Raw genomic sequence first — 55449 nt, 5'->3', positions numbered from 1 at the left:
GGCCCAGATGATCTCGAACGCCCAGATCAAGTCCGACGCGTTCAGCGTGCTGAACCTGGACGTGGTCTGGACCGCCGAGTTCGCCGCCAACCGCTGGATCACGGAACTGCCGCAGGACCAGTTCCCGGATCTCGGCAAGCTGCTGCCGTCGACGCTCGACACGGCCAAGTACAAGGACAAGCTGTACGCCGTCCCGGTCACGTCCGACGGTGGTCTGCTGTACTACCGCAAGGACCTGCTGGACAAGGCAGGCGTGCAGCCGCCGAAGACCTGGACCGAGATGCAGGCCGCCTGCGACAAGGTCAAGGCGCTGCCCGAGGCCAAGTCGGCCAGCTGCTACGCGGGTCAGTTCGAGAAGTACGAAGGCCTGACGGTGAACTTCTCCGAGGCCGTCAACGGTGCGGGCGGCGTGGTCGTCGGTGACGACGGCAAGCCGAACGTGGACACCCCGGAGGCGCTGGCCGGGCTGACGTTCCTGGTGGACGGATTCAAGTCCGGGATGATCCCGAAGGCCGGCATCACCTACACCGAGGAGCCGGGCCGCCGGGCGTTCCAGGAAGGCAACCTGATCTTCCACCGGAACTGGCCGTACGTGTACGCGCTGGCGAACAAGACCGACGGCTCGTCGAAGATCGCCGGCAAGTTCGGGGTCGCGGCGCTGCCGGGCAAGGACGGCGCGGGTGTGTCCACGCTGGGTGGCCACAACTACGCGATCTCGGAGTTCACCAAGAACAAGGCGACCGCGGCGGACTTCATCAAGTTCATGTCCAGCGAGGAGCGGCAGAAGGCGAACATCGAGAAGACCTCGCAGGCGCCGACCTGGGCTTCGCTGTACGACGACGCCGCGCTGAACAAGCAGTTCCCGTACCTGGCCCCGCTGAAGGCCTCGATCGAGACCGCGAAGTCGCGGCCCAAGGTGGTCAAGTACGGCGATGTCACCACGGCCATCCAGGAAGCGGCGTACGGCGCTCTGACCGGCACGACGCCACCGAAGGACGCGTTGGCCGACCTGCAGACCAAGTTGAGCTCGCTCATCACTCAATGACCGAAGCGGCGGGGCCGGCGCGCAGCTTCACCGCTACGTGCCGGCCCCGGCCTGTCGCAGCCCGCTGGAGGCGGGCGGAGAGAAGGAGGCAGAGGTGAGTACATCCGCACCGGTCGCACAGCGGCCGACGCCGGAGTCCACCAAGAAGCCCAAGCGGCGGAGCTCGTTCAACGAGGGCACCGGCCGGCTGGCGGCGTTGCTGTTGTCGCCGACCATGATCGTGCTGATCCTGGTCGTCGGGTTGCCGATCCTCGCCGCGTTGCGCGAGTCGCTGTACCAGAGCGGTCAGCGGATCGACGAGTCAGGCTTCGTCGTCCAGGGCTCCGAATTCGTGGGTCTCGAGAACTACTCGGCGATCTTCTCCGGCGAGACCGGCGAACGATTCTGGAACGCTTTCTACAACACCACGTTCTTCACAGTCACCTGTGTGCTCCTGGAGACCACCTTGGGTGTCGCGATGGCCCTGGTGATGCACAAGGCGTTCAAGGGCCGTGGCATCGTACGGGCCAGCATCCTGGTCCCATGGGCGATCCCGACCGTCGTCTCGGCGCTGCTGTGGAAATGGATCTTCCAGGCCGACGGTATCGCCAACGAGATGCTCGGAACTCAGATCCTGTGGTCCACCGAGGGCTGGCAGTCGGTGCTGTCGGTCATCATCGCCGACACCTGGAAGACCGCGCCGTTCATCGGGCTGCTGGTGCTCGCGGGCCTGCAGACGATTTCGAACGACATCTACGAAGCCGCGAAGGTCGACGGGGCGAGCCCGTTCCAGCAGTTCATCCGGATCACGATGCCTTTGGTGAAGCCGGCGCTGCTGGTGGCAGTGCTGTTCCGCATCCTCGACACGCTGCGGATCTTCGACCTGCCGTTCGTGCTGGTCGGCCCGAACAAGGAGTCGGTCGAGACGCTGTCGATCCTGGCGTATCTCGAAGCCAACCAGACCCGGTACGGGCCTGCGGCGGCGTACGCGACCTTGCTGTTCGTCTACGTCGCTGTGGTCGCGTACGTGTTCGTCAAGCTGCTGGGCGCCGACGTGTTCGGTGACGCCATCCAGCGGAAGCCGAAGAAGAAGAGCGGGAACGGGCGAGGCCGGGGCAAGCAGCAGGAAGCCCCGGCCCAGGCGTTGGCCGGGCTGACCGCCAGTGGTGGCGGCGGCGGAGGAGGTGCGTGATGACTGTTGCCGAGAAGGCCCCGAGGGTGATCGACGTCAAGGCTGCCGAAGCGCCGTGGTACCGGCGTTGGCTGCCGCTGATCGGTGTCGCGCTGATCGTGCTCTACTGCCTGGTGCCGTTCTTCTGGATGGTGGTGTCGTCGCTGCGGCGGCCGACCGACCAGTTCGAGAACTCGATCATTCCGTCGCCCATTTCGCTGACCAACTTCCGAGACGTGTTCACGCCCGGCACCGGGTTCCAGCGTGCTCTGCTGAACAGCCTGATCGTGGCCGGCACGGTGACGATCCTGACGCTGATCATCGGGATGGTGGCCGCCTACACCCTGGCCCGGCTGGAGTTCCGGGGCAAGAACTTCGTGCTGGCGGTCATCATCGTCACCTCGATGTTCCCCGGGATCTCGCTGGTGATCCCGCTGAAGAAACTGTTCAGCGACATCGGGTGGATCAACACCTACCAGGCGATGATCGTGCCCAGCCTGTCGTTCGCGCTGCCACTGGCGGTGTGGCTCCTGACCGCGTTCTTCCGGCAGATGCCGCGAGAGCTCGAGCAGGCCGCGATGGTAGACGGCTGTACGCCGGCCCAGGCGTTCCGCAAGGTGATCCTCCCACTGGCCGCACCGGGTGTGTTCACCACCGCGATCATCACGTTCATCGCGGCCTGGAACGAGTTCCTGATCGCGCTGAGCATGGTGAATCGGAAAGAGATCCAGACCGCGAACGTGGTCATCTCGCAGTTCACCGGTACGTCGGGACGCGACCAACCGTTCGGCAGCCAGATGGCCGCCGGCGTGGTGGTCACGATCCCACTGGTGATCGCCGTGCTGCTGTTCCAGCGCCGTATCGTCGCCGGCCTGACGGCAGGTGGCGTGAAGTGAGCTGGTTCCGCAACCGGTCGGACGCCGACCGCCGCGACCGGGACGACCGGGCGCGGCGGGACCGCGAGGACCGGGAGCGGAGGGACCGCGAGGACCGGGAGCGGAGGGAGCGCGAGGACCGCGACCGGCGGGACCGCGAAGACCGGGACCGCCGGGAACGGGACGAACGCGATCGCGCCCGCTCCCGCTAGCCGTCCGAAAGGGCCGGAGTCGCTCAGGCGACTCCGGCCCTTTCTTTTGCTCGCCTTGTTCAGCTGGACAGCCAGGCCGTGGCGTCGGCCGGGAGCCGGCCGTCGACCAGCGGCTCGCTGGTGAGCAGGACCCGCTCGTGGGCAGGCAGTGGGACCGGGGACTCGCTCAGGTTGGTGACGCAGCGGAAGCCGGGCGAGCGGGTGAACGAGAGGACGCCGGCGGGCGCCTCCTCGTCCCAGCTGAGGCGGCCTTCGCCGAGCGCCTCGGTCTCGCGGCGGATCCGCAGGGCCGCCTTGTAGAGGTTGAGGTGGCTGTCGGGGTCGGCGGCCTGCGCCTCGGCGGTCAACGCGGCCCAGTCGGCCGGCTGCGGGAGCCAGGGCTGGCCGGCGCCGGTGCCGAAGCCGAAGGGCGGCTCGGTGCCGGACCACGGGATGGGCACCCGGCAGCCGTCGCGGCCGCGGACGGTGTGGCCCGAGCGCTCCCACACCGGGTCGTCCAGGACCTCCTCCGGGAGATCCTCGACCTCGGGCAGACCGAGCTCGTCGCCTTGGTAGATGTACGCGCCACCCGGCAGCGCCAGCTCGAGCAGGGCTGCGGCCCGCGCACGGCGTCGCCCCAGTTCCAGGTCGGTCGGCACCGAGCCGGCGGGCATCGAGGCGCGCTTCTGGTCGCGACCGTAGCGAGTGCGGTGCCGGATCGTGTCGTGGTTGCTCAGCACCCAGGTCGCCGGGGCGCCGACCGCCCAGAAGTTCTCGGTGGTGTGGTCGATCACCTCCCGCAACGCCTCAGCGTCCCATGGGCACTGGAGCGCGTCGAAGTTGAAGGCCGAGTGCAGCTCGTTCGGCCGGACGTACTGCGCGAGCCGGTCGGCGGGGGACAGCCAGGCCTCGGCGACGAACACCCGTGGGCCGAGCGGGCTGTCGGCGTACTCGTCGGCGATCCCGCGCCAGCGCTGGTGGATGTCGTGCACAGCGGGTTGGTCGTACGTCGGATGGCCGGCGTACTTGTCCCGGGTGACCTCACCGTTCGGCTGTGGAACCACGTCGGGCAGCGCCGGGTCCTTGGCCATCGAGTCGGCCACGTCGATCCGGAACCCGTCCACGCCGCGGTCGAACCAGAACCGCAGGATCGCGTCGAACTCCTCGACCACCTTCGGGTGGTCCCAGTTCCAGTCCGGCTGCGAGATGTCGAACAGGTGCAGGTACCACTGCCCGTCGTCGATCTGCTGCCAGGCGCCGCCGCCGAACGCGGCCGGCCAGTTGGTCGGCGGCAGACCGCCCGGCTTGCCGTCGCGGAACCAGAACAGGTCGCGCTCCGGAGAGCCCTTGCCGGCCGCCAGCGCGGCCTTGAACCACGGGTGCTCCCAGGAGCAGTGGTTCGGGACCAGGTCGATCAGGATCCGGATCCCGAGCGCGTGCGCCTCGGCGATCAGCGCGTCGGCGTCCGCCAGGGTGCCGAACTCGGGGTTGATGTCGCGGTAGTCGGACACGTCGTACCCGCCGTCGAGCAGCGGCGACGGGTACCAGGGGCTGATCCAGATCGCGTCGATGCCGAGGTCGGCGAGGTAGGGCAGCCGGGCCCGGATGCCGTTCAGGTCGCCGGTGCCGTCCCCGTCGGCGTCGGCGAAGGAGCGCGGGTACACCTGGTAGACGACGGCGCTGCGCCACCAGTCGTCAGCTGGTCTGGTTGCGGGATCAGTCATGCGACCTAGCCTGACATGAGCCGTCGGGGACCTGTGACGGTCGTCTCAGCGCGTACCCCGGGTGTTGCGGCGGCCACGGAGGTGACTAGTGTCAGGCGCGACGGAGCGCGCCGGCGACCGTGCCCTTTCTCGGGACCAGCCCGCCTGCCGCGGCCTACTCGAACAGGTGCGAGAGAGGGACCACAGTCGTGGACTTGATGGAATACCAGGCGAAGACGGTCTTCGCCAAGCACGGAGTGCGGACGACCGTAGGTGAGGTCGTCACCACTCCGGAGGAAGCCCGCGCGGCGGCCGAGAAGATCGGCGGCCGGGTGGTGGTGAAGGCCCAGGTGAAGACCGGCGGCCGCGGTAAGGCCGGTGGCGTGAAGCTGGCCTCCTCGCCCGACGAGGCGGAGGAGAAGGCTCGCGAGATCCTCGGTCTCGACATCAAGGGCCACATCGTCCGGACGCTGAACATCGTGCCGGCCGCCGCGATCGCGGAGGAGTACTACTTCTCCTTCCTGGTCGACCGGGCGAACCGGAACTACCTGTGCATCGCGTCCGCGGCCGGCGGCATGGAGATCGAGGAGGTCGCGCACACCAACCCCGAGGCGGTGGCGAAGGTCTCGATCGACCCGGCCACCGGGGTGGACGAGGCGAAGGCCCGCGAGATCGCCCAGGCCGCGAAGTACCCCGACGACATCCTGGACGCCGTCGTGCCGGAGATCGTCAAGCTGTACGGCGTCTTCGTCGGCGAGGACGCCTCGCTGGTCGAGGTGAACCCGCTGGTCAAGCTCGCCGACGGCAACGTCGAGGCGCTGGACGGCAAGGTCACGCTGGACGAGAACGCGGACTTCCGGCACCCGGAGCACGCCGAGTTCGAGGACGTCGCGGCGGCCGACCCGCTGGAGGCGGCGGCGAAGGCCAAGGGCCTGAACTACGTGAAGCTGGACGGCTCGGTCGGCATCATCGGCAACGGCGCCGGCCTGGTCATGTCCACCCTGGACGTGGTCGCGTACGCCGGTGAGCCGTACGGCGTGAAACCCGCCAACTTCCTCGACATCGGCGGTGGCGCGTCGGCGGAGGTGATGGCGAACGGGCTGGAGATCATCATCTCCGACGCGCAGGTGGAGAGCGTCTTCGTGAACGTCTTCGGCGGCATCACCGCCTGTGACGCGGTCGCGAACGGCATCGTGCAGGCGTTCGAGCTGTTGGCGAGCCGCGACGAGCACGTCACCAAGCCGCTGGTCGTCCGGCTGGACGGGAACAACGCCGAGGAGGGCCGCCGGATCCTCGACGAGGCCGGGCTGGCCGGTCTGGAGCGGGTCGACACGATGGACGGCGCCGCCAAGCGGGCCGCCGAGCTGGCTGCGAAGTAAGGGATCGCTGAACATGTCTATCTTCCTGACCAAGGACAGCAAGGTCATCGTCCAGGGCATGACCGGCTCGGAAGGCACCAAGCACACCACCCGGATGCTTGCCTCCGGCACCAACATCGTCGGCGGCGTGAACCCGCGCAAGGCCGGCCAGAGCCAGGACTTCGACGGCAAGGCGGTCCCGGTCTTCGGCACCGTCGCGGACGCCGTCAAGGAGACCGGCGCGAACGTGTCGGTCATCTTCGTGCCGCCGAAGTTCACCAAGGACGCGGTGCTCGAGGCGATCGAGGCCGCGGTGCCGCTGGTCGTGGTGATCACCGAGGGCGTGCCGGTGCACGACACCGCCGCGTTCTTCGCCGCCGCGCAGGCGTCCGGTACCACGCGGATCATCGGCCCGAACTGCCCCGGCATCATCACCCCGGGGGAGTCGAACGCGGGCATCATCCCGGCCGACATCGCCGGCCAGGGCCGGATCGGGCTGGTGTCGAAGTCGGGCACGCTGACCTACCAGATGATGTACGAACTACGCGACTTCGGGTTCTCGACCGCGATCGGGATCGGCGGTGACCCGATCATCGGGACCACCCACATCGACGCGCTGCAGGCGTTCCAGGACGACCCGGACACCGACGCGATCGTGATGATCGGCGAGATCGGCGGCGACGCCGAGGAGCGGGCGGCCGCGTTCATCAAGGAGAACGTGACCAAGCCGGTCGTCGGCTACGTGGCCGGCTTCACCGCCCCCGAGGGCAAGACCATGGGCCACGCCGGCGCCATCGTCTCCGGCTCCTCCGGCACGGCGGCCGCCAAGCAGGAGGCCCTCGAGGCCGTCGGCGTCAAGGTAGGCAAAACCCCCACCGAAACCGCCAACCTCATGCGCGAAATCATGGAAAACCTCACCAAGTAAGCACGAAACAACCCCGCCCCTCGCTTCGCTCGGGGCGGGGTTGGAACAGCCCAAGCAGCTCGCCTGCCGGACGAGCCCCCCGACAGGCGAGACCTGGTCGGGGTAACCCCGGCAGGCGGGGCTTGAACTCCAGCCCGTCCCCGAGCGAAGCGAGGGGACGGGTGGTTTTATTTGTAGGTCGCGGCGCGTTCGGCTGCGCGGGTCAGGGTGTCGTTGAAGGCGGCGTCGGAGATGTCGAGGCCTTTCAGGACCGGGAAGAGGACGTAGACGGCCTGGGTTCCGTACTGGGCGATGCCGATGCGGTAGGTGAAGGTCTTCCCGCCGCCGGTGTCGTACGACGCCCGCCAGCTCTCGCCCTTGACCACGCTGGTCGAGACCGTCCCGGTCGACTTCACCTTCGCGTTCGAGACGTTCTTCTCGCAACTGTCGACGTTCTTGCGGACCTGGTCGACGAAGCTCTTCGCGGCGGCCGCGGTGGCGAACTTCGCGACCGTGTCGTCCATCCCGAACTCGGTCGGCACCTTGGCCTCCGGCGTGACGTAGGTCAGCGTGCCGGACTTGGTCGCCTTCGCCTTCTTGAAGTCGAGCTTCTCGCAGCCGGTGCCGGCGCCGGTCTTCGCGCTCGCGCTCACCCACGGCTTGTCGATGACGCTCAGCACCGGCAGGTCGACCGGCGCCATGAACCCCGGCGCCTCGGTGGTCGGCAGCAGGCTCGGCCTGGCCACCGGCGCGCCCGCGCCGCAGCCACCGCTCTCCGAGCAGATCCGCTTCAGCCCGGCCGTCGCCGCGGTCAACACCGGCCCCGGCTTGGGCGGCGTACCCGACAGGGTGTCGTGCTCGAGCACCATGGTGGCCTGGCCGGCGACCGTGACGGAGATGGTCTTGTACTTCGTCTTGCCGCCGGACGGCTGGCCGAAGACGGCGATCACGCCACGCTCGCCGACGCCGGTGGTGATGTAGCTCGCGGACAGCCGGAGCTGCGGTGTGGTGCAGGCGCTCAGCCAGCCGACGATCGTGCTGTAGGCCTTGGCGGCGGCGGCCTTGTCACTCGACACCTCGACGTACTGCACCGCGGTGTCCTTGGTGGCCGAGTTCTGGAAGGTGCGGACCCAGGTGCGCAGCCCGGCGGGGTCGGCGAACCGCTGGGACTGGCAGACGAATGCCCGCTCCGGCGCGCTGCTGCCGTCCGCGGTCTTGGTGATCGCCCAGGCGCCGGTCGCGCCGAGCGGCTTGGCCGTGGTCGCGTCGAGCAGGGCCTTGTCGTCGACGAGCATGCTCGTGTTGGCCGACTTGTCGTCGGAGGCGCCGGTGTTCGGGCCCGAGGCGTCGTCGCCGCCGAAGGCGTTCAGGGCGGCGACCCCGCCGCCACCGACCAGCAGAACGACCGCGACACCGGCGGCGATCGTCTGGTTCCGCTTGCGCGCCTTCTGCCGGCGCGCCTCCCGGGCAGCGGCTCGACTGCCGCCGCGGGCTGCACGGTGGGAACCGGCCAAAGCTCGACCTCCTGACTGATTCCACCCGACAGTACCCGGTGGTGCCCGCCTGTCCCCAGTCAGCCGGATCGCGGACACCAGTAGGTGCCCGTCCGCCGACTGAGCGTGAACAAGCGGGGGGAAGTCTTCCATATCCGGCGTGTCAGAACGAGTGGTCCCCCGCTGCGGGGGACCATGAGAGTCGGATGAGCGAGCGCAGCGAGCGAACAATGGGCAGAGCACCGTTGTCGGTCGCGCCGGAACCGAGCGACGCGAGGTGAAGGTGTGACCGACATGTTGAGCCGTCCGGGCGCCCGTGACGGCGGACCACACCAGGCGCCCGGGCCCGACGTCACAGCGCCGACCAAGCCGGTGGTTCTGTCGGCTGTGATCGCCGCGGGCGCGTGCCTGCTCACCGGGCTGCTGACATGTGCCGCCGTGGCCGTGATCGGCTGGCTGGCCGCGACCTTCGGTGGTGCGTCCGGAGCGATCCGTGCGGGTGCGTCGGCCTGGCTGGTCGCTCACAAGGCCGGTGTGACGCTCGGCAGTGGTTCGATCACGATCGCGCCGCTCGGGCTGACCCTGTTCCTCGGCTGGTGCCTGTACCGCGGTGGCAAGTCCGCAGCCCGGAACAGTGGCGCGGACCGGACCAAGGACCTGATTGTGCTGTCCGGCACATTCGCCCTCGTCTACGGCCTGGCCGCACTGGTCATCGCCCTGCTCACGGCTGACGGCTCCCTGCGGGTCTCTCCGCTGTCCGCGTTCCTCGGAGCGGCATCGCTGGCTTTCGTTGCCGGGGCCGTCGGCGTACTGGTCGAGTCCGGTGTGGCTGAGGACCTCGCCGACGCGACTCCGAACGGGCTGCGGGACGCCGTGCCGGCTGCGCTCTCCGCCGTACTGACTGTGATCGCGATCGCTTCACTGCTGTACGGCGTACTGCTGGCGATCCACTTCTCCCGGGTCACCGGGATGCTGGAGCTGCTGGACGCCGGGGTGGTCGGGTCGGTGGTGCTGTTCGCGATCTGCCTGATGCTGGTCCCGAACATGATCTTGTACGTCGTTTCGTTCCTGGCCGGGCCCGGATTCCAGCTGGGAGTGGGTACGACGATCGCCCCGACCGGGGTCGACGTGGGGAATCTGCCTGCGCTCCCGCTGCTGGCCGCCGTACCTGCGGATGGCGCTACGCCGACGTACCTGCTCGCGCTGACCGCTCTGGTGCCGCTGGTGGCTGGTGTGGTCGCTGGGCTCGTTGTGGCTCGGCGCGGGCTGGCGGACGAGGATTCCGACGCGCTCGGGTGGGACGCGTTCGCGCTGCGGGGCGGTATGGCGGCTCTGCTCGCCGGTGTCATGCTCTACGTGCTCATGGCGCTGTCGGGCGGCTCGGCTGGGCCAGGGCGGATGTCGGCCGTGGGGATCCCGGCCGCGCTGCCGGCGGCCGGCGTACTGGCTGCCGGGATGGCGATCGGGGCCTCGATCACGGCCGCGCTGGTCGCCTCCCGCCGACCGGCTGACGGCGAGGCCGACGCCGGGCGATAAGCTTCGGGCCGTGACAGACCCGGTTGCGCCCACTCCCGAACCTGCGCGGCTCGTCGTGCTGATCTCGGGCTCGGGGTCGAACCTGCAGGCCCTCCTGGACGCTGCCGCCGATCCGGCGTACGGCGCCCGGGTCGTCGCCGTCGGCGCCGACCGCGAGGGGATCGCCGGGCTGGACCGGGCCGCCGCGGCCGGGGTGCCGACCTTCGTGCACAAGGTCAAGGACTACCCCGAGCGCGCCGACTGGGACCGGGCGCTGACCAAGTCGGTGGCGGAGTACAAGCCGGACCTGGTCGTCTCGGCCGGGTTCCTGAAGCTGGTCGGCGACGACTTCCTGGCCGCCTTCGGCGACCGGTACATCAACACCCACAACGCGCTGCTGCCCGCCTTCCCCGGCATCCACGGCCCGCGGGACGCGCTCGAGTACGGCGTCAAGGTGGCCGGCGCGACCCTGTTCTTCGTCGACGGCGGGGTCGACACCGGGCCGATCATCGCGCAGGTCGCCGTACCCGTCGAGGACGACGACACCGAAGAAACCCTGACCGAGCGGATCAAGGAGGTCGAACGCCGCCAGCTGGTGGACTGGGTCGGCCGGCTGGTCCGCGACGGCTGGACCATCACCGGACGAAAGGTTCGACTGAAGTGAGCACCGACCGCAGGCCGATCCGCCGGGCGCTGATCAGCGTCTACGACAAGACCGGTCTGGAGGAGCTCGCGTCCGCGCTGCACACTGCCGGTGTGCAGCTGGTGTCGACCGGTTCGACCGCGGCCCGGATCGCGGCAGCCGGTGTGCCGGTGACCAAGGTCGAGGAGCTGACCGGGTTCCCCGAGTGCCTGGACGGCCGGGTCAAGACGCTGCACCCGATGGTGCACGCGGGCCTGCTGGCCGATGTACGTCGTGATGAGCACGTCGAGCAGTTGCGCGAGATGAGGGTCGAGCCGTTCGACCTGCTGGTCAGCAACCTCTACCCGTTCACCGAGACCGTAGCCTCCGGCGCGTCGGTGGACGAGTGCATCGAGCAGATCGACATCGGTGGGCCGTCGATGGTCCGCGGCGCCGCCAAGAACCACGCCAACGTCGCCGTCGTGGTGTCGCCGTTGCGCTACCCGGAGATCGTGGCCGCGCTTGGCGAAGGTGGTTTCTCCTCGGAGCAGCGGCAGCGGTTGGCTGTGGATGCGTTTGTGCACACGGCGTCGTACGACGTGGCCGTCGCGTCCTGGATGGGCAGCGTTGTGAGCGACACGTCCGAGGGATCGGGCTTCCCGGCCTGGGTCGGCGCGACCTGGGAGAAGTCTTCGGTGCTGCGGTACGGCGAGAACCCGCATCAGCCGGCCGCGTTGTACGTGAACGGTCGGGGTGGGCTGGCGGCTGCGGAGCAGCTGCACGGCAAGGAGATGTCGTACAACAACTACGTCGACGCCGACGCTGCTCGTCGTACGGCGTACGACTTCAGTGAACCCGCGGTCGCGATCATCAAGCACGCGAACCCTTGTGGGATCGCGGTCGGGAAGGACATCGCGGAGGCGCATCGGCGCGCCCACGAGTGCGACCCGGTGTCGGCGTACGGCGGAGTGATCGCGACCAACGCGCCCGTGTCCGTGGACATGGCCAAGCAGGTCGCGGAGATCTTCACCGAGGTGCTGGTCGCGCCCGCCTTCGACGACGGCGCGGTCGAGATCCTGCAGGGCAAGAAGAACATCCGGCTGCTGGTCGCGCCCGCGGTGTCGACCGCGGAGAAGGTCGAGATGCGGGCGGTCAGTGGTGGATTGCTGCTGCAGCACACCGACCGCTTCCAGGCGCCTGGGGACGACCCGTCGTCCTGGCAGCTAGCCGCTGGTGAGGCCGCCTCGCCGGAGGTGCTCGCCGACCTCGCGTTTGCGTGGAAGGCGTGCCGGGCGGTGAAGTCGAACGCGATCCTCCTCGCCTCCGGTGGTGCCTCGGTCGGCGTCGGCATGGGTCAGGTCAACCGCGTCGACTCCTGCCGCCTCGCCGTCTCGCGCGCCGGCGAGCGGGCCGCCGGCTCGGTCGCTGCGTCCGATGCGTTCTTCCCGTTCCCTGACGGTCTCGAAGTCCTCATCGAAGGCGGCGTCAAGGCAGTCGTCCAGCCCGGCGGCTCCATCCGCGACGAGGCCGCGATCGAGGTCGCTACCAAGGCCGGCATCACCATGTACTTCACGGGGACTCGGCACTTCTTCCACTGACCGTGGTCTGACCCACGCGTGCTACGCCGGGGCTCCTATGTCGCCCCGGCTACGCGCCCTCCCGCCCGCCGTACCCAGCGGACCACCGCCCGTCCGCGGTCTCGGCGCGCGTCCTCGAAATACGTCCGTCGATTGCTGTCGGATCGGACCTCAGGCAGTCGTAGCAGGGGTGAGAGGCTGCCCACGAGGGGCACCCGTCGTACCCGAGGAGGCCATCATGACTGCTACCTATACCTTCGACGTCTTTTCAACGCTCGACGGCTTCGGGGCTCATACCGGTGACTGGGGTGGTTACTGGGGCAAGCAAGGACCTGAGTTTCTCGAGCAGCGGTTTGCCTTGTACGGCGAGGCGCATCGCATGGTGTTCGGGGCCAACACATACCGGGCGCACGCGGAGATGCTTGCCGCGAGCACCGAAGATTCCGAGGTGCACGACCCGTGGGTCACCCGGATGTACAACCTGCCGGCGACGGTGGTGTCGAGCACGCTGCAGGCGCCGCTCGACTGGCCGGATGCGACCGTCGTGAGTGGCGATCCGGTCGAGATCGTTGCCCGGCTCAAGGAAGAGTCCGACGTGCCGTTGCGGTCGCACGGCAGTCTGTCGCTGAACCGGGCGTTGATGGCTGCCGGGCTGGTCGATCGCGTCCACGTGACGCTGTTCCCGGTGATCGCCGGACAGACCGGGGCGGACCCGATCTTCCAGGGTGCCGCCGACTTCGACCTCGAGCTGATCGAGAGCCGGACCCTCGACGGCAACACCCAAGAGCTCATCTACCGCCCAACCCTGCACTAGCCCAACGGGAGACGGTACGTGCGCTCCTCGCCGTACGAGACGAACCCGAGCCGCTGCAGGATCGGCGAGCTGGTGGTGGTGCGGCCCTGGGTGAGGGTCATCGTGGCGCCGTGCTCGGCGGCGTACCTCAGGCGAGCGGCAACCAGCGCGCGGTAGACGCCGCGGCCGCGGTACTCCTCGAGTACGGCGCCGCCCCAAAGCCGGGCCACGCCGTCGACGATGTCGACGGCTGCGACTGCGGCAGGCGTGCCGTCGAGGTAGGCGACGACGGCCCCTCCGGTCCCCGCCGCGTGCGAGTCGCGGTAGGCGGCCGCCCGCCGGGCGAGTTCGTCGTCGGAGGCCAGGCTGCCGCCGAAGACCGCGACCCCGACACGGTTGAGGTCACGGGCGACCTCCGGTGTAGTCGGCCACCGCACTTCGAGCCCAGGTACGTCGGGCGCCTTCACGTCGGCTGGCAACGGCATCGCGAGGACGTCTCCGGTGTCGACCAGTTCAGCGCCGTACCCGAGCAGCGCGTCCTCCAAGCCGTCGGGCGCGCTGAGCCGCACATAGACACCAGCTGCCGGCAGCCCGAACTCAGCGGCCCGCGCCACCACATCCTTCAGTACGGCGTCGGCCGGCCGCGCAGACCGTACCCACTGCACCTGCAGCGGGTCGGGGAACCGGTCCGGGAACCGCACCAGCCGGTACTCCGCGGTCTCCACCACCTCGGACCCCTCAGGCTCGAGCACCCACGCGTCACTAGCCGCCGCCACTGTCCCCAAATCAAGCATGCCCGGACGCTACCCGCCCATCGGCGCGGCGGTGTGAACCCCGCGCCTGCTCAGCGCGACGGTGAGAAGGTTTGGCGGTAGGAGAGTTGGTGGCCGTTGTCGCGGGTTTGGCCGTCGGGGTGCCAGCCGGTGGATTCGTAGAAGCGTTGGCCCTGGGGGTAGTTGGCGAGGGTCCACAGGATTGCTTCGGGGTAGGCGGCGGCCAGCGCCTCGAGGGCGGTGTGCATGAGGGCGGTGCCGACGCCGGTGCGCCAGTACGGCGGATCGACGGCGATCGTGTCGAGTTCGCCGAGCTGAGGATCGACGGGGTCGCGGCTCGGGCCGATCCCGGTGAACCCGGCGATGACGCCGTCCCGCTCGGCAACCCACCAGCTGCCGGCAGTCAGATCGCCGGCCCAGCGGGCGATCCGGGCGTCGTCGAGGACAGCCGGGGGCATCAGCTCACCGAACCCCGCGTTCCACGAGTCGACGTAGACCTGCGTGATCCGCGGGGCGTCTTCGACCAGGGCCGGGCGGATCGCGAGGCTCATGGGGTCAGTTCGGGACGATGAGGCCGAGGGTGGCGATCGCGGCGCCTACGGCGACCAGGAGAGCGGTGTCGAACATGCGGCCGCGGACGTGCAGCAGGCCGGCAGCGGTGTCGGAGAGGGTGGCGCGGAGCAGGCCGGCCAGGAAGACGCCGCCGGCGAAGATCAGCACGCCGTTGCGCCAGTTGTAGAAGGTGAGTACGACGAGACCGGTGGCGCCCACCAGCAGGGACAGAACCAGAGGCCACTCACTCCGCCGCTGAGCCTCCCCCGCCATCAGCACGCCACACCCACGTCAGCCACCATGCCGTGCGTCTGGGCGGTCACTGGGTGAGGCTCGATTCGGCGGCTTCTACTACGTTGGTGAGGAGCATGGCGCGGGTCATCGGGCCGATGCCGCCGGGCATCGGGGCGATCCAGGCGGCCTGCTCGCGGGCGGCCGGGTCGATGTCACCGACGATCTTGCCCTCGGGGCTGCGGCTGGTGCCGACGTCCAGCAGGACGGCGCCAGGCTTGACCATGTCAGCCGTGATCAGGCCGGCCGACCCGGCCGCGGCGATCACGATGTCGCCGGTGCGGACGACGCCGGCGAGGTCGGTGGTGCCGGTGTGGCACTGGGTCACGGTCGCGTTCTCGGACTTGCGGGTGAACAGCAGGCCCATCGGCCGCCCCGCGGTGACGCCGCGGCCGACGACGACCACGTGGGCTCCGGCGATCGGAACGTCGTACCGGCGGAGGATCTCCACGCAGCCCTTCGGGGTGCACGGGAGCGGGCCGTCCTGGCCGAGGACGAGCTTGCCGAGGCTGACCGGGTGCAGGCCGTCGGCGTCCTTGGCCGGGTCGATCAGGCCGAGGATCGCGTTCGTGTCGACGTGCTTGGGCAGCGGGAGCTGGACGATGAAGCCGGTGCAGTCCGGGTTCTCGTTGAGCTCGGTGACCTTTGCGGCGATCTCGTCCTGGGTCGCCTCGGCGGGCAGTTCGACCTGGATGGACGCGATGCCGACCGCCGCGCAGTCGCGGTGCTTGCCGGCCACGTACGCCCGGCTGCCCGGGTCGTCCCCGACCAGGATCGTGCCGAGCCCGGGCACCACACCCTGCTCGGCCAGCTTCGCGACCCGGACCTTCAACTCGTCCTTGATCGCCGCCGCCGTCGCCTTGCCGTCCAAAATCTGCGCCGTCACGACGACGAGTCTGCCACGTGCGCCGGGCAGGTCCGGCGGGCACCCGCCGGACCTTCGCCGTCGCCTCAGGTGGTGAGGTCGTAGACGGTGGTGTTGCCCACGTCGCGGCGGTGTAGGTGGATTCGACCCAGGACTGGATCTCGGATGTTGCGGAGGAGGAACCGCCGCCTTGGCCGCCGGAGAGGTAGTAGGTGAGCTTGCCTTCGGCCACCCACTGTTTGAACTGGGCGAGGGTCGGCGCGTCGTCGGTGCGGCTGAAGCCGCCGATGCCGATGACGGAGCTGCCGGTGGAGAGCTCAAGGCTGGCCGCGGTCTGGGAAGCCACTGACAGCCGCTGCCCACGTGGTCGTGGTCTTGGACAGTAGCTCAGCGCTGCTGCTTGGGCCGGACGTCGGGATGGATCCGCTGTGAGTCTGCGCGCCGTCGCAGCTGCGTACGCCGGACTGCCCAATCCGAGCGACACCACCAGAGCGAGCACCAGCGCCGGAGCCATCCGTCCCGCCCGCCGCCCGAACAGCGCCAGCGCCGCACCAACCACACCAGCACCCAGTACGGCGTACTTCAGCCACGGCACGAAGTCCGGCGTACGCGTCAGCAACTCGTAGTCCCACGCACCAGTTGCCGGCGCCATCACAGCGCCGCAATCAGGTACACCAGCGCAAACGCCGGCAGCACCAGGAACGCCAGCATCATCTTCGTCAGGAACGCGAACCCGATCGCCGCCCCGGCCAGCGCCAGCCACCGGGCCGACGCCTTCTCCAATGACCGGACGACGAAGTACGCCGCCCCACGGCCGCGATCTCCATGAACGCCTGCGGAGCCAGCACGGTGAAGCTGTTGAACCCGAACAGCCGGGCGAACGCGGTCGCGACCCAGAGCGCAGCCGGCGGCTTGTCGACCGTGATCGCGTTCCCCGCCTGTGCGGACTTACTGGAGACGATGGCAGTCGGGACGGCGACGGCCCTGGGCGGCTCCTGGGAGGTCCCTGTGAGCCGGGAATGCCGCCGCTCTTGCCGTGGTTGGGCGAGGTAGTTTAGTCTTTAACTACCCGAGCAAGGAGAACGCCATGCCCGCCGTGACCGTCAGCGACATCACCGTGCTGCCCCGCATCCACCAGCCGGACCCGGCCGTCGCGACCGAGCGCGCGGTTCGCTCGGTGACCTCGGCCCCCAGCGGCTACGAGGGTGAGGGCTTCCCGGTCCGGCGCGCGTTCGCCGGTGTCGACCTGCGCGACCTCGACCCGTTCATCCACATGGACCAGATGGGTGAGGTGGAGTACGCGCCGGGCGAGCCGAAGGGCACCCCGTGGCACCCGCACCGTGGGTTCGAGACCGTCACGTACATGCTCGACGGGATCATGGAGCACCAGGACTCCAACGGCGGTGGCGGTGTGATCTCGAACGGCGACACCCAGTGGATGACGGCCGGTTCGGGCCTGCTGCACATCGAGACCCCGCCGGAGCACCTGGTGCTGAGCGGCGGCCTGTTCCACGGCATCCAGCTCTGGGTGAACCTGCCGAAGGCGCAGAAGTGGGCCCCGCCGCGCTACCAGGACATCCGCGGCGGCGACTCGGCGCTGCTGTCCACGCCGGACGGCGGCGCGCTGATCCGGGTGATCGCGGGCTCGGTCGACGGCCATGACGGTCCCGGCTCGACCCACACGCCGATCACGCTGGTGCACGCGACGGTCAGCCCGGGCGCCGAGATGGTCCTGCCGTGGCAGCCCGACTACAACGCGCTCGTCTACGTCCTCGCCGGCCAGGGCACCGTCGGCGCCGAGCACCGCCCGATCCGCAAGGGCCAGCTCGCCGTCTTCGGCCCGGGCGACACGATCCGTACGGCGGCCGGCACGTCGCAGCCGCAGGCCGAGCCGAACCTCGAGGTCCTCGTCCTCGGCGGCCGCCCGATCCGGGAGCCGGTCGCGATGGCCGGGCCGTTCGTCATGAACACCCGCGCCGAGGTGATCCAGGCCTTCGAGGACTTCCAGGCCGGCAAGCTCGGCAGCATCCCCGCGGTGCACGGCGCGCCGACGGAACTGCGCAGTACCGAATAGCCCCGACCTGGACATCCGGTAACCCCGGATCTACCTTGCGAGCAAGGGGAAACGGGGTTACAGGGGGTTCATCATGGCGCGTTTCCGCAAGCTCGCGCTCATCGTGTCCGCGGTGGCACTGACCGTCGCCGCGGCCGCACCGTTCCCGGCGTCCATCCCGCTGCCGAACGACTTCCAGCCCGAGGGGATCGCCACCGGGCCGAGGGCAACGTTCTACGCCGGGTCGCTCACCACCGGTGACATCTACAGGGGCAGTCTGCGCACCGGAAAGGGCTCGATCTTCGTCGACGCGCCGCCGGGGCGGTCGGCCGTCGGCATGAAGGTCGAGGGGAAACGACTCTGGGTGGCCGGTGGACCGACCGGTCATGCCTACGTCTACAGCACCCGCACCGGCAGGACGATCAAGGATCTGGTGCTGAACAGCACGTCGGAGGCCTTGATCAACGACGTGGCGGTGACCAAGCACGCGGCGTACTTCACCGACACCTTCCACCCGGTGGTCTACAAGGTCCCGATCGGGAAGCACGGCCGGATCGGTGCGCCGCAGACGATTCCGCTCAGCGGCCCGGCGGCCGTGATCGGGGAGTTCCCGAACCTGAATGGGATCGACGCGACCCGGGACGGCAAGTACCTGATCCTGGGGCACTCCTCGCGCGGCGCGCTGTACCTGGTGAACCCGCGGACCGGCTCGAGCCGGCTGATCGAGATCACCGGCGGGACGATCACCCCGGGGACGCCGGACGGCATCCTGCTGGACGGCAGAACGCTCTGGGTGGTCGAGAACTTCTCCGAGCGGCTGGTCAAGATCAGGCTCAGCCACGACCTGAAGAGCGGCCGGATCACCGAGATCTTCACGTCCGACCTGTTCCGGATCCCGACCACGGTCGCCGAGTCCGGCAATCGCCTGGCGATCGTGAACGGGCGGTTCGACCTTGGCTTCCCGCCGCCGTTCGGGCCGGGCGCGCCGCCCGGCACCGAGTTCGACGTGGTGCAGATCAAGAAGCCCTGAGGTCAGCCCTCGGGGTAGAAGACGAACAGCGTGCACCCCGCAACCGTCTGCGGGACGTGCGACGACCCGGCCGGGCAGTGGATGAACGACCCGGCCGGGTAGTCGCGGATGCCGTCGTTGAAGACGCCGTCGACGACGTACACCTCCTCGGGCCCGGGCTCGTGCACGTCGATGCCTTCCCAGCGCGAGCCGGGGTCCATCTCGAGCACGTGCGCTGACGCACCCTGAGGCCCGGTCCACAACGAGCGCAGCCGGATGCCGGGGAAGAGCTCGCGGACCGGAGTGTCCGCCACAGCAGTGAATTCGAAGTTGTCCACAGCCCGATCATCGGCTGTCCACAGGCTTTCCCACAGCGTCTGGATAGTCGTGGTCAGGTACTTTTAAGCCATGCATCGCGTCGTCGCGCTGGTGAACGGGCCGCAGGCAAGCTTCGAGCTCGGGTGCGCGGCGTCGGTGTTCCGCGGAGATCGGTACCGGTTCAGCGTGTGCACCGAGCGGCCCGGCCCGATCCGGACCACCGAGGGCTTCGACATGCTGGTCCGCTCAGGGCTTCGCGCACTCGATCGGGCCGACACGGTCGTCGTGCCCGGTTGGCTGCCGGTCGAGCGGCAGCCGTCGGAGGCCGTCGTGCGGGCGCTCCAGAAGGCGCATCGGCGTGGCACGCGACTCGTGAGCATCTGCTCGGGAGCGAGAGTGCTCGCGGCGACCGGGCTGCTGGACGGACGCCGGGCCACGACGCACTGGCGGTACGCCGATGAGCTCCAGCGCAGGTTTCCCGCCGTACTCGTGGATCCGGACGTGCTCTACATCGACCACGGTGACGTCGCCACCAGCGCCGGCTCGGGCACCGGGATCGACCTGTGCCTGCAGCTGGTCCGCAACGACTACGGCGCCGCGTACGCCGCGCAGATCGCCCGGCGGATGGTGATGCCGCCGCATCGAGAGGGCGGCCAGGTTCAGTACCGGGTCGAGGAGGCCCAGCAGACCGAGTCGCTGGGCGCGCTGCTCGACTGGGCGACCCAGCATCTCGCCGACCCGCTCACCCTCGACGACCTTGCCGCCCGGATCAGCGTCTCACCGCGGACGCTGGCCCGCCGCTTCGCGGACCAGCTCGGTATCGCGCCCGGCCAGTGGCTGCTCGCCCAGCGCATCGCCCGCACCCGAGCCCTCCTGGAAGACACCGACCTCCCGGTCGAGACAATCGCCACCCGCGTCGGCCTCTCCTCCGCCACCAACCTCCGCCGCCGCTTCCACACCGCTCTCCGAACGACGCCGAGCGCCTACCGCCGCGCGTTCAGAGCTCAGAAGTCGCCGGAGTTGTCGAGGTCGATGTAGTTCGCGATGCGCGGGTCGTCTGGGTCGGCGCCGTACGCCTCGACGAAGTGGCGGGCGGCGGGGAGGCGGCCGTACTGGGGGTTGAGGGTGCCGGAGAGGCTCTTGAACATCAGCGCGAGGTCGAGGTAGCGGTCGCCCGTGCCGAGCCGGCTGAGGTCGAGGACGCCGGCGAAGCGCAGGGTCGCCGGGTCGATGAAGACGTTGGGCGCGCAGTAGTCGCCATGGGTCACGGCCTCGGTCTTGCCCGGGAACGGCGAGTCGAAGGGGCAGTCGATCAGCTCGTCGAGCGCACGCAGGCCATCGGCCAGAGCAGAGAGCACGGCCGGACGGTCGGCGGCTGGCCAGTCCTGGGAGGCGTCGCGGCCGGACAGTTCCGTGGTCAGCAGCCAGTTGTTGCCTCGGTCAACGATCTGTGGGCACGGGAACCCGGTCGAGCCCAGCCAGGCGAGCCGGTCGGCCTCGTCGTCGACGCCCGGGCCGGCCTTGTAGAACAGCTGTTCCGAGTGGCGGTCCAGCCGGACCACGGTCGCCCCGGACATGCCGAGGTGGATCGGCTCGGCGCTGTGTGCGCCGAACCGATCCACGAGTGCGTTCAGGTCCACTCAGCGAAGGTTACGGTGCAACGCCTTGATCAGCTCGCCATTTTCGGTGTCACCGTCGAGCGACCAGATCATCGCGCCGCCCAGCTTGCGCTCCGAGACGTACTGCGCCTTGCGCTTCATCTCGACCGGGTCGTCCCAGGTCCAGAACGTCGTACCGTCGAACAGCCAGGCGAATCCGGCCTTCTCGTCGCGGTGGACGGTGAAGCCGGCCAGCTTCGCCTTGAGCAGCCGGTAGTCCTCGTAGCCGGCCTCGTAGGTCGCCGGCGCCGGGCCGGTGGCCGGCTGGAACAGGCCGTTGTTCTGGTTCGTCACGCCGGTCCAGCCGCGGGAGTAGAACGGCACGCCCATCACGAGCTTGCCGCGCGGCGCACCGCGGGACAGGTAGGCGTCGATCGTCACCTGCGAGCTGAACTCGGCGGCCGACGGGTCGCCGGCCGGGCCGTCGATCGCGGACTGCTGGTTGGTGATCGGGTCCCACGAGCCGTGGTAGTCGTAGCCCTGCGTGGTGCCGAAGGTCAGGTCCTTGAACAGCTTCCCGACCTCGAACCCGCGGTCCACCTGCACCGGGTCGGCCGGCAGGAACGCCGTCAGGTTGTAGCGGTTGGGCCACGACAGCCGGTCGAGCTGCCTGCGGTACTCGCGGACCAGCGCGGTGAAGTTCTGCTTGTCCTCGGGACGCACCACGTTGCCCGGGTTGCCCTCGCTGGCCGGCCACTCCCAGTCCAGGTCGATCCCGTCGAAGACACCCTTCGCGGCGCCGGCGGGCAGGCCGGGGATGTTGCCCTTCAGCCACAGGTCCAGGCAGGACTTCACGTGCGCGGCCCGCGACTCCGGCGTCAGGGCCGCATCGGAGAAGTACTTCGAGCCGGTCCAGCCGCCCAGCGAGATGCTGATCCGCAGCTTCGGGAACCTCTGCTTCAGCTGCTTGAGCTGGTTGAGGTTGCCGTTCAGTGCCTGTCCCGGCTCGTCTGCCTTGCCGCTGACGCTCTGCTCGGCGGTGAACGGCCGCTGGTAGTCGGCCCACGGATCGCTGCTGATGCAGGTCCCGTGCTCGTCGACGAATCCGAACGCGTAGTTGATGTGGGTCAGCCGCTCGGCTGTCCCGTTCTTCACCAGATCGCTGACCAGGAAGTTCCGGTCGTACCCACTCCAGTTGGTGTAGTACCCCACTACTCGCTTGCTGCTGTGTGCTTCGGCCGGTACGGCGGTCAACCCCGCGAGCACCGTGGCAGCCGCCACCAGCAACCCCACACTCCGACGCTTCATCTGACTCCCCATCGGGCGGTCCAGGTAACCAAGTGGCGCCGACTCTAGGTCTCCTCCGACGATTTACGCAATGACTCTGCTGAAAGATTGTCAGGAAAGTTTCCTACCTGTTCCGGAAGTAGTGCTCCTTCTCGAGGTCGGCGATCAGCCCCGGGTGGGTCGGATGCCAGTCGAGCAGCTTCTCGGTCCGGGCGTCCCGCTGGAGGGTGTCGAGCCGAGTCACGTCGTTCTCGCGACCCGGGCGGGCGACCGCAGCCGCCTGGTCGCGGACTTCCGCAAGTACGCCGAAGCTCTGCTGCGACCTGACGAGTAGGGTCGCGGGCATGACGAGTGTGCGTGCGGACCTGGCGCCGTCGGGCGTCCTGCGGGCGTCCATCAACCTGGGCAACCCGGTGCTGGCCCAAGGCGCCCCGGCGGAGCCGGCCGGGGTGACCGTCGACATCGCGCGCGAGATCGCTCGCCGGCTCGAGGTGCCGCTGGAACTGGTCTGTTTCGACGCGGCCCGCAAGTCCTTCGAGGCGCTCACCACCGGCCAGGCCGACATCTGCTTCCTCGCGATCGAGCCCGCCCGGGCCGACCAGGTCGCCTTCACCGCGCCGTACGTGATCATCGAAGGCGTCTTCGCCGTACGGCGGGACTCCGGCCTGGAGACCCTGGCCGACGTCGATCGGGACGGTGTCCGGATCGGGGTGAAGCGTGGTTCGGCGTACGACCTGTACCTGACCCGCACGGTGCAGCACGCGACCGTCGTCCGCGGCGACGAGGGCACCGACATCTTCCTGGCCGAGGACCTGGAGGCGGCCGCCGGCATCCGCCAGCCCGTCAGCCAGTTCGTCGCCGAGCACCCCGAGGTGCGGCTGATCGACGAGCGGTTCATGGAGATCCGGCAGGCTGTCGGCACCACCAAGGACCGGCACCCCGACACCGTGGCCTACCTGCGCGCCGTGGTCGAGGACCTCAAGTCGAACGGCTTCGTCGCCGACTCCCTGATCCGCTCCCACCAGCCCGACGCCGCGGTCGCCCCGTCCGCCTAGCGCCGACTGCCTGATCGGGCAGCGATCTTTGCAGCTTCATGCCAAGGCAGGGGCTTCGCGCAACCATTTGGTCTGGTCCGGACATCTAACGGTGAGTGGCAGATCGGCTCCGCTGTGTGAGGCGGCCGATCCGCCAACGTGAGGACAACCGAAACGGGAGGGACTCATCGTGCGATCCACCAACCGATCGCGGCGCTTCGGCCTGGCCGTCGCCGCGATCGCAGCCGTGAGCGTCGGGCTATCCGGCCTGGCTCAGGCATCACCACCGCCGGACCAGCTCAAAACCCACGCCGCCAAGGCGAAGGCCGCCGACCAGCACGTCACGCTGGTCACCGGCGACCGGGTGACCCTGTACGGCGGCGACCCGTCCCAGGCCGCCGTCGAGCCGGGCCCCGGACGCGACAACATCACCTTCAGCACCCACCGCACCAAGGAGCACCTGTACGTCGTCCCATCCGACGTCCAGGACCAGGTCGTCAGCGGCCGTCTCGACCGCCGGCTGTTCGACGTGACCGGCCTGATCAAGGACGGGTACGACGACAAGTCGTCCAAGGCGATCCCGGTCGTCGTGACCTATGCGGGCAAGGCCCAAGCGCGCTCGGCCGCGCCGGGAGCGACGGTGACCCGCCAGCTGCCGGTCGTGAACGGTGCCGCGATGAAGGTGGACAAGGCCAAGGCCGGGTCCTTCCTGACCGGGGTCACCTCGGCGCGGTCGGCCGCGGGAGTGCAGAAGGTCTGGCTGGACGGCAAGCGCGAGATCAGCCTCGACCAGTCGGTGCCGCAGATCGGCGCGCCCGCCGCCTGGCAGGCCGGGTACACCGGCAAGGGCGTCTCGGTCGCCGTACTCGACACGGGCATCGACAAGTCGCACCCCGACCTGGCCAGCCAGGTCGCCGGCGCGAAGAACTTCACCGAGGAGTCCGACGAGGACCTGGTCGGCCACGGCACCCACGTCGCCTCGACGATCGCCGGCACAGCGGCCGCCTCCAACGGCAAGTACAAGGGCGTCGCGCCGGACGCCAAGCTGTACGACGGCAAGGTCTGCGAGCTGGGCGGTTGCCCCGAGTCCGCGATCCTCGGCGGCATGGAGTGGGCCGCGAACGAGGTGAAGGCGAAGGTCGTCAACCTCAGCCTCGGCGGCACCGACACCCCGGAGGTGGACCCGCTCGAGGAGGCCGTCAACCGGCTGACCGCGCAGACCGGCACGCTGTTCGTGATCGCGGCCGGCAACGACGGCCCGGGTGAGAGCACGGTCGGTTCGCCCGGCAGCGCCGACGCCGCGCTGACCGTCGGCGCAGTCGACAAGCAGGACAAGCTGGCCGAGTTCTCCAGCCGCGGCCCGCGGGTCGGCGACGGCGCGGTCAAGCCGGACGTCACTGCGCCGGGTGTCGCGATCGTCGCGGCCAAGGCGAAGAAGTCGGTCATCGGCACCCCGGTCGGCGACCAGTACCTGATGCTCGACGGCACATCGATGGCCACCCCGCACACCGCGGGAGCGGCGGCCCTGCTGGCCCAGGAGCACCCGAACTGGAATGCCGGTGAGCTCAAGGGCGCGCTGATGGCGTCGGCGAAGCCGGCCGCCGACCAGAGCGCCTTCGAGCAGGGCGCCGGCCGGATCGACGTGGCCAAGGGCATCAAGCAGTCCGTGATCGCCGAACCGGGCAGCGTATCGTTCGGTACGGCGCTCTGGCCGCACGACGACGACACCCCGGTCACCAAGACGCTGACCTACCGCAACCTCGGTGACCAGCCGGTGACGCTCGACCTGACCGCGACCCTGAACGGTCCGGACGGCGCGCCCGCTCCGGCCGATGCGCTGAAGCTCAGCGCGACCACCGTCACCGTCCCGGCCGGTGGGACCGCGTCGGTGCAGGCGACGTCGAACACGAAGCACAGCGGTCCGGACGGCGGCTACTCCGGCCGGATCACCGCGACCCGCGGCGACACCACGGTCCAGTCGGCGATCGGGGTGAACAAGGAGAAGGAGAGCTACGAGCTCACCATCAACAGCGTCGGCGTGGACGGCAAGCCGGCCGCACCGTCCGGGCTGGTGTTCGGTATCGACTCCAACCTGTTCACCTTCTTCGGCACCGCGACGGCCAAGTACCGGTTGCCGAAGGGTGAGTACCTCGTGCAGGGCGACCAGTTCGTCGAGCGGCCCGGCGGCGAGGAGGTCGACATCTACTCGCTCGTCCAGCCGAGCATCAAGCTGACCGAGAACACCGCGGTCACCCTGGATGCGCGGACCGCGAAGCCGGTCAAGGTCACAGTGCCGCAGGCCGACGCCGCGGTCGCGGTCGCCGATGTCGGCTACGACCGGACCTCGCCGGACGGGATGCGTGGGCTGAGCTCGTCGGCCTTGCTGTTCGACTTCACCGGTGTGCACACCGCGCAGGTCGGCGCGGCGCTGCCGCCGGAGCAGATGACCGGCCACGTCGCCTCGCAGTGGGCGAAGCCGGGCGAGAACGGGTCGTTCGCGAACTCGCCGTACCTGTACGGGCAGGTCGACTCGACGCCAGGTCGCCTCCCGACCGGTTTCGTTCGCGACATCAAGGCGAAGGAACTCGCCGTGGTCGAGCAGCGCATCAACGCGACCTCGGACCGGCAGGTCGAGCGGACCGTGCACGGCCGGGCGCCGTACATGGGTGGATCCTGGGCGATCATCCTGCCGTACGACGTCCCGGTGAGCACGAAGCTGTTCGCCGACGACAAGCCGGCCACCTGGCAGACGGTTGCCGAGGAGGTCGAGCCGAGCCCGGACCCGGAGGACCCGTTCCCGATCACGATCAGCCGGCTGAGCTCGCCGGACCGTGAGTACAAGGCGGGCAAAACGTACCGGGAGCGGTACAACGCGGTCGCGTTCACGTCGACGCCGGAGGTTGCGGTCCGGGTGGGCGACGGGCTGCTGCTGTCGGCCTTCTCGCTGTCGGATGCCGATGGCAACAAGGGCTTCGGGGTGATGGACACCCAGTCCAGCAAGCTGCTCCGGGACGGGCAGGTCGTCGCCGAGTCGCCGTACTTCGGCTACGTCGAGACGACCGGCCTGCCGGCGGAGAAGGCGACGTACACGCTGGAGTCCTCGCAGACGCGGCCGTCGTACTCGACGTTCAGCACCAGGACCGACCTGAAGTGGACGTTCACCTCGGGCGAGACGGCCGAGGAGACGCTGCTGCCGATGCTCGGGGTGCGGTTCCAGCCGAAGGTGAACAGCCACAACGTCGCCGAGCGCAAGCCGGTGACCGTGCTGCCGGTCGTCGTCGACGCCCAGCCGGGCGCCACCCTGCCGGGCATCAAGAAGCTGGAGATCCAGGTCTCCGGTGACGACGGCAAGACCTGGCAGAAGGCCGCGGTCGCGCCGACCGGCAAGGGCGTCTACAAGGCGATCTTCGCGACCCCGAAGGACGCCAAGTCGGTGTCGCTGAAGGCTCACCTGATCGATGCCCAGGGCAACGTCACCGACCAGACCGTGATCGGCGCCTACTCGATCGGATGACGAATCCCTGACGGGCAGAGAAGAAAGGACTGGCAGGCACCGCGGTCGTCACGGCCGCGGTGCTTGCCGTGTCGCTGACCGGTCGCGGCGCGGCGCAGGCCGCGCGCAGGTGATGTCGCTGCGCTCGGTGGTCACCGACCGAGCCGGCAACCCCGCCACACAGACGGTGCTCAACGCTTACCCGCTCCGCTGAAACAGCAGAACCCCCGGGGAGGCGCTCCCCGGGGGTTCTCGGTGGTGTGGGTCAGCCGATGAGGCCGAGGGTCTTGACGGCGTCGCGTTCTTCGGCGAGCTCGGTGGTGCTGGCGTTGATGCGGGTGCGGGAGAAGTCGTTGATGTCCAGGCCCTGGACGATCTCCCAGTTGCCGTCCTTGGTGGTGACCGGGAAGGAGGAGATCAGGCCCTCGGGGACGTCGTACGAGCCGTCGGAGACGACCGCCATCGACAGCCAGTCGCCGTCGGCCGAGCCGCGCAGCCAGTCGCGGGTGTGGTCGATGGTCGCCGCCGCCGCGGACGCCGCCGAGGACGCGCCGCGGGCCTCGATGATCGCCGCGCCGCGCTTCTGCACGGTCGGGATGAAGTCGCTCTCCAGCCACGCCTGGTCGTTCACGACCTCGGCCGCGTTCTTGCCGGCCACCTCGGCGTGGAAGATGTCCGGGTACTGGGTCGCGGAGTGGTTGCCCCAGATCGTCATCTTCTTCAGGTCGGTGACGTGCACGCCGGCCTTCTTCGCCAGCTGGGCCAGCGCGCGGTTGTGGTCCAGCCGGGTCAGCGCGGAGAACCGCTCGGCCGGGATGTCCGGGGCGTTGCTCTTCGCGATCAGCGCGTTGGTGTTGGCCGGGTTGCCGGTCACGGTGATCCGGATGTCGTCCGCGGCGTGCTCGTTCAGCGCCTTGCCCTGGACGGTGAAGATCGCGCCGTTCGCCTCCAGCAGGTCGCCGCGCTCCATCCCCTTGGTCCGCGGCCGGGCGCCGACCAGCAGCGCCACGTTCGCGCCGTCGAAGATCACGTTCGGGTCGTCGCCGATCTCCACTCCGGCCAGGGTCGGGAAGGCCGAGTCGTCGAGCTCCATCACGACCCCCTCGAGCGCCTTCAGCGCCGGGGCGATCTCCAGCAGCCGCAGCTCCACCGGCGTGTCCGGGCCGAGCAGCGCACCGCTCGCGATCCGGAACAGCAGGCTGTAGCCGATCTGTCCAGCGGCCCCGGTAACGGCCACCTTCACCGGTGTAGTGCTCACGACACGCTCCTCGAACTCTTGTGACAGTGTGCTTCGGACGCTAGCAAGCCCCGCGCGTGCTACCAACGCTGGGGGACCCACGACTTGCTCACAGTGCGGGGAATCGTTCACCGTGCGGACATCGGGAGGTCTTCGCAGTATCCAAGGGTGTCTTCCAGTTCCTGACACGTAAGGAGAACCACATGAAGCGAACGGTGCTGCCCCGCCGATTCGTCCCGGCCGCCGCGTCGGCGCTCGCCGTCGCCGCGGCCGTGCTGGTCCCGCAGGCGATGCCCACGTCGGCCCCGGCCGCCGACCCGGCTGCCCAGTCCGCCGCCAAGCACCGCGACGACTTCGTCATCGTCGGGCACCGGGGTGCTTCCGGATACCGGCCGGAGCACACGTTGGCGTCGTACGAGCTGGCGGCCCGGATGGGCGCCGACTACATCGAGCCGGACCTGGTGATCACCAAGGACCGGGTGCTGGTCGCCCGGCACGAGCCGGAGATCGGCGGTACGACGGACGTCGCGGCGCACCCGGAGTTCGCCGGCCGGAAGAAGACCAAGCAGCTCGACGGGGTCGCGGTGACCGGCTGGTTCGCCGAGGACTTCACGCTGGCCGAGCTGCGCACGCTGCGGGCCAAGGAGCGGATCCCGGCGGTCCGGCAGCACAACACCGTGTTCGACGGCCGCTACCAGGTCCCGACCCTGCAGGAGGTCATCGACCTGAGCCGCCGGCTGTCCCGCGAGCTCGACCGGCCGATCGGCATCTACCCGGAGACCAAGCACCCGACGTACTTCCAGCAGCAGGGCCTGGCGCTCGAGCCGGAGCTGGTGAAGACGCTGAACCGCAACGGCCTGAACCGTCCGGACGCGAAGGTGTTCGTCCAGTCCTTCGAGGTGTCCAACCTGAAGGCCCTGCGCAAGCAACTCCGCGTCCCGCTCGTCCAGCTGACCAGCTCGTCCGGAGCGCCGTACGACTTCGTGGTCGCCGGGGACAAGCGGACGTACGCCGACATCGTGAGTGCGAGCGGCTTGCGCGAGGTCGCGACGTACGCCAAGGGGCTCGGGCCGGCGAAGGACCAGGTGATCCCGCTGGACGCCACCGGCAAGCTCGGTCAGCCGACTGCGCTGGTCGCCAACGCGCACCGGGCCGGCCTGGTCGTGCACCCGTACACGTTCCGGGTGGAGAACAGCTTCCTGCCGGCGAACTTCGACAGCTCCCCGGTGGCGGCCGAGTCGGGCAACCTGTTCGGCGAGATCGCGGCGTACCGCAAGGCCGGGATCGACGGGCTGTTCACCGACAACACCGACGTCGCGGTGGCCGAGGAGGCCGAGGCGCGCTGAGCGTTCGGTGACAAGATAGGCGGGTGGAACGCAAGGTCGGGTCCGGGACGGCGACCGTCGAGGCCGAGGCCGACGGCACCTTCGTGCTCCGGGTCGATGGCTCGCTGCAGTCGCAGGTCGACCTTGCCGACCCCACCCACCTGGCCTTCGAGTACATGCGGCGGATCGGCGACGTCGTCGATGCCGCCGCACCTCGGCGTCAGCCGGTCGCCGTCGCGCACGTCGGCGGCGCCGGGCTGAGCCTGCCCCGGTACGTCGCGGTGACCCGGCCGCGGTCGCGGCAGGTCGTGCTCGAGCCCGACGAGGACCTGACCGAGTTCGTCCGCGAGGCGCTTCCGCTGCCGAAGCGGTCCGGGATCAAGGTCCGCGGGGTCAGCGGCCGGGCCGGGATCACCGACCTGTACGACGACTCGATGGACCTGCTGATCCTGGACGCGTTCGAGCGTGAGGCCGTCCCGGCGAACCTGGTCACGGCCGAGTTCTTCGCCGAGTGCGCCCGCGTGCTGCGGCCGACCGGCGTGCTGGTGGCCAACCTGATCGACGGGTCGGCCGGCTTGCCGTTCATTCGCCGTACGGCGGCCACGGTCCGCGGAGTCGTCGGCGACGGGCTGGTGCTGGCCGAGCGGAAGGTCCTGCGGGGCAAGGGCTTCGGGAACGTCATCCTGGTCGCGTCACCCCGGCCCGTCCCGGACCTGACCGCGGCCGGCCGGCGGGCGCAACCGCCGTATGACGTCCTCCCGCTGAGCGAGCTGGCCGGCAAAGCAGCCCCACTCACCGACGCCGAAGGCTTCACCACCCCACCGGCCCCCGCCGGCACCTTCCGCCGCTAGTACTCAGGCGGCTGCGCGGGTGCGGGCCGAGCTGATCCGGTCGAGGGCGTCGGCGACCGCGGCACGCTCGTCGAGCGTCGCGCCGATCGCGCGGACCAGCCGGTCCAGGCGGTCGCGCCCGGGCAGGCGAGCACCTTGGAACCACGCCTGGATGGTGGTCCGGGGGATGCCGGTGAGTTGCTCCAGACTGCGCGAGGACCGCGGCCGGGCAAGAGCCGCCAGCGCGGCACCCAGGTCCTGCAGCGTCTCGGCGGTCCGGAGTAGCTCGGCAACGTCCTGCGCATCGCGGACGGCCGTCTCCCAGTGCCGGCGCCAGACCGGAAGGAGCTCGGCCGACACGCCGCATCCGGTCAGGAAGGCCGCAGTGACGTCCCAGGTCGGCAGTTGCTTCCCGCTGGTCGCCCGGACCAGGTGCGCGTGCGAGTAGTGCGCCTGATCAGCGAGCTGCCGGTAGGTGAGCCCGGACTGCTGCCGGACCCGCCGGAGCGCGCCGGCGAACATCTCCGCGTTCATCTAGCCTCCTCGTGATCAAACATAATCCAACATGATCAAACAAGGCAAGTGTCAGGGGTCAAGCTACGATTGAGCAATGTCTGTCGCGAAGGTTGCCGCTCTGACCTACTACCCGGTGAAGGGGCTGGCCGGGGTGTCCGTCGAGCAGTCCGAGGTGGGTCCGGCCGGGCTCCGGCACGACCGGAACTTCATGCTCGTCGAGCCGGACGGGACGTTCCTGAGCCAGCGCGCCCTGCCCGCGATGGCCGCGCTGCGGGCCGAGGTCCTCGACGACGGCGCCGCGCTGCGGTTCTCGGCCGAGGGCGCCCCCGACCTCGAGATCCCGGTGCAGTACGACGGGAAGCGGCGCGACGTCAGCCTGTTCGGGAAGTGGTTCGGCCTGGGCGTCGTACAGGACCCGGCCGCGGACGAGTGGTTCACCGCCCGCCTCGGCAGGCCGGCCGCGCTGGTCCGGGTGACGCCCGAGCACGAGCGCCCCGGGTGGGGTGTGAATCCCGGGCAGACCGGGTTCGGTGACGCGCACGCGCTGCTGATCGCGTCGCTGTCGTCGCTGGACGGCCTGAACGAGCGGATCGTGGAGCATGGCGGCGACGCGATACCGATCAACCGCTTCCGCCCGAACATCGTCGTCTCCGGCTGGCCCGAGCCGCACACCGAGGACCGGGTGCTGCGGATGACGGCCGGCTCGGTGGAGATCGGGTACGCGGCCCGCGCGATCCGGTGCGCGGTGCCGACCGTCGACCAGGCGTCCGGCGAGAAGCGCGGCCCGGAGCCGACCCGGACGCTGGCGACCTACCGCCGGCAGCCGGACTACGGCGGCGGGGTCAGCTTCGGCATGAAGGCCGCGGTCCTTGCCGAGGGCACCCTTCACGTAGGCGATGAGATCCTGGTACACGAATGGCTCCCGGACGGGCCGGATCCGGCGCCGGCCACTCGGTAGCCTGCAGACTCCACCAGTTCGGGGAGTCTGCGCATGCACCGGATTCTGTTGCTGCTGCTGGCACCGATCCGGCGCTCGGGGGCGTTCAGCTTCTTCGGGAACGCCTTGCCGGTGCTCGCCGTACGCGATGACAAGGGGTGGCACCTCGAGCCGGACGTCGGGATCGGTGAGAGCTTCTACAGCGTCGCGGCGGACTTCCGGGTGCGGCTGACGCAGACCGGCAATCTCGTCGTACCGTCGACCGGCGTGACGTCGGACGGTGTCGCGATCGCCAAGCAGGTCAGGGATTTCGCGTGGGCGGCCGGCCCGTTCGTCAGCTCGGACGCGACGTCGCCTGGTGGGGTGAAGGTCCGCACCTGGGCGACGCCGGCCGTCCCGTCGGCCGCCGTAGTCGACGCGCGGACGAAGGCGATGGCCGCGCTCGACGACTTCGGGCGCCGCTTCGGGGCTTACCCGTACGGCGAGCTCGATCTGGTGCTGCACGACGGGTGGAGCACCTTCAGCGGGGATGGAGTACCCGGGTTTCGTGCTGCTGAGTGTGGCGGGAAGTCCGGTCGTGCACGAGGTGGCGCACCAGTGGTGGTACGGGATCATCGGCAACAACGAGTACGCCGATCCCTGGCTGGACGAAGCGTTCGCGACGTACGCCACCGACCTGCACGAAGGCAACCACCGGGTCGGCTGCTGGCCGCGTTCGTTGCCAACCGCAATCACCAACCCGATGTCCTACTGGCAGTCACGGCCAACGTCGTACGGCCCCTACGTCTACACCTACGGCGCCTGCCTACTCCACGACCTGGAACGCCACCTCGGCCCCACCCCCATGGCCCAACTCCTGACCACCTACGCCAAGTCCCACTGGTACGGCGTAACCACCCCCGCCAGCTTCAAGACCGCAGCCCAGTCCGTCACCCCCACCGACCTAACCCCCTTCTGGACGGCATACGGCATTGCCTGAAGGTTCAGCCGACGGTGGTCGGAGTGCCGTGGGTGAGGATGTTCAGGCGGGCGGTCAGACCCGCTTGGGTGAAGGTGGTGGAGAGGTGGTCGGGGCCTTCGGAGAAGTGGGACCAGCCTTCGGTGTGGACGGGGATGATGGTCGCCGTGCCCAGGACGTGGGCGGCTTCTACGGCGGCTTCTGAGGTGAGGGTCAGCGGAGCGCCGTCCATCAGTGGGGTGCGGGCGGCGCCGGCGAACAGGATGGCCACGTCGACGGGGAAGCGGTCGGCGATTTGCTTGACGAGGGCGACGGAGGCGTTGTCGCCGGAGACGTAGACGGTGGGGAGGTCGTCAGCCGTGAGGACGAAGCCGGTGACCACGCCAAGGACGGCTTCGGCGCCTTCCGGGCCGTGCAAAGCCGGTACGGCGGTCACGGTGATCACGCCGCCGTCCGGGCGGGCCAGCTCCACCGACTCCCAAGTCTCCAAACCGCGTACGCCGGGAATCCGTGTCGCGGCTCCCGGCGTCGACAGGACGGTCGGCACCGACGGCAGCAGGTCGCGGCCCGCGTCGTCGAGGTTGTCCTTGTGCTCGTCGTGCGACAGCAGCACGACGTCCACCGGCCCGAGGTCCGCGACCGGCACCGCCGGCCCGATCAGTTTGGTCATCACCCGGCCGGTCGGCAGCACGTACTCCTGCGGCTCGTCGAAGGCGGGATCGGTCAGAAAGGTGAGTCCACCGAGGCTGAACAGCGCGGTCGGGCCGCCGATGTGCGTGATCTTCATACCTCGATCCTCGCGGCCGCCGCACCCATTCACCATTGGCCCGTGAGCCACAGTTCCTGAAGATCGGGCCATACTGGTTCCATGCGTACTGTCGCCGTCTTCGCGTACGACGGGATCAGCCCGTTCCACCTGTCCGTGCCGTGCCTGGTCCTCGGCGACCGCCTCGGCGAACCCTGTGAGTACGACGTCCGCGTCTGCGCCGAGGAACCCGGTCCGCTCCGGACCAACGCCGGCTTCGGGATCTCCGTCGACCACGGCCTCGAGGTGATGGACACGGCCGACCTGGTGATCCTGCCGAGCTGGCATCCGAACCGCGAACCGTCCGCCGTGCTGATCGACGCCATCCAGCGCGCGCACGCCCGCGGTGCAACCGTCGTCGGGCTGTGCATCGGCGCGTTCCTGGTCGCGGCGAGTGGAATCGCGGACGGCCGGGAGGTGGTCACGCACTGGAAGTGGGCCGACCAGTTGCAGGCCAAGCACCCGAATGTCGCCGTCCGCGCGGACGTCCTCTGGTCCGACCTCGGCGACCTGATCACCTCGGCCGGGACCGCCGCCTCGATCGACTGCTGCCTGCACCTCGTCCGCACGCACTACGGTGTCGAGCTCGCCGAGCGGCTGGCGCGGAGCATCGTGGTCGCACCACATCGCAGCGGCTCACAGGCGCAGTACATCCCGGTCCCGGTCCCGCCCGATCCCAGCGACGACGTGATCGAGAAGGCGATGCTGTGGGCGCGGGCCCGGCTCGACCAGCCCGTGACCCTGGACGAGTGGGCGGCCGCGGTCGCGCTGTCCCGCCGTACCTTCACCCGGCAGTTCCGCGCCCGCACCGGCAGCTCCGGACAGGCCTGGCTGCTGCGCCAGCGCCTCGACCGGGCCCGGTTGTTGCTCGAGACCACCGATCACCCGGTCGAGCGGATCGCCACCGACAGCGGCTTCGGCAGCAGCGCCGCGTTGCGCCACCACTTCCACGCCCTGCTCGGTACGACGCCACAGCGGCACCGTCAGGAGTTCGGCGGACTCACAGCAGGAGCAGAAGGGTATAGAGCGCCGGCGCCGCGAACGTGACCAGCAGGATCCACGCGATCATCCGGTGACCGGGTTTGCCGCGGTCGAGGGAGGACGCGAAGTACAGGACGGCGCCTTCCTCGGTGTGCCGGCTCAGGCCCATCCGCTTCGCCTCTTCCGGGCGCGGGTCGGGGCGCTCGTCGGCGAGGGCGTCCGGCGGAATCCCGAAGTGGGCGGGCCGGGGCGGGTCCAGGTCGTCGCGTTCCCCGTACATCCGGCCTCCCGCAGGGTTGGTGGACCAAGGGTCGTTCCCTCCCATGGTCCCACCAACACCCTACGAAAGTGCGCTCCGCCTTACGTGAAGTCCGCGACCCAGGCGACCCGGGTCTTCGTGCTGCAGAGGAACAGCAGGCAATCCCTGTACTTGGCGTCCTCCATCCCGACGCCCAGCGTGGTCAGGCCGCAGTTGAGGATGGTGCTCCTGCTCTGGGCCATCATCTGGTCGTACGCGTCCTGAGCCGTCCACTTCTCGCCACCGGCGGTAGATGACGACGAACTGAACGAGTTGGTGTTGCCGGACTTGGCGCGCTGGTCGGCGTCGGCGCCTGCGCCGTTGCTGAGGTCGCTGTCGCGCTTCAGCGGCGCACAACCCTTGTCCCGCCGGGCGTTGTCGATCATCTGGAACAGCTGCAGCTCGTCGGCCGACATGTTGCCGTCGTCAACCGGGGGAGGCGGGGCGGTCGTGGTCTCCGTGGGCTTCGGCTGGGTTGACGTGGTGGTGCGGTCGCCGGTGGGGGTCGGGCGGCTGGTGGGGGCCGTGGTCATCCGGCCGTCGGTGGGGGTCGACGTCGGGCGGTCGGTGGGCGCGGTCGTCGGGGTGCGCGTCGGGGTGGCCGAAGGCGTCGCCGAGGGGGTGGCGCTTGGGGTGGCCGGTGGGGTGCTCGGCTTCGGCGTCGGCGGGTTGACCACGGGCTTGGTGGTCGGGGTGACGTAGGTGTCGTCGGTGCGGGTGACGATCGGGACCGACGCGTCGGCCTCGTCGTTCTGCGGCTGGTGCAGCAGGATCCAGGAGATCGGCGTGATCACCAGGACGACGGATGCGACGGCGATCAGGGGCCGCTTGGCCTTGCCACCTCCGCCGCCGGCGGCCCGGGCGGCTGCGCGCGAACCGACGCGTCCGCCGCCCCCACCTGAGGAGGCAGCCGCCGCTGTCGTCGTCGGGCCGGCCGTGGCCGCGGTGGTGATCGCTGTGCCGGCGACCCGCGAGCCTGCGGTGGCGGTGGGTGCCGAGTCAGTGTCGGCCTCGGTCGTCGAGGCAAAACGCCTGCCAGTCTGCGCGCTCGCCTCGGTGCTCGAGCCTGCGGGGGACTGCGTCACCCACGAAGGCGAACCGCCTGCTGCTGCGCGCGAGTACGAACGGGAGGAGGCGGCGTCGGCCGCGACGGGCGCCGTACTGGCTGCTGCTGCCCGGGAGTAGGACCGGGAGGAGGCGGTGTCGCCGAGGCCTGACTCGCTCGCGCGGGAGTAGAACTGCGACGCGGCGGGATCGGGCTCGCTCGCGCGGGAGTACGAGCGGGAGGACGCAGTCTCACCCAGACCCGAGTCGCTCGCGCGCGTGTAGGAGCGGGACGACGCAGTCTCGCCCAGGCCGGACTCGCTCGACCGGGAGTACGAGCGGGACGAGGCGGTTTCGCCGAGGCCCGCCGTACGGGAGTAGGAGCTTTGGCCCGGGGTGACGCTGGAGGGCGAGGTGGGGCGAGCGATCGGCTGGGTGCCGGCGCCGGGGGAGGACTGCGTGTTCGCCCAGAAGGGAGACTCGTTGGCCGCGCCGGCGGACTGGGCGGTCGCCCAGAACGGCGACTCGTCGCTCGTCCGCGGAGCGTACCGGGGCGGCTCCGGTGGTGGCGGCGGAGTGGTCTCCGCCGGGGTGGGCCGGTTCGCAGCGCTGGACCGGGATCCGCGGGTTGCCGCCCGGGTCGCCTTCCTGCGTGGTTTGTACCGGCCGTTACCGGACTCGGACATTATTTCGTTGTTCCCTTCACTGTCTCGCCCGGGGGCCGTGGTCGGCCGTCCCTCGCCTGCTGCGCGGCATTCGGCACGGCACCTCGCCGCACTGGAGCGGAGGCCACGATGCTCCGCATCGAGACCTCCCCTCCAGCACGCCGATGCACCGCACCGAGCACCTGCTCGCGACGGCGAGGGACGACCGACCACGACCCAAGACGTGCCTCACCATTCGTCTCACCGGAGCCCCCCAGGACGGACCGGCGACATGACAAGGACGGATCTACCCGCAGTGACCGGCGATGAAGCGGCCGGACGTTGTGGCCCTGAGACAACGTCTCAGCCACACTCAGTGTTTTCAGCACAATGACAGCCCGCCCTCAGCTGCGTCCGAAGTCTTGGACCCAACTGCCGGGACCCCAGTCGGACCGGACCTGGCCGGGGTCGTAGCCGATGCCGATCGAGGTGAACCGGCAGTTCAGGATGTTCTTGCGATGTCCATCGCTCTGCATCCAGGCCGCGACGACCTTCTGCGCGGAGTCGTAGCCGGCGGCGATGTTCTCGCCCCAGCCGGAACCGCGGTAGCCCGCGGCCGCCATCCGGTCGCCCGGGTCCCGGCCGTCGGGGTTGGTGTGGTCCATGTAGTGCCGGCGAACCATGTCGGATGCGTGCCGTCCGGCCGCCTCGACCAGCGCGCTGTCCAGGCGGAGCGGGCCGCAGCCCTGCTGCTCGCGGATCGCGTTGGTGTACTTGAGGACCTCGCGCTCCTGCGCGTTCGTGCCGCCACCGCCGGCCGGCGGCTCGGTCGTCTCGCTCGGCCGGGGCTCGCTGCTCCGCGTCTTCGTCGGAGTGCTGCTCGACGGCCGCGGCTTCGGCTTGGTGCTGGTCTGCGCGGTGCGCGGTCCCGTCGGGCTCACGGTCACGGTCGTCGCGCTGCCGGTCGGCGCGGTGCTGACGGTGATCGTCGGCGTCCCGGACGGGGTGCCGGTGGTACCGGGCGAGACCGGTGTGTTCGAGGTCGACGTCGAAGCCGCGGACCCTACGGCCGGCGTGCCCGTCGTTCTGTTCGGAACCGTCTTGGTGGCCTTGCCGTCCGGCGCGGACGAGTTGATGCCGTCGACAACCGAACGGCCGGCGTCGTCCCGGGTCTCCTCGGAGACGTTCAGCACCTTGGTCGCGCCGTCGACGGTCGAACTGTCGCGGGACATCAGGTAGACGACCGGGCCGATGGCGAGGAGAACGGACAACGCGCTGACGGTAGGGCCGACCAGGCCGCGGCTCCGCCGGGGAGCTCTTCTACTGCCGCGGTGTCGCCGGGGGGTAGGCGAATCCGTCATGGGTGGGCGAATCCTCTTCGTTTTCGTCGTACCGAGTGCTCGTCGTTCCCCGCGTTCAGTTGTTGCCAGGTCCCCCCTGGTTCACCGAACAGCGACCTTAACCGACCGGAGAGGTCACCGTTACAGGTCCGCGACGCCTCTTAACGATTATCGAAGGTTCACCCGGCAAGCGTTAACCACCGAAGTCCTGCACCCAGCTACCGCTGCCCCACTCGGGCTTCACCTGGCCGCTGTCGTAGCCGATGCCGATCACGGTGTAGCTGCAGTTCAGGATGTTCTTGCGGTGGCCGGCGCTGTTCATCCAGCCCTCGACCACGGCCGCCGGGCTCTTGTACCCGACCGCGATGTTCTCGGCCATCGCGCCGCCGCTGTACCCGGCGGCCTTCATCCGGTCGAACGGGCTGCGGCCGTCCAGGCTGTCGTGCGAGAAGTAGTGCTGGTCCACCATGTCGGCCGCGTGTGCCTCGGCGGCCCGCGTCAGCGCGCTGTTCATCTTCAGCGGACCGCAGCCGGCCTTCGACCGCTCGCTGTTGGTCAGGCTGAGCACCTGCGCTTCCGCCGTACCCGATCCGCCGGACGGCGCGCTGGTCGTGGTCTTGGTGGCCGTCGGCTTGCTGGTGGTCCGGGTCGGCGTCGGCGACGGCTTCGGGGTCCGGGTGCCCTCCCGGCTCGGGGCCGACGTCGTACGGCGCGGGGTCGGGGTCGGACTGGTCGCCTTCGGGCGCGTCGGCGTACGAGTAGGTGTGAGAGTCGGAGTCGTACGGCGAGACGGCGTGACCGACGGGGTCGCCGAAGGGGTTTCGGACAGCACGTCGGTCGTCGTGGTCAGCGGCCGGTCCTGGCTGGTCAGGACGTTCGCGGTCCGGTCCAGCACGAACCACCCGATGCCGGCGATCAGCACCAGCGCCGAGAGTGAGGCCAGTAGCGGCCCGATCACTCCATGGCGTCGCTGCGGGCGTCTGTGGTTCGTCATGGTCTGCAGCCTTGCCCAGGTCAGGCGTGGCTGACGCCCCGGGCAGGCCGCACTTCACGAACCTTTGACAAAGTCATGCGTTTGAACGTGACGGGGGTCACCGGGAGCGCGCGATCACGATGTCCGCGACCACTTTCCAGCCGAGGCTGCGGTACAGCCGCAGACCGTCGATCGAGGCGATCAGGATGCCGCGCTTGGCGCCCTGAGCCGCCGCCGTCTCGACCAGCGAGGCCATCACCGCGCTGCCCAGCCCGCGCCGCCGGTGCGCCGGATCGGTCTCGATCCGGTCCGCGACCGCGTCCTCACCGACCACGGCCATCCGCCCGCTCGACACCACGCCGCCGTGCAGCGTGGCCCGGGTGATGATCAGGTCGGACTCGAGCTCGGTGTGCAGGGCGTAGCGCTCGTGCAGCTTCAGCGCCGGCTGCTCCGACAGCTGGATCGTCATCAGCCAGTCCTGATCCTGCTGCACCTCCAGGCCGAGGTCCTCGAGCTGCTCGATCCGGGCTTCCTTGTCGTCCGTGGCCAGGGTGACCCAGCCGGCGCCCCGGCCACCGCCGGCGGCCAGTGCCAGCTCGGCGGCACGTTCGACCCGTTCAGGCTTGTCATCGGCATCCAGTACGACGTACTCCATCGCGCGGTTCTCCTCACCCGCACGGACGGTCAGGATGCCGTCGTTGTCGTCCTCCACGGTGGTCCAGCCCCTCGAAACCGACCACCCGGCCTGCCAGCGGCGGACGAGCTCCTCACGATCTCTCACCAGTCGATTCAAGCAGCCGGATGCCGAGACGGCGAGGGGAAGTGGTGTCGGATGACACCAACTGGCCGTACATCACCGATTCCGGGCGGTCACCAATACCGCCGGGAGCCGCCGCCCGGCAACCTCTAGGCCGCCGCGGATCTCAGCTCCGCTCGGACGCGAGCAGGTCGAAGCCGTGCAGGTCGGAGTGGCTGCCGTCCCGCCGCGGACTCGCCGACCGCTCGAGGGCAACGTGGGTGAAGCCGTTGACCTCGGCAACGTGGGCCGACGCGGTGTTGCCGTCGGCAGCGAACAGCACCAGCCGGCGCCGCCCGAAACCACCCTCCTCGACCGGCTTGAACGCCTGCTCGACCACCAGGCGGACCGCGGCCGACATCACCCCACGGCCCCGGGCCTCCGGGTGCGCCCAGTAGCCGATCTCGGCCATCGTCTTGTCGATCCGGTTGTTCATGTCGAACAGGCTCACGCAGCCGAGCACCTCGTCGGTGCCGGCGTCCGCGATCGCCCAGACCACACCGTCACCACTGGCCAGCACGTCCTGACGCCCCTCGATGAACCCTTCGGCATCGGTCACCTGGTACGGCGACGGCAGCCCGGGCAACCAGTACTGCGTCCGCTCGTTGTTGCACGCCTCGGCGACCCGCTTCGCGTCGGTCGGCCGGAACGCCCGCAGCCGGAACCCGTCACCCTCGATCTCCGGCACCTTCCACCAGTTGCCCACCGGCTCGAGGTCGTCGTCGCGCCCGACCGTGGCGACCCACTCGTCGTGCCGAACCCCGCGCGCCTTCCCACCACCTGGTACGACGACCAGGCCGCGGAACCCCACCTTCCACGCGACCCGGCGGGACGCCCAGTTGCCGACGAACGCCCGCCAGATCACCCGGTCCCACTCCAGGACGTCGAACGCGTGCCGCACTGCCAGCCGCAGCGCCCGCGTCATCACCCCGGCGCCCCGGGCCGACGGCGCCACCGCGAACCCGACCTCGCCGACCCCGCCGTCCCCGTCGCGCAGGTCGATGGTGCCGGCGTAGCGGCCGTCGTACTCGATCGCCCAGGCCCACATGCCGCCGCCGCGCCACCCGTTCGGGATCTGCTCGGTGAGGAAGTTCACCGCGTGCTCGCGCAGGTACGGCACCGGAATCGTGGTCCAGCGCTGCATCTCCGGATCCTGGCACATCTCGTACACCGGGTCGATGTCCGCCGGGGTGTGCGCACGCAGGGTCACCGCGTCATCGGACAGCACCGGCACGTCGTCGGGGAATCGCATGCTTCAGCGTGCCAAGGTGCGCCCGCCGCGGCAACGCGATTTCCCTGACAGACACCGATTTCCACACTAGGCTGTGCCTCGTGAACGCAGCCGGAGCAGAGGCACCGCGGGGCCGGGGAGGGCAGCTCGCCGCTCAGCGGCAGGCCACGATTGTTGCCGAGGTCAACAGTCGGGGCGCGGTCACGGTCGCCGAGCTGGTCGAGCGGTTCGGGGTGTCGGACATGACGATCCGCCGCGACCTGGACGCGCTCGACTCCAGCGGCCTGCTGCACAAGGTGCACGGTGGGGCCACGTCGGTCGGGCTGCGCAGCGCGCACGAGCCCGGGTTCGACGCCAAGCTGACCCAGGAGTCCGCCGCCAAGCAGGCGATCGCCGCCGAGGCGGCCAGCCGGGTCCAGCCGGACAGCGCGATCGGGATCGGCGCCGGCACGACGACGTACGCACTGGCCCGGCAACTGCTCCGGGTGGAGAACCTGACAGTCGTGACGAACTCGGCCCGGATCGCCGACGTCTTCCACGGCAACAGCCGGTCCGACCGCACGGTCGTCCTGATCGGCGGCATCCGGACGCCGTCCGACGCGCTGGTGGGCCCGATCGCCACCGCCGCGCTGGGCTCGCTGCACCTCGATCTGCTGTTCCTCGGCGCGCACGGCGTCGACGCCGAGCACGGGCTGTCCACGCCGAACCTGATGGAGGCCGAGACGAACCGGTCCTTCATCGCCGCGAGCCGCGAGGTGGTCGTCGTCGCCGACCACACCAAGTGGGGCACGGTCGGCCTGAGCACGTTCGCCACCTGGGCGGACCTGGATGTCATCGTCACCGACGCAGGTCTCTCGACTCCCGCCCGCAAGGCCATGCGCGACACCGGGTGTGAGCTAGTCATTGCTTCATGAGACGGCGGCAGGAGCCGCTCGGTAGGCCGTACTGGGTGCTCTGGACCGCGGGGGCGATCTCGTTCCTCGGCGACGGCATCACCTTCGGCGCGCTGCCGCTGCTCGCGGCCTCGATGAGCCGCGATCCCCGGATCGTCTCGCTCACCGAAGCGGTCACAGGAATCGGCTGGCTGCTGCTCGGCCTGGTGTCCGGCGTGATGGTCGACCGCTGGCGCCGTACCACGACGATGTGGATTGTGGACGCGATCCGGGCGGTCATCGCCGGCGCGTTCGCGGCCGCCGTCCTGGTCGGCCAGGAGAGCATCCCGCTGCTGCTGATCACCGGGTTCCTGCTCGGCATGCTCGCGCCGTTCTTCGACAACGCGTCCTCGGTGGTGATCCCGGACATCGTCGCGGGGACCGCGCTGGAGCGGGCGAACGGCTACAACCAGGCAGCCCTGGTCCTGCTGGCGAACCTGGTCGGCCCGCCGATCGGCGCCGTGCTGTTCGTCCTGCACCACGGCCTGCCGATCCTTGTCGACGCGATCTCCTTCGCGGCCGCCGCCATACTGGTCTTCCTGGTACGGCGTGCCGCACCGGCGCGCGCGGTGTCCCCGGACCGTCATCTCGGCCGGGAGCTCAAGGAAGGACTGCTCTATCTGTGGCGGCACAAGCTGCTGCGGTCGCTCTGCCTGCTGCTCCTGGTCTCGAACGCGGTCGGGGCGGGCATCGTCGCGATCCTCGTCCTCTATGTGCTGGAGGCCTTGCACCTGCCGGAGGCGTGGTTCGGCTGGCTGGTCGCGACGTACGCGGTCGGCGGCGTCGTCGGCGCGGCCCTCGCGCCGCGGCTGGCCCGTCGGCTGTCGACGTTCAAGAACCTGATCATCTCGATGCTCGTGCTCGGCCTGGCCGTCATCATGTTCGGGATCTTCACCGAACTCGCGCTGATCATCTGCGGCGCCGTACTGATGGGCTTCGGCAGCACCTGGTGGAACGTCATCTCGATCACGCTGCGGCAGCGGATCGTGCCGGCCGCACTGCTCGGCCGGGTGACCGCGGTCTACCGGATGGTCGCGTTCTGCGCCGCCCCGGCGGGCGCGGTCGGCGCGGGGTTCCTTGCCCACCGCACCGACCTGCGCACGCCGTACCTGGTGATGGGCATCATCCAGGTAGTCGCGACCCTGGCCTTCGCGCCGCTGATCAAACGGGAACTGTCAGTCGACCCGGGACGCGCCGGCTGACGGGTCCGCGGCCAGTGAGCTGGGCGCGTTGAAACCGTGGTCGGCGAAGGCCTTCTCGATCGCGGACAGCACGGCGTCCGCCGCGCCGGCCTCGACCAGCGCGATGATGCAGCCGCCGAAACCACCACCCGTCATCCGGGCTCCGACCGCGCCGGCCTCGAGCGCGGTGTCGACCGCGACGTCCAGCTCCGGCACGGTGATCTCGAAGTCGTCCCGCATCGACACGTGCGACGCGGTGAACAGCGGCCCGACTTCACGCAGCCGGCCGGCCCGCATCAGCGCGACGGCTTCCTCGACCCGGCGGATCTCGGTCACCACGTGCCGGACCCGGCGCCGTACGACGTCGTCGTCGAGCCGGCCGAGTGCGTCGTCGAGGGCGTCGTACTCGATCGAGCGCAGCGCGGGGACGCCGAGCAGAGCGGCCGCTTCCTCGCAGCTCTTCCGGCGGGCGGCGTACTCGCCGTCGACGTGCCGGTGCGGAGCCTTCACGTCGACGACCAGCAGCGCGAGACCGTCGGCGGCCGGATCGAACGGGATCTGGTCGGTGGCCATCGCGCGGATGTCGAAGTACAGGGCGTGGCCCTCGGTGCAGCACATCGAGGCCATCTGGTCCATCAGGCCGACCGGCGCGCCGACGTACCGATTCTCGGCCTTCTGTGCGAGCCGGGCGACCTCGGCGGGGTCGACGTCGAGGTCACGCAGCCCGAGCAGGGCGACCGAGGTCGCGCAGAGCAGGGCAGCGGACGACGACAGGCCGGCGCCGGACGGGAGGTCGGAGTCGATCAGCAGGTTGGCGCCGCCGATCGCATAGCCGGACTCGCGCAGGATCCAGGCCGCTCCGGCCGGGTACGCCGCCCAGCCGTCGACCGAGCCGGGGGACAGCTCGTCGACGGCGAACTCGATCACGCCCTGGTGGCCGCTGGAGGCGACCGCGATCCGGCCGTCGGCGCGCTGCGACGCGGTCACCAGGATGCGGTTCGGCAGCGCGATCGGCAGCACCAGGCCGTCGTTGTAGTCGGTGTGCTCGCCGATCAGGTTGACCCGGCCGGGCGCCCGCCAGCTGCCCTCCGGGGCGACCCCGAACACCGCTTCGAAATCGGACGCCGTCTCGACGGAGCTCACGAACCCACCTTCCGCAGGGTCTCGGCCACGTCCTCGGGCCGGGTGTCGCTGATGAACGCGCCCATCCCGGACTCCGAGCCGGCCAGGTACTTGATCTTGTCCGCGGCCCGGCGGATCGACAACACCTCGAGGTGCAGGTAGCCGAGCTCGCGGTCGATCCGGACCGGGGCCTGGTGCCAGGCGGCGATGTAGGGCAGCGGGTCGCCGTACAGGCCGTCGAGGCGGCTGAGGACCTCCAGGTAGAGCTCGGCGAAGTCGTCGCGCTCGCCGACCGAGAGCTCGCTGATGTCGGCGACCTGGCGGTGCGGGTACAGGTGCACCTCGACCGGCCAGCGGGCCGCCTCCGGCACGAACGCGGTCCAGTTCGGGTTCGCCGCGACGACCCGGGCGCCGTCCTTCTTCTCCGCGGCCAGGACGTCGGCGAACAGGTTGCTGCCGGCAACCTGCTGGTGCTCGCGGGCGCGGGCCAGCAGGGTCCGGATCCGCGGCGGCAGGAACGGGTAGGCGTAGATCTGGCCGTGCGGGTGGCTCAGCGTGACGCCGATCTCGCGGCCGCGGTTCTCGAACGGGAAGACGTACTCGACGTCGTCGCGGGCGCTCAGCTCGGCGGTCCGGTCGGCCCAGGTGTCGACGACCAGCCGGGCCTGGCCCTGGGACAGGTCGGTGAACGACTGGTTGTGGTCGCTGGTGAAGCAGACCACCTCGGTCCGGCCGGGGCCGGCGAAGGACGGGAACCGGTTCTCGAACACCGCGACGTTGTAGTCGTGGTCCGGGATCTCGGTCGGGTTGTTCGGCTTGCTCGCGCACAGCGGGCACTGGTCGGCCGGCGGCAGGTAGGTGCGGGTGTTGCGGTGGGTCGCGTAGGAGATGACGTCACCGGTGAGCGGGTCGGTGCGCAGGTCGATCTGCGGCTGCGGGGCCGGCAGCCCACGGGTGTCCGCGAGCGGTACCCGGGCCGGCGCGTCGGCCGGGTCGTAGTAGATCAGCTCGCGGCCGTCGGACAGCTTGGTGTCCGTACGGCGTGCGCCGCGCGGTGTGTTCATCGTGTGACCCTCCCGGCCGTCGGACACCGACGGCCAGGAATCATCGTAAACCAACAAACTCGAACATGCACGGTGATAGTCGCCACCGCTAGGCTTACTGAATGGACGACTACGCCCAACGCACGCCCTCTCGACATCCGAGAGGGCGCTAGGAACTCCCACCCATGAACGAAACCCTGCTCAATATCGTCCTGATTCTGGTCTTCGTGCTGATCGGTGGGGTCTTCGCCGCGGCCGAGATGGCGCTGGTCTCGCTGCGCGACAGCCAGCTGAAGTCGATCTCTCAGCGTGGCCGGCGCGGCGAGACGGTCGCCAAGGTGGCCGCCAACCCGAACCGGTTCCTGTCCGCCGTGCAGATCGGCGTGACCCTGATGGGCTTCCTGTCCGCCGCCTTCGGTGGCGCGACGCTCGCCGACGGCCTGTCCCCGCACCTGCAGGACCTCGGTCTGCCCGAGTCGGTCGCCGACACGGCCGCGCTGGTGCTGATCACCATCCTGATCTCGTACGTGTCGATCGTGATCGGCGAGCTCGCGGCCAAGCGGCTGGCGCTGCAGCGGGCCGAGATGTTCGCGCTCGGCCTGGCCCCGCTGGTGGACCGGATCGCCTCGATCGCCCGCCCGGTGATCTGGCTGCTGTCGAAGTCGACCGACCTGGTGGTCCGCGCGCTCGGTGGCGACCCGAACGCGAACCGTGAGGTGATGAGCGACGAGGAGCTGCGCGACCTGGTCTCCGCGCACGAGTCGCTCGGCGAGGAGGAGCGCCGGATCGTCGACGACGTCTTCGAGGCCGGCAGCCGCCAGCTGCGCGAGCTGATGCTGCCGCGGACCGAGGTGGACTTCATCGACGCCGAGATGCCGGCGTACAAGGCGGTCAAGTTCGCCGCCGAGCGGCCGCACTCGCGCTACCCGGTGATGAACGGCTCGGCCGACGACATCGTCGGGTTCGTGCACGTCCGCGACCTGTTCGACCCGGCGGTCGCGTCCCGCTCGGTCCGGGTCGGCGACCTGGCCCGCGACGTGCTGCAGCTCCCGGACACCGCGAAGCTGCTGCCGACGCTGACCGAGATGCGCCGCCGGTCGACGCACCTGGCCATCGTGCTCGACGAGTACGGCGGCACCGCGGGCATCGTCACGCTGGAGGACCTGGTCGAGGAGCTGATCGGCGACATCAAGGACGAGTACGACGAGGAGTCGGTCGAGACCACCCGGTTGCGCAGCGGCGACATCGAGGTCGACGGCCTGCTCAACCTCGACGACTTCGCCGACGAGACCGGGGTCGAGCTGCCCGACGGCCCCTACGAGACCGTCGGCGGCTTCCTCGCCGCCCGGCTCGGCCGCGTCCCCACCACCGGTGACGAGACCCCGATCGACGGCCACGTGCTCACCGTCACGATCATGGACGGCCGCCGCGTCGCCCGGGTCCGCATCCACCGGGTCAAACCGACGGACGAGCTACCGGACGCGCAGCCGGTTCCGGAAGAGGCGTAGCCGAGAGCATCCGGCGGCGGGCGAGGACGACCGCGCCGCCGACGACGTACCCGAGACCCTGGAAGACCAGGACCGGGATGATGCCGACCAGTTCGCCGAGGACGCCCGCGGAGGCGATGCCGATCAGCACCGCGACGCCCTCGGCGGCGGCGATCGCGCCGAAGATCCGGCCGCGGGACGCGTCCGCGGTCCGGCGCTGGAGCACGGTCATCATCCCGGCGATGGTGAACGCCCCCGGCAAGCCGACGAGGATCATGCACGCGAAGGCGGGGACCAGGCTGTCCCAGAGCAGCGGGTAGCAGAACAGCGCCAGGTCGATCAGGCCAAACAGGAACGCCCCGGTTCCCCACATCGTTGCCGCGGGCAACCGCGAGCCGACCGCGGCGGCGACCAGGCCGCCGGCGATCCCGCCGATCGCCTGGGACGAGACGATCAGGCCGTACGCCGTACCGTCGCCGCCGAGCTCGGAGCTGACGAACGGCGCGAACAGCGTGCTCATCACGCCCTCGCCGACGCCGGTCACCACGCAGAACACGAACAGCAGCCGCATCGCGGGTCCGGTGACGCAGAGCCGGATGCCCTCGGTCCACTCCGCCTTCAGCCGCCGGATCGCACCATCGGCCGGCTGTGCGAGCACGCGAACGAAGCGATGCCGGACCCGCACGATCAGGCCCATCGCCAAGAGGAAGGTGGCAGCGTCCACCAGCGCCAGCAACGGCAGTCCGCCGAGACCGGCCAGCACGCCACCGATGCCGGCGCCGACCAGCCGCGCGATGTCGCTGGTCTGGCTGTTCAATGCGTTGGCCGTCACCAGTTGCCGCGGCTCGACCAGGACCGGGATCAGCGACTGCTCGGCCGGGCGGAAGAACTGCTGCAAACAGCTCTGCGCCAGGACAACGGCGTACACGATCCAGATCGCGCTCTCGTCGCGGACGGCGAGCAGCGGCAGCAGGAGGAGTGCGTGCAGCAGGTTGGTGACGATCATCGTCCGGCGTCGGTCCCAGCGGTCGACGAAGACGCCGGCCAGCGATCCGAGCACGACCATCGGCACGAACGACGAGAGCAGCAGGCCGCCGGAGGCCAGCGTCGACCCGGTCAGCGCATAGACCTGGAACGCGAGGCCGGTCTTGAGGATCCAGTCGCCGGTCAGCGACACCAGGCCCGCGGACAGCACCAACCGGTAGTCGCGCTGCCGCGCGAGCACGCCCCACAGCTCTTTCACGGCTACCCCTCAGGCTCTTCCGATGGCGCGACGGTCACGATCCGGGTGATGTCGACCAGGCGGCTGCCGGGTGGGCGGGTCGACTTGTCGTCGATCGGGCGCTGGCTGACGTACTCCTGCAGCAGCCCGCTGATCTTGGCCTCCAGCTCGGCGAGCTCGTCGGCCGTGAGATAGATGCCGGTGTGGCCGATGCCGGAGTTGTGCACCCAGATCTCCGGCTCGGCGGTCCGGCGCTGCTGCCAGTCGGCCAGGCTGTCGAGCGCTCGCTCGGCGAGCAGTTGCTCGAGTACGTCGGCCGCGGCGACACCCTCGGCGGTGAGCTTCGAGCTCCGCCACGACTGGGACGTCGACACCAGCCGCCACGGGCGTTCGCGGTTGTCCTTGCCGGGGGCGGGCTCGACGAAGTCGTACTTCGCCAGCTGCCGGAGGTGGTGCGAGGCCAGCGCCTGGCTGATCCCGAGCCGCCGGGCCGCGTCGGCCGCGGTCATCGGACCCTCCTTGCCCAGCAGGGCCTGCAGGTCCAGCCGGACCGGGTGCGCCATCGCCCGGATGGCCAGCGGGTCGTCCAGCAGCCGGGACCGGCGCGGATCCTTTTCCAAAGACATGCTTGGAATATGACGCGGACGTCAGGCCGATGTCAAGCCTTTGCTTGGAATCAGCTGAGTCAGCGAGCGGTCGCGAGGAGTGAGCGCCAGAGCCGGCCGAATTGTGGCCGGTGCTTGACCTGACCGTCGACTGCCGGATCTGCCAGCGCCACGCCGTCGACGATCTCGGCAGTGCCCGGCCGCTCCGCCGGGTCCTTCGCCAGCATCCGGAGCAGCAACTCCTCGACCGGCCCGGCGAGCTCCGGGCACTCCGCGCTCGGTGGAGCCGGCTCCGTGCCGACGTGCTCGCGCAGGACAGCAGTCGGATCGTCGCCGGTGAACGGCGGATGCCCGGTCACCAGGTGGTAGAGCACGCAGCCGAGCGAGTAGATGTCAGACGCGGCGGTGGCGGGCTTGCCCTGGGCCCGTTCCGGCGCGAGGTACAGGCTGGTCCCGAGCACCTGGCCGGGAGTTGTGGTCCCCGGGTCGGTGACGAACCGGGCGATGCCGAAGTCGGCGACCTTCACCGTGCCGTCGGCGTCGATCAGCAGGTTGGCCGGCTTGATGTCGCGATGGACGACGTCGCGCCGGTGCGCCGCGGCCAGCCCGGCCGCCGCCTGCTGGACGACGTCAACGGCCCGCTCGGGTTCGAGCGGGCCGTGCATCGCGAGCTCGTGGGCCACGCTGCGGCCTTCGACGAGCTCCATCACGAGGTAGTAGCAGCCGTCCTGCTCCCCGAAGTCGTAGGCCGCGACCACGTGCGGGTCCTTCACGATCGCCGCCGTCCGCGCCTCCCGCCGGAACCGGGCCGCCGCGAACGGATCGCCGTACCCCGGCAGCAACAACTTCACCGCCACCGGCCGCCCCAAAAGCTCGTCGCACCCCCGAAACACCTCGCCCATCCCGCCATGGCCGAGCATTTCGGTCAATCGGTACCGACCCGCCAGCAGCACCTCACTCCAGTACCCACCGCACTTCCTGCCGAATCAACAGTTGCCTAAGGCATCGGTCAGCCGGTCTGCTCGCGGATCCACTCCAGACCGGTTTCGGCGTACGTGAGGACGGAGATGTGGCTGTCGCCCGGGTACGTGCGCAGGGCGGCCGACGGGATGTGCTCGGCGAGCCAGTGGCCGTGGGAGCAGGGGATGATCCGGTCGTCCTCGCCGTGCAGGAGGAGCGTCGGCGCGGTGATCGAGGCCGGGTCGCAGTCCCACGGGATGACATAAGAACAGTCGTCGTCGATCAGGCCGTCGGGGCCGTGGGGCATCGACTTGTCGCCGGCGACCGAGCCGAGCCAGCCCCACGGGCCGTCGAACGTGGCCAGGTCGCGAGCGGTGAACTCGGGGTCGTACTCGACGCCGGACGTCTCGTGCCGCACCTTCTTCTCCCGGCCGGCGGCCGCTGCCCGGAGTGATGCGACGCCGGACGGGATCATGCCGTCGTACCAGTCGAGGCCTTCGGCGTCGTACGGCGCGATCGCGGCGAAGGTGGCCACGGCCTCGACCCGGGATCCGAGGAGCGCGGCGGCGCCGAGGGCGTAGGTGCCGCCGCCCGAGTAGCCCATCAGGGCGAAGCGGCCGATCCCGAGCGCGTCGGCGACCGTGGTCAGATCGGCCGCGACCGAGGCCACTGTCCGCCCCGGCGCGGCCGTCGAACCGCCGTACCCGGGCCGGTCGAACGAGACCCACCGGATGCCGAGCCAGTCGCCCGCCTCGAACAGCGGCTTGGGTGGGGCGCCCAGGTTCGGGGTGCCGTGCTGCCAGAACACCGGCAGCCGGCCGTCGTCGCCGGGCGCGGTGTCGTACACGTGCAGGATGCGGCCGTCCGCCAGCCGGAGGTCCGTCTCGTTCATGGCGCTCACCTTAGGTCCGGGATTCGTTGGCGAGCGGTACGTCGGATCGGTGCCGCCGGACTCGACATTTCGGGCAGCAGACCTCGCGTGAAGAGTGAAATGTCGAGTTGTGCCGGCCGGCCCCGACCTCTGCTGCGAAGATCCAGCCAGACTCCGAAAGGAACAGTCATGAAGTACCTGCTGCTCATTCACAGCAACCCGATCACCTGGGGCCACCCGTCCTTCCTGCACACCGAACAGGGCCGGGCGCTGCCGAAGAAGGCGCGCGACGCACTCGCCAAGCAATTGGAGGACCTGGTCACCGGGCTGCAGGAGTCGGGTGAGCTCGTCACCGCCGTACCCCTCGAACCGCCGTCGCGGACCCGGGTCGTCCGGGTCCGTGAGGGTGTCCGCGCCACTACCGACGGTCCCTACTCCGAGGCGAAGGAACAGTTGGCCGGCGTCTTCCTGGTCGACGTCGCGACCCCCGAGCGCGCCGAGGAGATCGCCGCCACCATCCCGGAGGCCGAATACGGCGCCGGCGTAGAACTCCGCCCCGTCACCACCTTCAACTAACCCCACCCGCCCCCACCCCCTACACCGCCCCAGCCCCGCCCCGGCTCCGGCCCTACCCCGGCTCCGGCCCTACCCCGGCTCCGGCCCGGCTCCCGCCCGCCCGGCACCCCGCCCCGCGGCATTTGAGGGGTTAACCACCGGTGTTGTGGGTTCTCCACTGAGATGCGAGTGGAGAACCCACATCGGGAGGGGATAACCCATCGCGTTCGGCTCGAGCTCCCGGCGCTAGCTCATCCGCTGGATCCGGCCGAGTGCCCGGCTCGCGCCGCCCGCTCGGTCCCGCCGGCCCCCGCGCTGTCTCATCCCGCTGGGCCCCGCGACGAACTCATCCGGCTGGGCCCCGCGACGAACTCATCCCGCTGGGCCCCGCGACGAACTCATCCTGCTGGGCCCCGCGACGAACTCATCCCGCTGGGCCCCGCGACGTACTCATCCGGCTGGGCCCCGCGACGAGGGGTTCACCACCGGTGTTGTGGGTTCTCCACTGAGATGCGGGTGGAGGACCCACAACGGGAGGGGTTAACCCGTCGAATGGGGGTGGCTAACTGACCAGGCGGGTGTGGTTCTCGCGGGTCGCGAGGGCGGGGTCGAGGGTGCCTAGCGCGAGCCAGGTGGCGCCGCCGACCCCGTCCCGGGCGGTCAGCACCTCGCCGGAGAAGTGCTGGTGAATTGTTTCGCGGACCAGCCGGCCGACCGGTGACGATTCCCCTGCAACACTGCCGGCGAGGACCATCGGGCCCTTGTCCGACGTTGTCCTGAGCCGGCCGACCGTTTCTGTGAGCAGTTCGGCTGCGCGTTTCACCAAGGCGTGCGCGGTCTCGTCGTTCTGCTCGAAGGCCCACACCACGGTCCGGGCCAGTTCGGCCAGCATCACCGGTGGACGGCTGTTCACCGCGCGAATCAGGTCGTCACGCAGTACGTCGTACCCCTCACGCTGGGCGATTGCCTGCTCGTCGCGGTCCGGCAGCACGGCCTTGGCGATCGCCTGGCCGAGCACACCGATCGGTTCACCCAGATCCAGTTTGCGCAACACACTGCGCACAGCCTCCTTGCCGAGCCAGAAGCCGGAGCCGTCGTCGCCGAGCAGCCAGCCGTGCCCGTCCGCGGTCCGGATCAGCTGGTGGTCGCGGACCAGGCCGGCCGCGCTGCCGGTGCCCGCGATCAGCACGACGCCGTCCGGCTCCGGCGTGCCGGAGGCGAAAGCGACCTCCAGATCGCCGATGAACTCCGGTTTCGCGGTCAGCCCGGCGCCGTCCCAGGCGGCGTCGAACTGCGCCCGGACGTCCGGCCGCGCGAGCGCCGAGCCGCCCGCCGCGCCGATCACCGCGGCCTTGACGGCGGCCGGATCCAGCCCGGCCAGCGCGGCGTGAAGCGCCTGGCCGAAGTTGGCTGCGGCACTTACGGGGTGGCTGGTCGGATTTCCGCCCGCGGCCGCCCCTCGACCGACTACGTTGCCCTCATGGTCCGCGATCACGATCCGGGTGGAGGTGCCGCCGAGGTCGCCGCCCAGGACCAGTGCCGATGCTGGCATCAAGACCACCGAGTCCGCAGGTTCCGGCAGTTGGCGTTCGACCGACATACGCAATGCTCCAAACTGCTCGAAAGAGTGCACTAGTGGACAACAACAACCAAGGTCACGCAACGGTCCCGATCTGGGGAGAAGAGTGAGATGAGCCTTGACTTTAGCTGCCAGTTGAGAAAAGTTCTGTCCAGCAAACCGCAAACTTGCGCACTTGTCGGCACCAGGTGTGTCGCGGCGAACACATTAGTCGAGGGGTGGGGCCGCTGATGGCCAGCAGTAACCAGGGCGGATCGGGAGAGACCGGCGGGGTGAGCGCGCAGGCTTATGTTCACGCGCTGACGCCGATCATGACCGCCGTCACCGAGCAGATCGACGGCCCGATCCAGGACGCCGCCGAGTTGTTCACCACGGCGCTGCGGGCGAACGGCGTCATCCAGGCGTTCGGCTCCGGCCACTCCGAGGCGCTGGCGATGGAGATCGCCGGCCGGGCCGGCGGGCTGATCGCCACCAACCGGATCGCCCTGCGCGACCTGGTCCTGCTCGGCGGCGAACCGCTCGAGCTGCTCAAGGGCGGCGAGCTGGAACGCGACCCGTCGATCGCGCGCCGGCTCTACGACCTGGCGGAGCCGCACCCGGCCGACCTGTTCGTGATCGCCTCCAACTCCGGGGTGAACGGCTCGATCGTCGAGTTCGCCACCGTGGTGAAGGAGAAGGGCCACCCCCTGATCGCGATCACCTCACTGCAGCACACCGGCGGGATGGACTCGCGCCACCCGTCCGGCAAGAAACTGATCGACTTCGCGGACGTGGTGCTGGACAACCATGCGCCGTACGGCGACTCCGTGCTCGACCTGCCCAACGGCGCCAAGGTCTGCGCGGTCTCGTCCATCACTGCCGCACTGATCGCGCAGATGCTGGTAGCCGAGGTCCTGCGCCGGCTGACCGAGGCAGGTGAGACCGCTCCGGTCTACCTGTCCGCGAACATCCCGGGCGGCGACGACCACAACCACGCCCTTGAAGCACAGTACGCCGGCCGGATCCGGCGGACTGCATGAAACACTCTCGGAAGGCGGGACCCATGACCACTCCTGACAACCTGTCGCGCCGGCTGTTCCTGCAGCGCGCGGCGGTCGGCACGCTGCTGGCCACCGGCGGCAGCACGCTGCTCTCGGCGTGTGCCAGCGGCGGCAGCGAAGACAGCAACACCGGCGGTGGCGGCGCCGAGGAAACGGCGCAGAACCCGTTCGGCGTCAAGTCCGCGGACCCGCTCGACGTGGTGATCTTCAAGGGTGGGTACGGCGACGACTACGCCAAGGCCCACGAGGAGATGTACAAGAAGAAGTACCCCGAGACCACGATCAAGCACGCCGGTATCACCGACATCACGCCGCAGCTGCAGCCGCGGTTCAACGGTGGCAACCCGCCGGACGTGATCGACAACTCGGGCGCCTCGGCACTGCCGTCGTCGACGCTGGCCAGCAGCGGTCAGCTGACCGACCTGACCAAGCTGTTCGACGCCGCCTCGATCGACGACGCCAACAAGAAGGTGCGCGACACGATCGAGCCGATCACCCTGGAGGCGGCCCAGCTGAGCGGCAAGCCGCTGCTGCTCAACTACGTGCTGACCGTCTACGCGATCTGGTACAACAAGCCGCTGTTCGCCAAGAACGGCTGGGAGCCGGCCAAGACCTGGCAGGAGTTCCTCGACCTGTGCGAGGAGATCAAGAAGGCCGGTATCGCGCCGATGGCCCACCAGGGCAAGCACCCGTACTACATCGGCCAGGTGATGATGGACATGGCCGTCAAGCACGGTGGCCACGACGTCATCAAGGCGATCGACCAACTCGAGCCGAACGCGTGGAAGCACGAGTCGGTGAAGGCCGCCGCCGAGGCGATCCTGGAGATCAAGGGCAAGGGCTACTTCATGCAGGGCACCGAGGGCCTGGACCACATCCAGTCCCAGACGGCCTGGAACCAGGGCAAGGCGGCGTTCATCCCGTCCGGCTCCTGGCTGGAGAACGAGCAGAAGCCGGTCGCGCCGAAGGACTTCGAGACCACCGCGGCCTACACCCCGCTGCTCGACGGCTCGAAGCTGCCGGTCGACTGCACCGAGATCGCCGCCGGCGAGCCCTTCATCGTGCCGTCGAAGGCGAAGAACCAGGCCGGCGGCCTGGAGTACCTGCGGATCATGCTGTCGAAGGAGGCGGCCGGCAAGTTCACCGAGCTGACCGGTTCCCCGACCGTGGTCAAGGGCGCCGGTGAGGGCCTGAAGCTGAGCCCGGGCGCCTCGTCGGCCGGCGCGCTGCTGAAGTCCGGTGGCGACAACAACTGGACGACGTACTTCGCCGCCTGGTACTCGACGATGGACAAGCCGATCCGGAACGTGTGGGGAGAGCTTGCCGCCGCCCGCATCACGGCCGACGAGTTCTGCAACCGGGCCCAGAAGATCGCGGACGACACCGCCAAGGACCCGAAGACGGTCAAGCAGACCCGTAGCTGACGCAAGAGATCGGCTGTGGGTGGGCGCAAGCAGACCCGTAGCCGACGACAGAGACTGGCTGTGGGTGGGCGCAAGCAGACCCGTAGCTGAGTATTTGGGTGCATGCTGGGCTGTGGGGGAGGCTGACCCGCAGCCCAGCTGATCCTGCCCCTGCGCTGTAAGGAGAGAGATGCGGCACGGCAGTTACCGGTTCGTCGCGAGTTTCCTCGCGATTCCACTGGCGTTGTATGCGATCTTCGTGATCTCGCCGTTCGTCCAGGCGTTCTACTACTCCCTGACCGACTGGACCGGGATCTCGCCGGAGTTCAAGTTCGTGGGCCTGGACAACTTCCGGACCCTCGCCAGCGACTCGGTGTTCCGCCAGGCGCTCGGGCACAACCTGATCCTGCTGGTCGGCCTGCCGCTGATCACGATCTTCCTCGCCCTCACGTTCGCCTACCTGCTCAACGTCGGTGGGCGGGCGAACACCGCGGGCGTCCAGGGGGTCAAGGGCAACGGCTTCTACAAGCTGGCGTTCTTCCTCCCGCAGGTCCTCGCGGTCCCGGTCATCGCCGTCATCTGGTCGACGGTGATGACCTCGACCGACACCGGTCTGGCCAACTCCGTCACCAAGGCGCTCGGTCTGGGGACCTCGGAGTTCCTGGCCGACCCCGACATCGCGCTGTACTGCGTGATGTGGGTGCTGATCTGGGGCAGCGTCGGGTTCTACCTGGTGCTGTTCAACGCGGCGATGTCCGGGATCCCGAAGGACATCTTCGAGGCCGCCATCATCGACGGCGCGGGCCGGATGTCGACCTTCTTCCGGATCACCCTGCCGCTGCTGTGGGACACCATCCAGACCTCGTGGGTGTACCTGGCCATCATCGCGCTCGACGCGTACGCGCTGGTCGCGGTCATGACAGCGGGACCGGGTGGACCCGACAACTCCACTCAGGTGATGGGTCTGCAGATCGCGGACAACGGATTCCAGTACGGCCGCGCCGGCTACGCATCGGCGATGGGTGTGGTGCTGTT

General features: G+C 69.6%; 56 protein-coding genes and 1 pseudogene (2 of these 57 running past the window's edge). 28 read left to right on the top strand and 29 right to left on the bottom strand.

Going from position 1 to position 55449, the window contains the following annotated elements:
* The 4 genes from ACWCOV_RS03950 to ACWCOV_RS03935 form a co-directional block, all read left to right on the top strand.
* Nucleotides 1-1045, top strand: partial view of an ABC transporter substrate-binding protein gene (locus ACWCOV_RS03950; protein WP_449827718.1) — the 3' portion only. Its footprint begins 272 nt before the window's first position; only the last 1045 of its 1317 coding nucleotides appear in the window; its start codon lies beyond the left edge, outside the window; it ends in the stop codon at nucleotides 1043-1045.
* Between the two features lie 94 nt (nucleotides 1046-1139).
* Nucleotides 1140-2216, top strand: a complete 1077-nt coding sequence (locus tag ACWCOV_RS03945; RefSeq protein ID WP_449827717.1) for a carbohydrate ABC transporter permease — start codon at nucleotides 1140-1142, stop codon at nucleotides 2214-2216.
* Nucleotides 2213-3091 carry a carbohydrate ABC transporter permease gene (locus ACWCOV_RS03940; RefSeq protein WP_449827716.1) on the top strand — a complete coding sequence of 293 codons (879 nt, stop codon included), beginning with the start codon at nucleotides 2213-2215 and terminating at the stop codon, nucleotides 3089-3091. The genes ACWCOV_RS03945 and ACWCOV_RS03940 overlap by 4 nt, the downstream gene beginning before the upstream one ends.
* Nucleotides 3088-3282, top strand: coding sequence for a hypothetical protein (locus ACWCOV_RS03935; RefSeq protein ID WP_449827715.1), 195 nt, complete (start codon nucleotides 3088-3090; stop codon nucleotides 3280-3282). Before ACWCOV_RS03940 ends, ACWCOV_RS03935 begins: the two co-directional genes overlap by 4 nt.
* A gap of 59 nt (nucleotides 3283-3341) precedes the next feature.
* Here ACWCOV_RS03935 and ACWCOV_RS03930 read toward each other — a convergent pair whose 3' ends face one another.
* Nucleotides 3342-4985, bottom strand: coding sequence for a glycoside hydrolase family 13 protein (locus ACWCOV_RS03930; RefSeq protein WP_449827714.1), 1644 nt, complete (start codon nucleotides 4983-4985; stop codon nucleotides 3342-3344).
* Nucleotides 4986-5173: 188 nt separating this feature from the next.
* Here ACWCOV_RS03930 and sucC point away from each other — a divergent pair, with 188 nt between their 5' ends.
* Nucleotides 5174-6343: an ADP-forming succinate--CoA ligase subunit beta gene (gene sucC, locus ACWCOV_RS03925; RefSeq protein WP_449827713.1), complete on the top strand. Its 1170-nt coding sequence runs from the start codon at nucleotides 5174-5176 to the stop codon at nucleotides 6341-6343.
* Nucleotides 6344-6356: 13 nt separating this feature from the next.
* Nucleotides 6357-7247 carry a succinate--CoA ligase subunit alpha gene (sucD, locus tag ACWCOV_RS03920; RefSeq protein ID WP_449827712.1) on the top strand — a complete coding sequence of 297 codons (891 nt, stop codon included), beginning with the start codon at nucleotides 6357-6359 and terminating at the stop codon, nucleotides 7245-7247.
* A gap of 167 nt (nucleotides 7248-7414) precedes the next feature.
* Here the strand turns inward: sucD and ACWCOV_RS03915 are convergent, their stop codons facing one another.
* Nucleotides 7415-8740, bottom strand: coding sequence for a hypothetical protein (locus ACWCOV_RS03915; RefSeq protein WP_449827711.1), 1326 nt, complete (start codon nucleotides 8738-8740; stop codon nucleotides 7415-7417).
* Nucleotides 8741-9013: 273 nt separating this feature from the next.
* Between ACWCOV_RS03915 and ACWCOV_RS03910 the strand changes: the two genes are divergently transcribed.
* From ACWCOV_RS03910 to ACWCOV_RS03895, 4 genes are all read left to right on the top strand, one after another.
* On the top strand, nucleotides 9014-10255 hold the full coding sequence (locus tag ACWCOV_RS03910) for a cell division protein PerM (protein WP_449827786.1): 1242 nt from the start codon (nucleotides 9014-9016) through the stop codon (nucleotides 10253-10255).
* 10 nt (nucleotides 10256-10265) lie between these two features.
* Nucleotides 10266-10898: a phosphoribosylglycinamide formyltransferase gene (gene purN, locus ACWCOV_RS03905; RefSeq protein ID WP_449827710.1), complete on the top strand. Its 633-nt coding sequence runs from the start codon at nucleotides 10266-10268 to the stop codon at nucleotides 10896-10898.
* Nucleotides 10895-12454, top strand: coding sequence for a bifunctional phosphoribosylaminoimidazolecarboxamide formyltransferase/IMP cyclohydrolase (gene purH, locus ACWCOV_RS03900; RefSeq protein WP_449827709.1), 1560 nt, complete (start codon nucleotides 10895-10897; stop codon nucleotides 12452-12454). The genes purN and purH overlap by 4 nt, the downstream gene beginning before the upstream one ends.
* 217 nt (nucleotides 12455-12671) lie before the next feature.
* A complete protein-coding gene (locus ACWCOV_RS03895) occupies nucleotides 12672-13247 on the top strand; it encodes a dihydrofolate reductase family protein (RefSeq protein ID WP_449827708.1) in 576 nt (191 codons plus the stop codon).
* Here the strand turns inward: ACWCOV_RS03895 and ACWCOV_RS03890 are convergent.
* The 5 genes and pseudogenes from ACWCOV_RS03890 to ACWCOV_RS03870 form a co-directional block, all read right to left on the bottom strand.
* Entirely contained in the window at nucleotides 13244-14020 is a 777-nt protein-coding gene (locus ACWCOV_RS03890; protein WP_449827707.1) for a GNAT family N-acetyltransferase, read from the bottom strand. The genes ACWCOV_RS03895 and ACWCOV_RS03890 overlap by 4 nt on opposite strands.
* Nucleotides 14021-14070: 50 nt before the next feature.
* Nucleotides 14071-14550 (bottom strand): N-acetyltransferase family protein, encoded by a 480-nt coding sequence (locus tag ACWCOV_RS03885; RefSeq protein ID WP_449827706.1) that lies wholly within the window; start codon nucleotides 14548-14550, stop codon nucleotides 14071-14073.
* 4 nt (nucleotides 14551-14554) lie between these two features.
* Entirely contained in the window at nucleotides 14555-14824 is a 270-nt protein-coding gene (locus ACWCOV_RS03880; protein WP_449827705.1) for a DUF3017 domain-containing protein, read from the bottom strand.
* 46 nt (nucleotides 14825-14870) lie between these two features.
* Nucleotides 14871-15728: a bifunctional methylenetetrahydrofolate dehydrogenase/methenyltetrahydrofolate cyclohydrolase gene (locus ACWCOV_RS03875; RefSeq protein WP_449827704.1), complete on the bottom strand. Its 858-nt coding sequence runs from the start codon at nucleotides 15726-15728 to the stop codon at nucleotides 14871-14873.
* Nucleotides 15729-15858: 130 nt separating this feature from the next.
* Nucleotides 15859-16221 (bottom strand): annotated as a pseudogene (locus tag ACWCOV_RS03870) (hypothetical protein); the annotation flags it as partial.
* Between ACWCOV_RS03870 and ACWCOV_RS03865 the strand changes: the two are divergent.
* The gene (locus ACWCOV_RS03865) at nucleotides 16136-16333 is read left to right on the top strand and encodes a hypothetical protein (RefSeq protein ID WP_449827703.1); all 198 of its coding nucleotides are present in this window, start codon (nucleotides 16136-16138) and stop codon (nucleotides 16331-16333) included. The pseudogene ACWCOV_RS03870 and the gene ACWCOV_RS03865 sit on opposite strands and share 86 nt — an antisense overlap.
* A 25-nt stretch (nucleotides 16334-16358) precedes the next feature.
* Here ACWCOV_RS03865 and ACWCOV_RS03860 read toward each other — a convergent pair whose 3' ends face one another.
* The gene (locus ACWCOV_RS03860; RefSeq protein WP_449827702.1) at nucleotides 16359-16490 is read right to left on the bottom strand and encodes a glycosyltransferase family 39 protein; all 132 of its coding nucleotides are present in this window, start codon (nucleotides 16488-16490) and stop codon (nucleotides 16359-16361) included.
* Between the two features lie 304 nt (nucleotides 16491-16794).
* Here ACWCOV_RS03860 and ACWCOV_RS03855 point away from each other — a divergent pair, with 304 nt between their 5' ends.
* Nucleotides 16795-17781 carry a pirin family protein gene (locus tag ACWCOV_RS03855; RefSeq protein ID WP_449827701.1) on the top strand — a complete coding sequence of 329 codons (987 nt, stop codon included), beginning with the start codon at nucleotides 16795-16797 and terminating at the stop codon, nucleotides 17779-17781.
* Between the two features lie 73 nt (nucleotides 17782-17854).
* Complete coding sequence (locus ACWCOV_RS03850) at nucleotides 17855-18790, top strand: hypothetical protein (RefSeq protein ID WP_449827700.1); 936 nt, start codon at nucleotides 17855-17857, stop codon at nucleotides 18788-18790.
* A gap of 2 nt (nucleotides 18791-18792) precedes the next feature.
* Here ACWCOV_RS03850 and ACWCOV_RS03845 read toward each other — a convergent pair whose 3' ends face one another.
* Nucleotides 18793-19107, bottom strand: coding sequence for a cupin domain-containing protein (locus ACWCOV_RS03845; protein ID WP_449827699.1), 315 nt, complete (start codon nucleotides 19105-19107; stop codon nucleotides 18793-18795).
* Nucleotides 19108-19177: 70 nt separating this feature from the next.
* On the opposite strand from ACWCOV_RS03845, the gene ACWCOV_RS03840 reads away from it, so the two are divergent.
* Nucleotides 19178-20125, top strand: a complete 948-nt coding sequence (locus ACWCOV_RS03840; protein ID WP_449827698.1) for a helix-turn-helix domain-containing protein — start codon at nucleotides 19178-19180, stop codon at nucleotides 20123-20125.
* Here ACWCOV_RS03840 and ACWCOV_RS03835 read toward each other — a convergent pair.
* From ACWCOV_RS03835 to ACWCOV_RS03825, 3 genes are all read right to left on the bottom strand, one after another.
* A complete protein-coding gene (locus ACWCOV_RS03835) occupies nucleotides 20092-20727 on the bottom strand; it encodes a phosphotransferase (protein WP_449827697.1) in 636 nt (211 codons plus the stop codon). The genes ACWCOV_RS03840 and ACWCOV_RS03835 overlap by 34 nt on opposite strands.
* Nucleotides 20728-21993 carry a glycoside hydrolase family 18 protein gene (locus ACWCOV_RS03830; protein ID WP_449827696.1) on the bottom strand — a complete coding sequence of 422 codons (1266 nt, stop codon included), beginning with the start codon at nucleotides 21991-21993 and terminating at the stop codon, nucleotides 20728-20730. It abuts the gene before it with no gap.
* Nucleotides 21994-22096: 103 nt separating this feature from the next.
* Nucleotides 22097-22318 (bottom strand): hypothetical protein, encoded by a 222-nt coding sequence (locus ACWCOV_RS03825; protein ID WP_449827695.1) that lies wholly within the window; start codon nucleotides 22316-22318, stop codon nucleotides 22097-22099.
* On the opposite strand from ACWCOV_RS03825, the gene ACWCOV_RS03820 reads away from it, so the two are divergent.
* Nucleotides 22317-23027, top strand: a complete 711-nt coding sequence (locus ACWCOV_RS03820; protein WP_449827694.1) for a transporter substrate-binding domain-containing protein — start codon at nucleotides 22317-22319, stop codon at nucleotides 23025-23027. The genes ACWCOV_RS03825 and ACWCOV_RS03820 overlap by 2 nt on opposite strands.
* A gap of 169 nt (nucleotides 23028-23196) precedes the next feature.
* On the top strand, nucleotides 23197-26520 hold the full coding sequence (locus ACWCOV_RS03815; RefSeq protein WP_449827693.1) for a S8 family serine peptidase: 3324 nt from the start codon (nucleotides 23197-23199) through the stop codon (nucleotides 26518-26520).
* A 244-nt stretch (nucleotides 26521-26764) separates the two neighbouring features.
* On the opposite strand, the gene ACWCOV_RS03810 is transcribed toward ACWCOV_RS03815, so the two are convergent.
* The gene (locus ACWCOV_RS03810; protein ID WP_449827692.1) at nucleotides 26765-27757 is read right to left on the bottom strand and encodes a malate dehydrogenase; all 993 of its coding nucleotides are present in this window, start codon (nucleotides 27755-27757) and stop codon (nucleotides 26765-26767) included.
* Nucleotides 27758-27939: 182 nt separating this feature from the next.
* Here ACWCOV_RS03810 and ACWCOV_RS03805 point away from each other — a divergent pair, with 182 nt between their 5' ends.
* Complete coding sequence (locus ACWCOV_RS03805) at nucleotides 27940-29082, top strand: glycerophosphodiester phosphodiesterase (RefSeq protein WP_449827691.1); 1143 nt, start codon at nucleotides 27940-27942, stop codon at nucleotides 29080-29082.
* 23 nt (nucleotides 29083-29105) lie between these two features.
* Nucleotides 29106-29912: a spermidine synthase gene (locus tag ACWCOV_RS03800; RefSeq protein WP_449827690.1), complete on the top strand. Its 807-nt coding sequence runs from the start codon at nucleotides 29106-29108 to the stop codon at nucleotides 29910-29912.
* Nucleotides 29913-29915: 3 nt separating this feature from the next.
* Here ACWCOV_RS03800 and ACWCOV_RS03795 read toward each other — a convergent pair whose 3' ends face one another.
* Complete coding sequence (locus tag ACWCOV_RS03795) at nucleotides 29916-30425, bottom strand: helix-turn-helix domain-containing protein (protein WP_449827689.1); 510 nt, start codon at nucleotides 30423-30425, stop codon at nucleotides 29916-29918.
* Between the two features lie 76 nt (nucleotides 30426-30501).
* On the opposite strand from ACWCOV_RS03795, the gene ACWCOV_RS03790 reads away from it, so the two are divergent.
* Nucleotides 30502-31365, top strand: coding sequence for an MOSC domain-containing protein (locus tag ACWCOV_RS03790; RefSeq protein ID WP_449827688.1), 864 nt, complete (start codon nucleotides 30502-30504; stop codon nucleotides 31363-31365).
* 176 nt (nucleotides 31366-31541) lie between these two features.
* Here ACWCOV_RS03790 and ACWCOV_RS03785 read toward each other — a convergent pair whose 3' ends face one another.
* Nucleotides 31542-31721, bottom strand: a complete 180-nt coding sequence (locus ACWCOV_RS03785; RefSeq protein WP_449827687.1) for a hypothetical protein — start codon at nucleotides 31719-31721, stop codon at nucleotides 31542-31544.
* Between the two features lie 152 nt (nucleotides 31722-31873).
* On the opposite strand from ACWCOV_RS03785, the gene ACWCOV_RS03780 reads away from it, so the two are divergent.
* Nucleotides 31874-32323: a M1 family aminopeptidase gene (locus tag ACWCOV_RS03780; RefSeq protein WP_449827686.1), complete on the top strand. Its 450-nt coding sequence runs from the start codon at nucleotides 31874-31876 to the stop codon at nucleotides 32321-32323.
* 4 nt (nucleotides 32324-32327) lie between these two features.
* On the opposite strand, the gene ACWCOV_RS03775 is transcribed toward ACWCOV_RS03780, so the two are convergent.
* Nucleotides 32328-33089 (bottom strand): MBL fold metallo-hydrolase, encoded by a 762-nt coding sequence (locus tag ACWCOV_RS03775; RefSeq protein ID WP_449827685.1) that lies wholly within the window; start codon nucleotides 33087-33089, stop codon nucleotides 32328-32330.
* 81 nt (nucleotides 33090-33170) lie between these two features.
* Here ACWCOV_RS03775 and ACWCOV_RS03770 point away from each other — a divergent pair, with 81 nt between their 5' ends.
* A complete protein-coding gene (locus tag ACWCOV_RS03770; RefSeq protein ID WP_449827684.1) occupies nucleotides 33171-34154 on the top strand; it encodes a GlxA family transcriptional regulator in 984 nt (327 codons plus the stop codon).
* On the opposite strand, the gene ACWCOV_RS03765 is transcribed toward ACWCOV_RS03770, so the two are convergent.
* From ACWCOV_RS03765 to ACWCOV_RS03740, 6 genes are all read right to left on the bottom strand, one after another.
* A complete protein-coding gene (locus ACWCOV_RS03765; RefSeq protein ID WP_132327403.1) occupies nucleotides 34108-34368 on the bottom strand; it encodes a hypothetical protein in 261 nt (86 codons plus the stop codon). The two genes, ACWCOV_RS03770 and ACWCOV_RS03765, sit on opposite strands and share 47 nt — an antisense overlap.
* An 80-nt stretch (nucleotides 34369-34448) precedes the next feature.
* A complete protein-coding gene (locus ACWCOV_RS03760; RefSeq protein ID WP_449827683.1) occupies nucleotides 34449-36116 on the bottom strand; it encodes a CAP domain-containing protein in 1668 nt (555 codons plus the stop codon).
* Between the two features lie 362 nt (nucleotides 36117-36478).
* Nucleotides 36479-37345: a CAP domain-containing protein gene (locus tag ACWCOV_RS03755; RefSeq protein ID WP_449827682.1), complete on the bottom strand. Its 867-nt coding sequence runs from the start codon at nucleotides 37343-37345 to the stop codon at nucleotides 36479-36481.
* A 262-nt stretch (nucleotides 37346-37607) separates the two neighbouring features.
* Nucleotides 37608-38408: a CAP domain-containing protein gene (locus tag ACWCOV_RS03750; protein ID WP_449827681.1), complete on the bottom strand. Its 801-nt coding sequence runs from the start codon at nucleotides 38406-38408 to the stop codon at nucleotides 37608-37610.
* Nucleotides 38409-38505: 97 nt separating this feature from the next.
* Nucleotides 38506-39168 carry a GNAT family N-acetyltransferase gene (locus ACWCOV_RS03745; RefSeq protein ID WP_449827680.1) on the bottom strand — a complete coding sequence of 221 codons (663 nt, stop codon included), beginning with the start codon at nucleotides 39166-39168 and terminating at the stop codon, nucleotides 38506-38508.
* Nucleotides 39169-39310: 142 nt separating this feature from the next.
* The gene (locus ACWCOV_RS03740) at nucleotides 39311-40435 is read right to left on the bottom strand and encodes a GNAT family N-acetyltransferase (RefSeq protein WP_449827679.1); all 1125 of its coding nucleotides are present in this window, start codon (nucleotides 40433-40435) and stop codon (nucleotides 39311-39313) included.
* Nucleotides 40436-40515: 80 nt separating this feature from the next.
* Here ACWCOV_RS03740 and ACWCOV_RS03735 point away from each other — a divergent pair, with 80 nt between their 5' ends.
* Together ACWCOV_RS03735 and ACWCOV_RS03730 are read left to right on the top strand one after the other, a co-directional pair.
* Nucleotides 40516-41328: a DeoR/GlpR family DNA-binding transcription regulator gene (locus tag ACWCOV_RS03735; protein ID WP_449827678.1), complete on the top strand. Its 813-nt coding sequence runs from the start codon at nucleotides 40516-40518 to the stop codon at nucleotides 41326-41328.
* Nucleotides 41325-42548: an MFS transporter gene (locus ACWCOV_RS03730; RefSeq protein WP_449827677.1), complete on the top strand. Its 1224-nt coding sequence runs from the start codon at nucleotides 41325-41327 to the stop codon at nucleotides 42546-42548. The genes ACWCOV_RS03735 and ACWCOV_RS03730 overlap by 4 nt, the downstream gene beginning before the upstream one ends.
* Here ACWCOV_RS03730 and galK read toward each other — a convergent pair.
* Entirely contained in the window at nucleotides 42522-43670 is a 1149-nt protein-coding gene (gene galK, locus ACWCOV_RS03725; RefSeq protein WP_449827676.1) for a galactokinase, read from the bottom strand. The two genes, ACWCOV_RS03730 and galK, sit on opposite strands and share 27 nt — an antisense overlap.
* Nucleotides 43667-44713 (bottom strand): galactose-1-phosphate uridylyltransferase, encoded by a 1047-nt coding sequence (galT, locus tag ACWCOV_RS03720; protein ID WP_449827675.1) that lies wholly within the window; start codon nucleotides 44711-44713, stop codon nucleotides 43667-43669. The genes galK and galT overlap by 4 nt, the downstream gene beginning before the upstream one ends.
* A gap of 164 nt (nucleotides 44714-44877) precedes the next feature.
* On the opposite strand from galT, the gene ACWCOV_RS03715 reads away from it, so the two are divergent.
* Nucleotides 44878-46200 (top strand): hemolysin family protein, encoded by a 1323-nt coding sequence (locus ACWCOV_RS03715; RefSeq protein WP_449827674.1) that lies wholly within the window; start codon nucleotides 44878-44880, stop codon nucleotides 46198-46200.
* On the opposite strand, the gene ACWCOV_RS03710 is transcribed toward ACWCOV_RS03715, so the two are convergent.
* The 4 genes from ACWCOV_RS03710 to ACWCOV_RS03695 form a co-directional block, all read right to left on the bottom strand.
* Nucleotides 46148-47422 (bottom strand): MFS transporter, encoded by a 1275-nt coding sequence (locus tag ACWCOV_RS03710; RefSeq protein WP_449827673.1) that lies wholly within the window; start codon nucleotides 47420-47422, stop codon nucleotides 46148-46150. The two genes, ACWCOV_RS03715 and ACWCOV_RS03710, sit on opposite strands and share 53 nt — an antisense overlap.
* A 2-nt stretch (nucleotides 47423-47424) precedes the next feature.
* Nucleotides 47425-48027, bottom strand: a complete 603-nt coding sequence (locus ACWCOV_RS03705; RefSeq protein ID WP_449827672.1) for a helix-turn-helix domain-containing protein — start codon at nucleotides 48025-48027, stop codon at nucleotides 47425-47427.
* 59 nt (nucleotides 48028-48086) lie between these two features.
* The gene (locus tag ACWCOV_RS03700) at nucleotides 48087-48908 is read right to left on the bottom strand and encodes a serine/threonine-protein kinase (protein WP_449827671.1); all 822 of its coding nucleotides are present in this window, start codon (nucleotides 48906-48908) and stop codon (nucleotides 48087-48089) included.
* A gap of 107 nt (nucleotides 48909-49015) precedes the next feature.
* Entirely contained in the window at nucleotides 49016-49858 is an 843-nt protein-coding gene (locus tag ACWCOV_RS03695; protein ID WP_449827670.1) for an alpha/beta fold hydrolase, read from the bottom strand.
* Nucleotides 49859-50026: 168 nt separating this feature from the next.
* Between ACWCOV_RS03695 and ACWCOV_RS03690 the strand changes: the two genes are divergently transcribed.
* Nucleotides 50027-50413: a YciI family protein gene (locus tag ACWCOV_RS03690; RefSeq protein WP_449827669.1), complete on the top strand. Its 387-nt coding sequence runs from the start codon at nucleotides 50027-50029 to the stop codon at nucleotides 50411-50413.
* A gap of 541 nt (nucleotides 50414-50954) precedes the next feature.
* On the opposite strand, the gene ACWCOV_RS03685 is transcribed toward ACWCOV_RS03690, so the two are convergent.
* Entirely contained in the window at nucleotides 50955-51944 is a 990-nt protein-coding gene (locus ACWCOV_RS03685) for an N-acetylglucosamine kinase (RefSeq protein WP_449827668.1), read from the bottom strand.
* A 257-nt stretch (nucleotides 51945-52201) separates the two neighbouring features.
* Between ACWCOV_RS03685 and ACWCOV_RS03680 the strand changes: the two genes are divergently transcribed.
* The 3 genes from ACWCOV_RS03680 to ACWCOV_RS03670 all read left to right on the top strand — a co-directional run.
* Nucleotides 52202-52990, top strand: a complete 789-nt coding sequence (locus ACWCOV_RS03680; protein WP_449827667.1) for a sugar isomerase domain-containing protein — start codon at nucleotides 52202-52204, stop codon at nucleotides 52988-52990.
* A 23-nt stretch (nucleotides 52991-53013) separates the two neighbouring features.
* A complete protein-coding gene (ngcE, locus tag ACWCOV_RS03675) occupies nucleotides 53014-54435 on the top strand; it encodes an N-acetylglucosamine/diacetylchitobiose ABC transporter substrate-binding protein (protein WP_449827666.1) in 1422 nt (473 codons plus the stop codon).
* Nucleotides 54436-54604: 169 nt separating this feature from the next.
* Nucleotides 54605-55449, top strand: partial view of a carbohydrate ABC transporter permease gene (locus ACWCOV_RS03670; protein WP_449827665.1) — the 5' portion only. 67 nt of this gene lie beyond the right edge of the window; the window shows 845 of its 912 coding nt (coding positions 1-845); it begins with the start codon at nucleotides 54605-54607; its stop codon lies off the right edge, out of view.

The sequence above is a fragment of the Kribbella sp. NPDC002412 genome (assembly GCF_053592935.1).
Note: the sequence above shows the minus strand (reverse complement) of the source record. Positions and strands in the feature narration are given on the sequence as shown.

Coding starts and splice junctions, on each gene's coding strand:
- ACWCOV_RS03930 (WP_449827714.1), bottom strand. CDS start 4,985: ATGACTGATCCCGCAACCAGACCAGCTGACGACTGGTGGCGCAGCGCC.
- sucD (WP_449827712.1), top strand. CDS start 6,357: ATGTCTATCTTCCTGACCAAGGACAGCAAGGTCATCGTCCAGGGCATG.
- ACWCOV_RS03910 (WP_449827786.1), top strand. CDS start 9,014: ATGTTGAGCCGTCCGGGCGCCCGTGACGGCGGACCACACCAGGCGCCC.
- ACWCOV_RS03895 (WP_449827708.1), top strand. CDS start 12,672: ATGACTGCTACCTATACCTTCGACGTCTTTTCAACGCTCGACGGCTTC.
- ACWCOV_RS03890 (WP_449827707.1), bottom strand. CDS start 14,020: ATGCTTGATTTGGGGACAGTGGCGGCGGCTAGTGACGCGTGGGTGCTC.
- ACWCOV_RS03885 (WP_449827706.1), bottom strand. CDS start 14,550: ATGAGCCTCGCGATCCGCCCGGCCCTGGTCGAAGACGCCCCGCGGATC.
- ACWCOV_RS03880 (WP_449827705.1), bottom strand. CDS start 14,824: ATGGCGGGGGAGGCTCAGCGGCGGAGTGAGTGGCCTCTGGTTCTGTCC.
- ACWCOV_RS03855 (WP_449827701.1), top strand. CDS start 16,795: ATGCCCGCCGTGACCGTCAGCGACATCACCGTGCTGCCCCGCATCCAC.
- ACWCOV_RS03850 (WP_449827700.1), top strand. CDS start 17,855: ATGGCGCGTTTCCGCAAGCTCGCGCTCATCGTGTCCGCGGTGGCACTG.
- ACWCOV_RS03840 (WP_449827698.1), top strand. CDS start 19,178: ATGCATCGCGTCGTCGCGCTGGTGAACGGGCCGCAGGCAAGCTTCGAG.
- ACWCOV_RS03830 (WP_449827696.1), bottom strand. CDS start 21,993: ATGAAGCGTCGGAGTGTGGGGTTGCTGGTGGCGGCTGCCACGGTGCTC.
- ACWCOV_RS03820 (WP_449827694.1), top strand. CDS start 22,317: ATGACGAGTGTGCGTGCGGACCTGGCGCCGTCGGGCGTCCTGCGGGCG.
- ACWCOV_RS03825 (WP_449827695.1), bottom strand. CDS start 22,318: ATGCCCGCGACCCTACTCGTCAGGTCGCAGCAGAGCTTCGGCGTACTT.
- ACWCOV_RS03805 (WP_449827691.1), top strand. CDS start 27,940: ATGAAGCGAACGGTGCTGCCCCGCCGATTCGTCCCGGCCGCCGCGTCG.
- ACWCOV_RS03795 (WP_449827689.1), bottom strand. CDS start 30,425: ATGAACGCGGAGATGTTCGCCGGCGCGCTCCGGCGGGTCCGGCAGCAG.
- ACWCOV_RS03790 (WP_449827688.1), top strand. CDS start 30,502: ATGTCTGTCGCGAAGGTTGCCGCTCTGACCTACTACCCGGTGAAGGGG.
- ACWCOV_RS03780 (WP_449827686.1), top strand. CDS start 31,874: ATGGAGTACCCGGGTTTCGTGCTGCTGAGTGTGGCGGGAAGTCCGGTC.
- ACWCOV_RS03775 (WP_449827685.1), bottom strand. CDS start 33,089: ATGAAGATCACGCACATCGGCGGCCCGACCGCGCTGTTCAGCCTCGGT.
- ACWCOV_RS03770 (WP_449827684.1), top strand. CDS start 33,171: ATGCGTACTGTCGCCGTCTTCGCGTACGACGGGATCAGCCCGTTCCAC.
- ACWCOV_RS03765 (WP_132327403.1), bottom strand. CDS start 34,368: ATGTACGGGGAACGCGACGACCTGGACCCGCCCCGGCCCGCCCACTTC.
- ACWCOV_RS03760 (WP_449827683.1), bottom strand. CDS start 36,116: ATGTCCGAGTCCGGTAACGGCCGGTACAAACCACGCAGGAAGGCGACC.
- ACWCOV_RS03750 (WP_449827681.1), bottom strand. CDS start 38,408: ATGACGAACCACAGACGCCCGCAGCGACGCCATGGAGTGATCGGGCCG.
- ACWCOV_RS03740 (WP_449827679.1), bottom strand. CDS start 40,435: ATGCGATTCCCCGACGACGTGCCGGTGCTGTCCGATGACGCGGTGACC.
- ACWCOV_RS03730 (WP_449827677.1), top strand. CDS start 41,325: ATGAGACGGCGGCAGGAGCCGCTCGGTAGGCCGTACTGGGTGCTCTGG.
- galT (WP_449827675.1), bottom strand. CDS start 44,713: ATGAACACACCGCGCGGCGCACGCCGTACGGACACCAAGCTGTCCGAC.
- ACWCOV_RS03715 (WP_449827674.1), top strand. CDS start 44,878: ATGAACGAAACCCTGCTCAATATCGTCCTGATTCTGGTCTTCGTGCTG.
- ACWCOV_RS03705 (WP_449827672.1), bottom strand. CDS start 48,027: ATGTCTTTGGAAAAGGATCCGCGCCGGTCCCGGCTGCTGGACGACCCG.
- ACWCOV_RS03700 (WP_449827671.1), bottom strand. CDS start 48,908: ATGGGCGAGGTGTTTCGGGGGTGCGACGAGCTTTTGGGGCGGCCGGTG.
- ACWCOV_RS03695 (WP_449827670.1), bottom strand. CDS start 49,858: ATGAACGAGACGGACCTCCGGCTGGCGGACGGCCGCATCCTGCACGTG.
- ACWCOV_RS03690 (WP_449827669.1), top strand. CDS start 50,027: ATGAAGTACCTGCTGCTCATTCACAGCAACCCGATCACCTGGGGCCAC.
- ACWCOV_RS03685 (WP_449827668.1), bottom strand. CDS start 51,944: ATGCCAGCATCGGCACTGGTCCTGGGCGGCGACCTCGGCGGCACCTCC.
- ACWCOV_RS03680 (WP_449827667.1), top strand. CDS start 52,202: ATGGCCAGCAGTAACCAGGGCGGATCGGGAGAGACCGGCGGGGTGAGC.
- ngcE (WP_449827666.1), top strand. CDS start 53,014: ATGACCACTCCTGACAACCTGTCGCGCCGGCTGTTCCTGCAGCGCGCG.